The sequence below is a fragment of the Streptomyces sp. NPDC102259 genome, from assembly GCF_044766465.1.
Classification (GTDB): domain Bacteria; phylum Actinomycetota; class Actinomycetes; order Streptomycetales; family Streptomycetaceae; genus Streptomyces.
The window spans coordinates 72,077-128,027 of sequence record NZ_JBIWMA010000009.1 but is presented as its reverse complement, the minus strand read 5'-3'; the positions used below and the strand labels follow the sequence as shown (position 1 = coordinate 128,027).

The window sequence follows — 55,951 nt, the reverse complement described above, 5'->3', positions numbered from 1 at the left end:
CCGCACTCAAGAGCGGTGCATTCCGGCCAGAAGGTGCAGCACGCTCCGGCCACGGAGCCCCACGAGCCCCTTTCGTGAGACGGGGACCGGATGAAGTCGGGCACGACCGGCCCTGGATGATGAGCCTGCCGGGGGAGGAGCGAAGAAGGGAGGAGCCGTGATGCGACCGCTGCGCGGTTTGGTGGCCCTATCCGTCGCCCTCGCGCTCCTCGGCCTGTTCGCGACCGGCTCGCAGGCATCCCCCGTGCCGCCCACGGACTCCCTCCTCCCGCTGTTCCTCACCCGGGGCAAGGCGCCCGCCGCCGCCCTGCTGGCCCGTGAGGAGAGCGGCATCCGCTTCGCGGAGGCGGGCCCGGGCGTCTCCCGGCCCGACCACTTCCGGGCCGGGAGCATCACCAAGACCTTCCTCGCGACCGTCGTGCTCCAACTGGCCGCCGAGCACCGGTTGTCGCTGTCCGACACGGTGGAGTCGCACCTACCGGGCCTGGTGCGCGGGGCGGGCAACGACGGGCGCGCGCTGACCCTGCGTTCCCTGCTCACCCACACCAGTGGCCTGTACGACTTCACCCGGGACACCGAGGGCACCGTGCCCGTCCTCCCGCTGCAGGCCGTCCGTATCGCCGTCACCCACCCTCCGGCCGACCGAGGCCGCTTCGCCTACTCCAACACCAACTACGTCCTGCTCGGCCTGGTGGTCGAGCAGGTCACCGGCCGCTCGTACGCCATGGAGGCCGAGCGGCGGATCATCTCTCCCCTGCGTCTGACGGGCACCTCCTTCCCCGGCTCCCACACCTCTCTGCCCTCCCCGCACGGCCGCGCCTACGACCCGGACGGGACCGACGTCACCGAACTCGACCCGCGGGTGGCCGGGGCCGCGGGCGAGCTGGTGACCACGCTCGCCGACCTGGACCGCTTCTACGCGGCCCTGCTCGGCGGCGCACTGCTGCCCCCGCGCGTCCTGCGCGAGATGCTCGACACCCGTACCGCACACGGCTCGTACGGCATGGGCCTGTTCCCCGCGAAGCTCCCGTGCGGCGTCACGGTGTGGGGACACAACGGCCGGATCTCCGGCAGCTACGTGCGCACCGCGGCCACCGTCGACGGTCGGCGTGTCCTCACGTTTCGGGTGAACACGACGGCGATCGCAGACCCCGCCCTCGAACCGGCCCTGCTCGCCGCCGAGTTCTGCCCTCGCACTCCGTAGAACGAGCCGGTTCCGAACGGATATCCCGGATCACCACACCCGTTCGAGTGAAACGGTCACGCGAAAGCCGAACCCGGCCGCACAGGACGGGACCAGACGGGACGGGACCGGACCGGACCGGGCATGGCAGAAAGGGCGGATAGGGGGAAAGGGGGAAATCAGAGCGACCCGATGTCCGGCGCTCCCAGGCGTGCCGCGTCCGCCGTCAGGTCGTCGGGCTGGCGCTGGGACTCCCGCTCGGCCTCCACCCGCTTCTCGTAGTGCTGGACCTCGCGCTCGATGTGGTCCTTGTCCCAGCCGAGGACCGGCGCCATCAGCTCGGCGGCCTCGCGGGCACTGCGCGTGCCGCGGTCGAAGGTCTCGATGGAGATGCGGGTGCGGCGCGTCAGGACGTCGTCCAGGTGCCGTGCTCCCTCGTGCGAGGCGGCGTAGACGATCTCGGCCCGCAGGTAGTCGTCGGCGGCCTGGAGCGGCTCGCCCAGCGTCGGGTCGGCGGCGATGAGGTCCAGCAGCTCCTCCGCCATCGCCCCGAAGCGGTTCAGCAGGTGCTCCACCCGCACCACGTGCAGGCCCGTCCGCGCGGCGATCCGCGCCCGCGCGTTCCACAGCGCCCGGTAGCCCTCCGCGCCTATCAGCGGCACGTCCTCCGTGACGCAGTCGGCGACCCGCTGGTCGAGCCCGCGCACCGCCTCGTCGACCGCGTCCTTCGCCATCACCCGGTACGTCGTGTACTTGCCGCCCGCCACGACCACCAGTCCCGGCACCGGATGCGCGACGGTGTGCTCCCGCGACAGCTTGCTGGTGGCGTCGGACTCGCCGGCCAGCAGCGGCCGCAGCCCGGCGTACACGCCCTCGACGTCGTCGCGGGTCAGCGGCACCCGTAGGACCGAGTTCACATGCTCCAGCAGGTAGTCGATGTCCGCGCTGGAGGCGGCCGGGTGGGTCTTGTCGAGGTCCCAGTCGGTGTCGGTGGTGCCGATGATCCAGTGCCGACCCCACGGGATGACGAACAGCACGGACTTCTCGGTGCGCAGGATCAGGCCGGTGGAGGAGCTGATCCGGTCCCTCGGCACGACGAGGTGGATGCCCTTGGACGCGCGGACGTGGAACTGCCCGCGCTCCCCCACCATCGCCTGGGTGTCGTCGGTCCACACACCTGTGGCGTTGACGACCTGACGGGCGCGGATCTCGTACTCTCCGCCCCCCTCGAGGTCCTGCACCCGCGCGCCCACGACGCGTTCGCCCTCGCGCAGGAAGCCCGTCACCCGCGCGCGGTTGGCCGCGTTCGCCCCGTAGGCCACGGCCGTGCGCACCAGGGTGGCGACGAAACGGGCGTCGTCCATCTGGGCGTCGTAGTACTGCAACGCGCCGACCAGCGCGTCCTTCCTCAAGGCGGGGGCGACCCGCAGGGCGTGGCCGCGGGTCAGATGGCGGTGCGTGGGCAGGCCCCGGCCGTGCCCGCGGGCCATGGACATCGCGTCGTAGAGCGCGACGCCCGAACCGGCGTACAGCCGTTCCCAGCCCTTGTGCTGGAGCGGGTACAGGAAGGGCACGGGCTTCACGAGATGCGGAGCCAGTCGCTCCAACAGCAGCCCGCGCTCCTTCAGCGCTTCCCGTACGAGTGCGAAGTCGAGCATCTCCAGATAGCGCAAGCCACCGTGGATCAGCTTGCTGGACCGGCTCGAGGTGCCCGACGCCCAGTCGCGCGCCTCGACCAGTCCGGTGGAAAGTCCGCGCGTCACGGCGTCCAGGGCGGTGCCCGCGCCGACCACCCCGGCTCCCACCACCAGCACGTCCAGCTCTCGCTCGGCCATGGCTGCCAGTGACTCGGCTCGCTGCGCCGGCCCCAGTGTCGCTGTCCTCACCGCTGCCTCCCACTGTCGCTCGCGCCGGCCGCACCCTCAGGGCGAGATCCGGTTCGTATCCCTCATGCCCAAATTCTGACCGCGTTGCCCGGCTTCAGCCACCACTCGCCCCCAGCCTGTGGACAACTCTCACGGAACCTGAACCGGCCTTCCGGAAAACGCACCGGCAGGCTCAGCCCGTCCGCGGCCGGTCGGCACACCGCCCGAGCCGGCCGATCGACACAACCGGCCAACACAGTCGATCAATCCCGCATAACGGTCATATTTACTCCTAGTCTGACATTGCGCTCGTCCACTCTGTCCACCGGGCTTGCGCACCTGTCCCACCTCGGTTACTGGGAAGGACGGCATACGTCATGCCCGCAGATCTCGCCGTCATCGGACTCGGCCCGTTCGGCCTGCCCCTGGCCCAGGCCGCCGTGGCCGCCGGAATCCCCACCATCGGCTACCGCACCGGCCCCGAGGCCGGCTCCCTCAGCCCCGCCGAACTGCGCCGGATGCTCTCGGGGGGCTTCCGGCCCGCCACCAACCCCGCCGAGCTGGGCCGGGTACGCACCGCCGTCATCTGCGCCCCCACCCCGCGCGACGCGGACGGCGGGCTCGACCTGAGCCAGCTGGAGACGGCCGCCCGAACCCTCGCCGGACACCTGCGCCCGCACACCACCGTGATCCTCGAGTCGCCGGTGTACCCCGGGGCCACGGAGGAATTCCTGCGGCCACTGCTCGAGGAGACCTCCGGCCTTCGCGCGGGACGCGACTTCCACCTCGCCTACTCCCCCAGCCGGGTCGACCCCGGCAGCCGCGCCTTCAACCCGGCCAACACCCCGAAGGTCATCGGCGGCCTCACCCCCGCCTGCACCGAGTCCGCCGCCGCCTTCTACGCCCGTCTCACGGACAAGGTGGTACGCGCGCGTGGCCTGCGGGAAGCCGAGACCGTGCAGCTCCTGGAGACCAACTTCCGGCACGTCAACATCGCCCTCGTCAACGAGATGGCCGTCCTCTGCCACGACCTGGGCGTCGACCTGTGGGACGTGGTCCGCTGCGCCGAGACCAAGCCCTTCGGCTTCGAGGCCTTCCGCCCCGGCCCCGGGGTCGGCGGCCACTCCGTCGCCCTGGACCGCACCGGCCACCCGGGCAGCCCGCTGCGCCTGGTCGAGCTGGCCCAGCAGGTCAACAACCGCATGCCCCGCTACGTCGTCCAGCGCGCCGCCGCCCTCCTCAACGAGCACGGCAAGTCGGCACGGGGCGCGCGCGTACTGCTGCTCGGCGTCACCTACAAGGCCGACCTCGCCGACCAGCAGAACACCCCCGCGCGCGAGATCGCGGTCCGCCTGATGGAGCTCGGCGCCGCCGTCAGCTACAACGACCCGCACGTCCCGTCCTGGAGCGTCCTGGACCGCCCGGTGCCGCGCGCCGACTCCCTCTACGAGGCCGCCGCCGACGCTGACCTGACGATCCTCCTCCAGCAGCACCGGACGTACGACCTCCAGGGCCTGTCGGTGAAGGCACAGCTGCTGCTGGACACGCGCGGGGCCACCCCTACGGGGGCGGCGCACCGGTTGTGAAGCGGGGCGCACACGGCCGCCCCGGGCTCCGGGGGCTGGTGGCGTACGGCACGGCCCGCCGGTAACGTACGAAACAGGTGGAGCCCACCGCAGGGGCTACTGCGGCAGGCTCCAGGATGGATCACGGAGTGTCCGCCCCTAGTTGTTGTGGGGGCGGACACTCACCAACCGAAAAGGTGGAGCCCACCGCAGCGGTCACTGCGGCAGGCTCCAGGATGGATCACGGAGTGTCCGCCCCTAGTTGGTTTGGGGGCGGCCGCTCACCATCCGAAAAGACGCAAGATCCACCTCCTCCGGCACTGCACCGTCCGAAGACGGAGTCGGTCCCAGCGGGTGGGCTTGCGGTGACGTCCCATGGGCGCCCCCTTCCACGACGCCGCCCATGACCCGGTGGACGACACGCTCAGGAATTCGGGCCGGGCCCCGAGGGCCGGGGTCCGGAACGATGTCCTTGGAAGGGGGCACCCCACACAACTGGGGCGCCGACCCGGACGCTGCCGTCTCCGACCCCCCTGACCAGCCCACTTCCGCCTCGAACGCAACCGCGCGCCCCGTCCCGCGCCACCCGCCCCGGCCCACGCGGGCAGCGGGACGAGACATGCGAAAGGGGCCGGCCACCTCACCCGAGTGAGATGACCGGCCCCTGCCGACGTCCTGTCCTACGGAAAAGCGCCTACCGCCGGTGCACCGAGTCCGCGACCGTCACCTCGACGCGCTGGAACTCCTTCAGCTCGCTGTAGCCGGTGGTGGCCATGGCCCGGCGCAGGGCGCCGAAGAGGTTCATCGAGCCGTCGGGCTTGTGCGAGGGGCCCGTGAGGACCTCCTCGATGGTGCCGACCGTGCCGAGGTCGACCTTCTGCCCGCGCGGCAGCTCCTCGTTGACGGCTTCCATGCCCCAGTGGTGGCCACGACCCGGCGCGTCGGTCGCGCGCGCGAGCGGCGAGCCCATCATCACCGAGTCCGCGCCACAGGCGATCGCCTTGGCCAGGTCGCCGGACCAGCCGACGCCGCCGTCGGCGATCACGTGCACGTACCGGCCGCCGGACTCGTCCATGTAGTCACGGCGGGCCGCCGCCACGTCGGCGACCGCCGTCGCCATCGGGACCTGGATGCCCAGCACGTTGCGCGTGGTGTGCGCCGCGCCGCCGCCGAAACCGACCAGGACGCCCGCCGCGCCCGTGCGCATCAGGTGCAGAGCCGCCGTGTAGGTGGCGCAGCCGCCGACGATCACCGGGACGTCGAGCTCGTAGATGAACTGCTTCAGGTTCAGCGGCTCGTGCGAGCCGGAGACGTGCTCCGCCGAAACGGTCGTGCCGCGGATGACGAAGATGTCCACGCCCGCGTCCACGACGGCCTTGGAGAACTGGGCCGTGCGCTGCGGGGAGAGCGCGGCCGCGGTGACCACGCCCGAGTCGCGCACCTCCTTGATGCGCTGCCCGATCAGCTCCTCCTTGATGGGGGCCGCGTAGATCTCCTGGAGGCGGCGGGTCGCGGTGTCCGCGTCCAGCTCGACGATCTCGTCGAGCAGCGGCTGCGGGTCCTCGTGCCGGGTCCACAGGCCCTCGAGGTTGAGGACGCCGAGGCCGCCCAGCTCGCCGATGCGGATGGCGGTGGCCGGGGAGACGACCGAGTCCATGGGGGCGGCCAGGAAGGGCAGCTCGAACCGGTAGGCGTCGATCTGCCAGGCGATCGAGACCTCCTTCGGGTCCCGCGTACGGCGGCTGGGGACGACGGCGATGTCGTCGAAGGCATACGCCCGGCGGCCGCGCTTGCCGCGCCCGATCTCGATCTCAGTCACGTGTGTGGCCTTTCCCTGATGCGTTGCAGCGTCTACCAGTATCGCCGACGGGTACGACAAGGGCGGCCCCGGAGTCCCCGGGGCCGCCCTTGGTGCGCCTGACGAGCGCTTCACGCGCGCGTGAAGCTCACTTGCGGCTGTAGTTGGGCGCCTCGACCGTCATCTGGATGTCGTGCGGGTGGCTCTCCTTCAGGCCCGCGGACGTGATCCGGACGAAGCGGCCGTTGTCCTGGAGCTCCGGCACGGTCCGGCCGCCGACGTAGAACATCGACTGGCGCAGACCGCCGACCAGCTGGTGGACGACGGAGGACAGCGGGCCGCGGTAGGGCACCTGACCCTCGATGCCCTCGGGGATCAGCTGCTCGTCGGAGGCGACGCCCTCCTGGAAGTAGCGGTCCTTGGAGAACGACTTGCGCTCGCCGCGGGTCTGCATGGCGCCCAGGGAACCCATGCCGCGGTACGACTTGAACTGCTTGCCGTTGATGAACAGCAGCTCGCCCGGCGACTCCTCGCAGCCCGCGAGCAGCGAACCCAGCATCACCGTGTCGGCGCCCGCGACCAAGGCCTTGGCGATGTCGCCGGAGTACTGCAGGCCGCCGTCGCCGATGACCGGGACGCCGGCCTCCTTGGCGGCGAGCGCGGCCTCGTAGATGGCGGTGACCTGCGGGACGCCGATGCCGGCGACCACGCGGGTGGTACAGATGGAGCCCGGGCCCACGCCGACCTTGATGGCGTCGGCGCCCGCGTCCACCAGGGCCTGGGCGCCGTCGCGGGTGGCGATGTTGCCGCCGATGACGTCCACGCGCGTGTGGTTCGACTTGATCTTGGCGATCATGTCGCCGACGAGCCGCGAGTGGCCGTGGGCGGTGTCCACGACGATGAAGTCGACACCGCGCTCGATCAGGGCCTGGGCCCGCTCGAAGGAGTCACCGGCGACGCCGACGGCCGCGCCGACCAGCAGACGGCCCTCGGAGTCCTTCGCGGCGTGCGGGTACTTCTCCGCCTTGACGAAGTCCTTGACCGTGATCAGACCCTTGAGGACGCCCTCGTCGTCGACCAGCGGAAGCTTCTCGATCTTGTGCTTGCGCAGCAGCTCCATGGCCTCGACGCCGGAGATGCCGACCTTGCCCGTGACCAGCGGCATCGGCGTCATGACCTCGTGCACGCGGCGCGCGCGGTCGGTCTCGAAGGCCATGTCGCGGTTGGTGACGATACCGAGCAGTCGCTTGTTGCCGTCGGTCACCGGGACGCCGCTGATGCGGAACTTGCCGCACAGCGCGTCGGCCTCGGCGAGCGTGGCCTCCGGGTGGATGGTGATCGGGTCGGTCACCATGCCGGACTCGGAACGCTTCACGAGGTCGACCTGGTTGGCCTGGTCCTCGATGGAGAGGTTGCGGTGCAGCACGCCGACGCCGCCCTGGCGGGCCATCGCGATCGCCATGCGCGACTCGGTGACCTTGTCCATGGCGGCGGACAGGAGCGGGATGTTCACCCGCACGTTCTTGGAGACGTACGAGGCGGTGTCGATCTCGTCGGGAGCCATGTCCGACGAGCCCGGCAGCAGCAGCACGTCGTCGTAGGTCAGCCCGAGGGTCGCGAATTTTCCGGGCACTCCGTCGACGTTGGCAGTCATGACACCTTCCCCAAATGGCCTTGCTCGGTGCGGATGTCCATGCTAACGGGAAGCGCACCTCCCGAATTCCACGGTCGGATGTGACTCTGGGCTTCGTATGTTCGTACGGAAACGGTCGGCGCCCTGTTCAGCGACGCCCGTCCGAAGGGGCTGCTACTGCTCGGCGAGCGCCCGCAGCCTGCTCAGGGCCCGGTGCTGGGCCACGCGGACCGCCCCGGGTGACATTCCCAACATCTGCCCGGTCTCCTCGGCCGTGAGGCCCACCGCGATGCGCAGCAGGAGCAGTTCCCGCTGGTTCTCGGGCAGGTTGGCCATGAGCTTCTTGGCCCACTCCGCGTCACTGCTGAGCAGGGCGCGCTCCTCGGGGCCGAGTGAGTCGTCCGGCCGCTCGGGCATCTCGTCGGAGGGGACCGCCGTCGAGCCCGGGTGGCGCATCGCGGCGCGCTGGAGGTCGGCGACCTTGTGCGCGGCGATGGCGAAGACGAAGGCCTCGAAGGGCCTGCCGGTGTCCCGGTAACGGGGCAGGGCGAGGAGAACCGCGACGCAGACCTCCTGGGCGAGGTCCTCCACGAAGTGGCGCGCGTCGCCGGGCAGCCGGGACAGCCGGGTGCGGCAGTAGCGCAGCGCCAAGGGGTGGACATGGGCCAGCAGGTCATGAGTGGCCTGCTCGTCGCCGTCCACAGCGCGATGGACGAGTGACCCGATCGTCCCCACGGCAGTGACCGCCTCGTCATCGCGCATCGGTCCATGGTGCACTGCGGCCGGACCGGCCGCGGCACCGTGCCCGTCGTTGTGCACCGAAGCGTTATGAGCAGGTGCGCCGGAACTCATCCGCTGCGCCCTCCCCTCCCGCTCGACCGACTCGTCCCCGAGGAACTCCACAACTCAAGGATGCGGCATCCGCGGCGAAACAAGCAGCGGGCATCCCGCGGGAGCCTGCGCCACTCCCGCCCGCCGTGCGGTGGGAGGGGGCGTCGCCCGACCTCCACACCACGTCTGAGCAGGGAGGTTCGCCCATGACCCGCTCCCCTCGCTGAATGACGGATGTCACCCGAACCCGGTCGGAACCACCGCCCGGCCGGGGCCCGTCCCGCTCCGGACCGGCCCTGGCCCCGCCCCGCTCCGGACCGCTCCCGGGCCCGTGGGGACGGGCGGCAGGAACGGGCGGCGGGGACGGGCAAGGGGGACCTGACAGGCGGGACCTGACAGGCGGGACCGGCTCCTAACGGACCAGGCCCCACCGGAAGCCGAGCGCCACCGCGTGCGCGCGGTCCGAGGCGCCGAGCTTCTTGAAGAGCCGGCGGGCGTGCGTCTTGACCGTGTCCTCGGAGAGGAACAGCTCACGGCCGATCTCCGCGTTGGAGCGGCCGTGGCTCATCCCCTCGAGGACCTGGATCTCACGCGCGGTGAGCGTGGGCGCGGCGCCCATCTCGGCCGAGCGCAGCCGGCGCGGGGCGAGCCGCCAGGTCGGGTCGGCGAGCGCCTGTGTGACGGTCGCGCGCAGTTCCGCACGCGAGGCGTCCTTGTGCAGATAGCCGCGGGCGCCGGCGGCCACCGCGAGGGCGACGCCGTCGAGGTCCTCGGCGACGGTCAGCATGATGATGCGGGCTCCGGGGTCGGCCGACAACAGCCGCCGTACGGTCTCGACGCCGCCCAGTCCGGGCATGCGTACGTCCATCAGAATCAGGTCCGAGCGGTCGGCACCCCAGCGGCGGAGGACTTCCTCGCCGTTGGCCGCCGTCGTCACGCGCTCGACGCCGGGCACGGTCGCGACCGCGCGGCGGAGCGCCTCTCGGGCAAGCGGGGAGTCGTCGCAGACGAGGACGGATGTCATGGCCGCCCTCCGCAGCTGATGCGCGTCACCTTGTGCCTCCAGGCTGTTACGAATCGTCACCTGTGCGGTCGACCGTCTCGGACGCCTGCCCGAGCGTTTGTGTTTTCAACCGCCACCGCACTCTCAACGACGGTCACTCGAAAGAGTTACGGGGCCGCATGCATTCTTCGGCACTCTACGTGAGGGGGCGGATACAGAGGAGGCAACCACACGGACCCTCAAGCTTTCATCACAAGCAGTGCCCCATTCGGCCCTATTTCTTCCCTTTTACTGGTGTCTGAGGCTAGATTCGCAATGAGTCATATTTTCATCTCCTTAGATCGTAGTTGTACGGTCGTGGGCACCGTATCCGCTCTGAACGGCTACAAGGGGTCACGCAATGGCAGATTTCTCCCGCCTTCCCGGACCGAACGCGGACCTGTGGGACTGGCAGCTCCTGGCTGCCTGCCGCGGGGTGGACAGTTCGCTCTTCTTCCATCCGGAGGGTGAGCGCGGGGCGGCTCGGAGCGCTCGAGAGAACTCGGCCAAGGAGGTCTGCATGAGGTGCCCGGTCCGCGCCCAGTGCGCGGCGCACGCGCTGGCGGTACGCGAGCCGTACGGCGTGTGGGGCGGGTTGACCGAGGACGAGCGCGAGGAGCTGATGGGCCGGGCGCGCAATCGCCTGGTCTCGGCGTCGTCGGGCGCGAGAGACGCTTCCTCGAACACATGAAGGAACGTTTCTGCAAAGCGCGGTGAAGCAGCGGTCCCGAAAAAAGCGGCGGGCACACGTGTGCCCGCCGCTTTCGACTGCCGTCAGCCGATGCGCGCCGCCGCCCGCCCCAGCTGCTCCAGCGTGGCCGACACCGCGGGCACCTGGGCCAGGTCGGGCAGGGTGAGCGCGACGATCTCCCGCCGCACTGCCGGTTCCAGTGTCACCGCGCGGGCGCCACGCGGTCGGACGGACTCGATCGCGAGCTGGGGCAGCACCGCGACGCCGAGTCCCGCGCCCACCAGACCGACCACGGCCGGATAGTCGTCGGTCGCGAAGTCGATGCGGGGCGTGAAGCCCGCGCTCTCGCACACCTGGACCAGCTGGCCGCGGCAGCGCGGACAGCCGGCGATCCACGGCTCGTCGGCGAGGTCGCCGATGGCGACGGACCCCGAGGGCCCCGTGCGCGCGAGGCGGTGCCGTTCGGGGACGAGGGCGACCAGCCGGTCCGTCAGCAGCGGCCGTACGACCAGGTCGTCCCATTCGCCTTCGCCCGCCTGCTCGGCGTCGCCTGCGCCCGTCGCGCGTTCGTAGCGGAAGGCGAGCGCGATGTCGCAGTCGCCCTCGCGGAGCAGCTCGACCGACTTCGGCGGCTCGGCCTCCTCCAGGGAGACCCGGGTGCCGGGGTGGGCCGCGCGCAGGGCGGCGAGGGCGGTGGGGACGAGGGTGGAGCTGCCGCTGGGGAAGGACACCAGCCGGACCCGGCCGGCGCGCAGCCCCGCGATGGCGGCGACCTCCTCCTCGGCGGCGGTCAATCCGGACAGGATGCCGACCGCGTGCCGGACCAGTGCCTCGCCCGCCTGGGTCAGTCGCATCTCGCGTCCGCTGCGGATCAGCAGGGGAGTGCCGACGGACGCCTCCAGGGCCTTCATCTGCTGGCTGACGGCGGGCTGGGTGCAGCCCAGTTCGCGCCCGGCCGCCGAGAAGGAGCCGGTGGCGGCCACGGCGCGCAGGACGCGGAGATGACGGGCCTCGATCATTCTCCGAGCATAAGGGAGCCTTGGGCAGCCGGGCGAATAATGCGTCGACACTTTGACCTCCGGGCTCGTACCGTGCCGCTATGAGGCTTCTGTCTGTCAATCTGGGCCGCCCGAAGGCCGTGCCGTACACCGACCAGCCGCAAGGCCTGACCGGGATCGACAAGCGGCCGGTCGAGGGGCCCGTGCGGGTCGCGGCGCCCGGCCCCAAGGGCGTCGGGGCGAGCGGGCTGGCCGGGGACGCGGTGTGCCACCTGCGTCACCACGGCGGGGACGACCAGGCGGTGTACGCCGTCGCGCGCGAGGACCTCGACGACTGGGAGCGCGAGCTGGGGCGCACGCTGGCCGACGGCGCGTTCGGCGAGAACCTCACCACCGCGGGTCTCGACGTATCCGGCGCGCTGATCGGCGAACGCTGGCAGATCGGTCCTGACGTGGTGCTGGAGGTGACCGCCGGGCGGATACCGTGCCGCACCTTCCAGGGCCATGTCGGCGAGGAGCGGTGGGTGCGGCGGTTCACCGAGAAGGCGGCCACGGGCGCGTATCTGCGGGTCGTCGTGCCGGGTGAGATCCGCGCGGGGGACCCGGTGCGGATCGTCCACCTGCCGGAGCACGAGGTGACGGCCAGGATGCAGTTCCAGGCGGTCACCACGCACCGGGAGCTGCTGCCCCGGCTGCTCGCGGCGGGCGAGGCGCTGCACTCGGAATCGCTGGCGGCGGCCCGGGAGTACGTGGCGAAGTACGCGGACCGGGCCGGGGAGAAGTACGGGGAGAGGCAAGGGGGCTGAGTCGGCGTCACGGGAGCGGGCGCGGGACGCGCGTGCGCGGGGCATGCGCACGCGGTCTTCACCTTCGGGAGGCCACGTGCAGAGAACGGACGCCCGTAGTCCGGGTCACTAATCTTCTGCCATGACAACGGCTCTGATTACGGGTTCGACCGCGGGCATCGGCGCCGCGTTCGCGCGCAGACTGGCGGCGGACGGGCATGATCTCGTCCTCGTGGCACGGGACATCAAGCGGCTGCGCGAGCAGGCGACCGAGTTGCACGACCGGCACGGCATCGAGGCGGAGGTGCTGACGGCCGACCTCGCCACGGACGAGGGCATCGAGGCGGTGGCGGCCCGGCTCGGTGACCGCAAGAACCCCGTCGACCTGCTGATCAACAACGCCGGCTTCGGCAACAAGGGCCGCTACCTCGACGTCTCCATGGCCGACGAGCTGAAGATGCTCAAGGTGCACTGCGAGGCCGTGCTGCGGCTGACGTCCGCGGCGACGGCGGCGATGCGCGAGCGCGGACGCGGCGGTGTCGTCAACGTGGCCTCGGTGGCGGCCTTCGTGCCGCGCGGGACGTACGGGGCGTCCAAGGCGTGGGTCGTGCAGTTCACCCAGGGCGCGGCGAAGGACCTGGCGGGCAGCGGGGTGCGGCTGATGGCGCTGTGCCCGGGGTTCGTGCGCACGGAGTTCCACGAGCGGGCCGGAATGGGCACGGACAACATCCCGGGCTGGATGTGGCTGGACGCGGACAAGCTGGTCGCGGCGGCGCTGCACGACCTGGCGCGCGGGAAGTCGCTGTCGATCCCCGACCCGCGCTACAAGGCGCTGATGGGCCTGGTGAAGGTGACGCCCCGCTCGCTGCTGGGTGGAATCAGCTCGAGGACGGGCCGGAAGTACGGACCTCAGTAGCGGGCCCGGCGATGGGCGGGTGGCGTCGGCGCTCCAGTGGGAAAATGGGCGTGACAGGGACCGGACCCAGGGGGGCCGGAGGCGGCGTCATGACGTTCGTACAGCTCATCGACTGCAAGACCAGCCGGTTCGACGAGATGGACCGGCTGATGGACACCTGGGTCGAACAGACCAAGGGCAAGCGGACCGCGTCGCACGCGGTGGTCGGCAAGGACCGCTCCGACGCCTCGCACTTCATAGAGATCGTGGAGTTCCCCTCGTACGAGGAGGCGATGCGGAACTCGAACCTGCCGGAGACCGACAAGGTCTTCCGGGAGCTGGTGGCCCTGTGCGACGAGATGCCGACCTTCACGGATCTCGACGTCGTACGGGACGAGCAGCTGTACGCCGCGACGGCGCGGCGGTTCTTCGAGACGATCGGCACACGGGGCGAGCTGCCGGCGCTGGACTCTCTGATGGCCGAGGAGTACCACGACCATGATCCCGCCAACGAGCAGGACACCATCGGGATGGACGCGATGCGCCGGGAGATCGAGATGTGGCGGGGCGGTTTCGACCTCGCCTTCTCGCTCGACGACCAGATCGAGCAGGGCGACCGCGTGTGCAACCGGTGGACCTGGAGCGGCACCCACAAGGGCGACTTCATGGGGATCCCGGCCACCGGGAAGCGGGTCACGATGACCGGCACGACCGTCTTCCGGTGCCGGGAGGACGGGAAGATCGCCGAGGCCTGGTGGCAGTACGACCGGCTGGGGCTGATGGCGCAGCTGGGGGCGCTGGACGGGCTGGAGCGGTAGGAGACGCCGAGGCCCGGCACCCCTTGTCCGTGGGGTGCCGGGCCTCTGCCGTGCCGACGACCTGGGTCGGTGCCTACCGGCCCGGGTCGGTGTACCGACGCGCTGCGTCAGTGGGAGTGACCGTGGCCGTGGCCCGCGGCGGCCGGCTCTTCCTCTTCCTTCTTCTCGACGACCAGGGTCTCGGTCGTCAGGAGGAGGGAGGCGATGGAGGCGGCGTTCTCCAGGGCGGAGCGGGTGACCTTGACCGGGTCGATGACGCCGGCCTTGACCAGGTCGCCGTACTCGCCGGTCGCGGCGTTGAAGCCCTGGCCCTTGTCGAGCTCGGCAACCTTGGAGGTGATGACGTAGCCCTCGAGGCCCGCGTTCTCGGCGATCCAGCGCAGCGGCTCGACGACGGCGCGGCGGACGACGGCGACACCGGTGGCCTCGTCGCCGGTCTTGCCCAGGCCGTCCTCCAGCACCTTGGCGGCGTGGACGAGCGCGGAGCCACCACCGGAGACGATGCCCTCCTCGACCGCGGCGCGGGTCGCGGAGATGGCGTCCTCCAGACGGTGCTTCTTCTCCTTCAGCTCCACCTCGGTGGCGGCGCCGACCTTGATGACGCACACGCCGCCGGCCAGCTTCGCGAGGCGCTCCTGGAGCTTCTCGCGGTCCCAGTCGGAGTCGGTGTTCTCGATCTCGGCCTTGATCTGGCCGACGCGGCCCTGGACCTCGGAGGAGTCGCCGGCACCGTCGACGACCGTGGTGTCGTCCTTGGTGACGGTGACGCGGCGGGCGGAGCCGAGCACGTCCACGCCGACCTGGTCGAGCTTGAGGCCGACCTCTTCGGAGATGACGGTGGCGCCGGTGAGGACCGCCAGGTCCTGGAGCATCGCCTTGCGACGGTCACCGAAGCCGGGGGCCTTGACGGCGACCGCGTTGAAGGTGCCGCGGATCTTGTTCACGACCAGGGTCGACAGGGCCTCGCCCTCGAGGTCCTCGGCGATGATCAGCAGCGGGCGGGAGGAGTTGGTCTGGATGACCTTCTCCAGCAGCGGCAGCAGGTCTCCGATGGAGGAGATCTTGCCCTGGTTGATGAGGATGTAGGGGTCCTCGAGCACGGCCTCCATGCGCTCCTGGTCCGTCACGAAGTACGGCGACAGGTAGCCCTTGTCGAAGGCCATGCCCTCGGTGAAGTCCAGCTCCAGGCCGAAGGTGTTGGACTCCTCGACGGTGATGACACCGTCCTTGCCGACCTTGTCCATCGCCTCGGCGATGAGCTCGCCGACCTGCGTGTCCTGCGCGGACAGCGCGGCGACGGCGGCGATGTCGGCCTTGTCCTCGATCGGACGGGCGGTGGCGAGGAGCTCCTCGGACACGGCCTTGACGGCGGCGTCGATGCCCTTCTTCAGGGCGGCCGGGGAGGCGCCCGCGGCAACGTTCCTCAGACCCTCGCGTACCAGCGCCTGGGCGAGCACGGTGGCGGTGGTCGTACCGTCACCCGCGATGTCGTTGGTCTTGGTCGCCACCTCCTTCACCAGCTGGGCACCGAGGTTCTCGTACGGGTCGTCGAGCTCGACCTCGCGGGCGATCGTGACACCGTCGTTGGTGATGGTGGGGGCGCCGAACTTCTTGTCGATGACGACGTTGCGGCCCTTGGGGCCGATCGTCACCTTGACCGTGTCGGCAAGCTTGTTGACGCCGCGCTCGAGGGCGCGACGGGCGTCCTCGTCGAACTTCAGGATCTTCGCCATGGGAGCGGTCAGCCCTCTCGGAAAACGTGGGAGAAACGAACTGCGCCCCCAGCTCCCGGCTTCACAAAGACGCGGGGCCAGGAGCGCAGTTCACTGCAAAACTGGGTGAATTACTTCTCGATGATCGCGAGCACGTCGCGAGCCGAGAGGACGAGGTACTCCTCGCCGTTGTACTTCACCTCGGTACCGCCGTACTTGCTGTACAGGACGACGTCGCCGACCTTGACGTCGAGCGGCAGGCGCTCGCCGTTCTCGAAGCGACCCGGGCCCACAGCGAGGACAGCCCCCTCCTGGGGCTTCTCCTTCGCGGTGTCCGGGATGACCAGGCCAGAGGCGGTGGTCTGCTCGGCGTCGAGCGGCTGGACCACAATGCGGTCCTCGAGCGGCTTGATGGCAACCTTGGAGCTGGTGGTCGTCACGATCCGACCTCCCCCTTCGGAGATCTCACGGGGCTAACTGTCTGAGGTGGCGACCAGGTGGATCCGTCGTCGCGGGTGCCGGACCTGCCCGTCGCGTGTTGGCACTCTCCAGTGGGGAGTGCCAGAACTGAGACTATGACCGTGATTAGCACTCGGTCAAGCGGAGTGCCAATGAGTGCGGCGCGTCGGCCGGATTTCGAGCGGGGGTGAGAGGCCCTGTCGCCGTGTGTCGGTGTGGTCCCGCGCGCTGGGGGCTGCCGCCTCCAGGCCCCCGCCGTCGGCCCTGAAGGGGCCTCGTCCTCGAACGCCGGACGGGCTGAAAAACAGACCCCCGGCCGGTACTGGAAGGTTCCCCCGGCAGTGGGGCCCTCGGGGGTTCTCAGACGTAGTCCTCCAATCTGGCCACCGTCAGGCCCTGCTCCTGTACGCGTCGCAGCAGGCTCGTCGTCCGTTGTCTCAGGCCCGGGCCCGTCGACTCGTCCGGGGCCACGGCGATGATGTCGCCGGGGTGGAGGCGGTGGGGGCCGTAGGTGTAGGTGAGGTCGGTGGGGCCCATCGCCGCGCGCCAGAGGACGATGGCCGCGATGCCGCAGTCGGCGGCGGCGCGTCGGGTGGTGGTGTCGTAGGCGCCGTAGGGCGGGCGGAAGAGGCGGGGGCGCAGGCCGAAACGGGAGCGGAGCTTGTCCTGCTGGCCGCAGATCTCGGCGCGCTGGCCGGCGTAGGGCAGGCCGCGCAGGGCCGGGTGGTCCAGGGTGTGGTTCTGGATGTTCGCGCCGACGGACCGGAGGCGGGCGAAGTGGGCGTAGCCCGGGCCCACCACGCTGTCCGTGAGGAACATGCTCACCGGGAGACGCAGTTCGCGGACCATGTCGACGAAACGGGGGTCGCGTTCGGCCCCGTCGTCGTAGGTGAGGAAGACGACCCGGTCGGCGGTCGGGACGTGGTCGACGACCGGCGGGAAGGCCGCTCCGGGACTGCCCGCCAGGGAGCGGGCGGGATGGCGCGGTGCGGGGGCCAGGGGCGCCGTCAGGCCCCAGCGGCGGTAGGCGTCCTGCCCGGCCGGGCCGTGCGGGCGGACCCGGGCGGCGGCCTTCTTGCCGAGCCGTTCGATCGGGTCGACGGACTGGGCGCAGCCCGCCAGGGCCGCCAGTGTCGTGAGGGTCGTCAGGATCAGCAGTACGGTCGGCAGCCCCCGCGTCCTCACAGGTAGTCCTCCAGTCGCGCCACCGCGTACCCCTTCGCCGTGACCTTGTTCAGGAACCGGCGGACCATGTCGGGCATCGTGCCCTTCCAGTCGCCGCGGCCGCGGAAGTGGCTCAGGACGATGTCGCCGGGGTGGAGGTCCTGGTCCCACTCGCGGTACTCCCAGTGGTCGACGAAGACCTCCTCGGCCCAGAGCGGGGCGTAGCGCACGCCGCAGGTCTTCGCGGCGCGCAGGGTGTCCTGGTCGTAGTTGCCGAAGGGCGGCCGGAAGAGGGTGGGGCGCCTGCCGTAGCGCTTCTCGATGACGTCCTGCATGCCGCAGATCTCGCGCTTCTGGCGGGCGTAGGAGAGGGCGGGCAGGTAGGGGTGGTGCAGGGTGTGGTTGTTCAGCCCCACGCCCCGGTCCTGCATCTGCTTGAAGTAGCCGTAGTCGTCCTTGACGAGGTAGTCGCTGAGGAAGGCGGTGTACGGGATCTTCAGCTCGCTCATCATGCGCAGGAACGCCGGGTCCTTCTCGGCGCCGTCGTCGATGGTGAGGAAGACGACCCGGTCTTCGGTCGGGATCGTGGTGAAGACCGGCGGGAGGCCGAGTTCTTCGTGATCGTCGACCTCGAAGCCCTTGCGGGTGGTGATCTCCGGTGGGTGCGCGGGCGGCGCCGGGGGTGTCAACGGGGCCTTCTTCAGGCCCCAGCGCTTCGCCGCGACGACCCGGGCCTGGTGCGCGGCGCGGAGCCTGGAGGCGTACGCGTGCAGGGCGCGGGCGGGCGGCGCCTCGGGGGGCGGCCCCGCCTTCTCGGGCTGCTGGCCCGGCGCGGGGCGCGCCGGGCGGCCGGCGCCCTCGCCGCCTCCCGCGCAGCCCGAGGCGATGGTGGCCAGCGCGAGGACGGCGATGAGGCTCCGGACGCCCACACGACCGCCCACACGACCGTTCACATGCCCGTCCGCACGACCGTTCGCACGCCCGTCCGCACGACCGCCCAGACGACCGTCCGCACGACCGCGCGCCCGTCCGCGCCGACGCGGTGTCCGAGAACAGCCGTGCTTGTCATCATTTTGTACGACAGGTCCCATGGCGCCGGATCCTCGCAGTCACCGCTGCGCAACCCCGTCCGACACCGCCGCCGGAGACACACCGTCCACCGACTGGCCCAAAGAGACCGGCGGCGGCGGGCGGTGACCGTCGCGGCGGGTGGCTGGTCGACAATGAGGTGGTGAACGACCTCGCTCCCCTCCTCTCCGCCGAGGGCCGTGCCCTCCTCGACCTGGTGCGTGGCACCGCTCCCGCCGACGAGCTCGCCGTCGCCACCCGGCTGCGCCGCGCGCACCCCGCCGATCTGGTGTCCGCGGCGCTCGGCCAGGCCCGGCTGCGGCAGCGGGCGGCGGCGAAGTTCGGAGCCGAGGACGCGGAGCGGATGTTCTTCACGCCGAACGGGGTGGAGCAGTCGACACGGGCGAGTGTCGCCGGCCACCGGGCCGACCGGATGAAGGCGCTCGGCGTGACGTCCGTCGCCGACCTGTGCTGCGGGATCGGCGGTGACGCGATCGCGCTCGCCCGGGCCGGGATCCGGGTGCTGGCCGTGGACCGGGACCCGGTCACGGCGGAGGCGGCGCGCGCGAACGCCGACGCGCTGGGGCTGAGCGAGCTGATCGAGGTACGCGAGGCGGACGTCACCGAAGTGGACACCGGCGGCTACGACGCCGTGTTCGTCGATCCGGCGCGCAGGGGAGGCCGCGGCCGTATCTTCGATCCCGAGGCTTACTCGCCGCCCCTGTCGTGGGCCGTCGGCGCCGCCCTCGCCGCCCCGCGCGCCGCCCTGAAGATCGCGCCCGGCGTGCCGCACGAGGCGATCCCGGCCGAGGCCGAGGCCGAGTGGATCTCGGACGGCGGGGACGTGAAGGAGGCGGTGCTCTGGTTCGGCACCGAGCCGGGGGCCGTGCGGGCCACCCTGCTCCCGGGGCCGCGGACGCTGCTCGGCGCCGGGTTGCCCAACCCGGACGTCCGGCCGGTCGGGCGGTATCTGTACGAGCCCGACGGCGCGGTCATCCGGGCCCATCTGGTCGCCGACGTGGCCCGGCAGCTCGACGGCGGGCTGATCGACGAGACCATCGCGTACATCACCGCCGACGGTCTGCGCCCGACCCCGTACGCCACCGCCTACGAGATCACCGACCGGCTGCCGTTCAACGTGAAGAAGTTGAAGGCGCTGCTGCGGGAGCGGGGGGTCGGCATTCTGACCGTGAAGAAGCGGGGGTCGGCGGTGGAGCCGGAGGAGCTGCGGAAGAAGGTGCTGCCCAAGGGGCAGGGGCCGAACTCGGCGACCGTGTTCCTGACGCGGGTGGCGGGGGCGCCGACGATGCTCGTCGGGGCCCCCGCCGGGTCGGCCGTTACTGCCGGTGGAGCGTCTTGAGCGGTGCCAGGTTCGGCTGGGCGCCGACCGCGCCGGGGCGCTGCACGGTGGTGGCCCGGGCGTCGCCGTCGGTGCGCGCGGCGAAGGCGCTCGCCGACGTGCTCGGCGGGATGACGCCGTTGAAGTACGCGCGGTAGTCGACGTAGGCGCTGCCCGCGCCCATCGTGGCGCCCACGGTGTTCAGCGCGGCCGGGGAGATCGAGCTGTTGACGCCGAAGGCCGCCGTGAAGTGGACGCTGGCCGTCTCACGCTGGTAGTAGCTGGTGAGCTCGGGTGACGGGGCTGCGGCGCTGGTGGTCCACAGGAGCGGTCCGAAGACGTTCATCGCCGAGGCCGCCGACACGCCGTCGCGCCAGGAGCCGGAGTAGGCGAGGCCGGTCTGACTCGGCGCGGACCACCAGAACAGGGCGATGGCCACCGAGATCGACGGGTCCGTGGCGCCCGAGATCGGGTAGTACGAGTACGTCGACGGCCAGCGCGAGAAGCTCGAGTGGGTCAGCGCGTACTTCGCCGCCGAACCGACCGTGATGATCATGGTCTTGTCCGGGTTCAGGCTGTTGAGGTACGACTGCACCGACGCGGTCAGCTTGGTGCCGTTGGTGAGTACGACACCGCCCGCGCTGGCGGCGCCGTCGGAGCCGGCCGCGGCCGCAGCCGAGAGCGCCGCGCGGTACTCGGTGCCGCCGGCCAGGAAGACGTACTTGGGGGCGGAGCTGATGGTCTTGCTGACCATCACCGAGGTCGCGTAGCGGTCCGCGCCGGTCAGCCGGACGGGAACGTAGCCGAGCGCCTTCACCTGACTGGCGACCGCGTTGTCGAGGACGGACGTGCTGCCGGTCAGGTACACGGGCAGGCCCGGCTTCAGGATCCGCTTCAGCTCGTTCTTCGTCGTCGAGGACAGCCCGGTCTTCTGGGTCATCAGCACCGGGCCCTCCTTCCGGCCGGCCAGGGCGGGCGCGGTGACGGCGTACGCCGGGTCGTCCTGGTTGACCAGCACCGCGGACTTGGCGTTCATCAGGCCGGGCTCGCTCTGGCCGACGGTGTTCCAGGTCCAGCGGGAGGAGGCGGTGGCGGTGAGATAGGCGTTGGCGCCCCAGACCCGCGCGGTGCTGTTCTTGCGCAGGGGCTGCCAGCTGGGGTTCCCGACGTGGCCGCTCTGCGCCGCGCCGGTGACCGGGGTCAGCTCGCCGCTCGTCGTGTCGACGTACTCGACGGTGTGCACGTCGTCGCTGTTCGGCGAGGTGTGGGCGTCGAGGAGGATCCGCTTGCCGGTGGGCGACCAGGACGGGTCGGCGTACCGGCGCGGGCCGGTGGTGAGCTGCTTGACGTCGGTGCCGTCGGCGTTCGCCGTGAAGATCTGGGGGTTGCCGTCGGCGTCGGCCCGGACGAACGCCAGCTTGGTGCCGTCCGGCGACCAGGCGGGCTGCTCGGCGTCGGCCAGGGCGAGCTTGACCGTCTTCGTCGCGCCGTCGTAGACGTACACGCCGGCACCGGCGTCACAGCTGCCCGAGCGGCGCTCGAAGGCGACCAGGCCCTTGACGTTCACGCTCGGTTCCGAGTCGCAGACGGTGGCCGGTTCGAGGTTCGCCGGCAGCAGCGGTCCGGGCGCCCACGACGCGTCGGAGGGCCCGTAGGCGAGCTGGCCGCCGCTGGCGAAGACGACGTAGCGGCCGCCGTTCCAGAAGGTCAGGTCCTCGTACGGGGCGCTGGAGCGCAGGCCCTGCGCCCACGGCAGGGTGATCTTCTTGGTGCCGTTGGGCAGCACGCTGGAGATCTGGCCGGAGACGCTGACCACGCGGCTTCCGTCGGGTGCCCAGGTGGCGTAGCTCCCCACGTTGGGGATCGTGCTGGTGCTGCCGGTGACGGGGTCGATGAGCAACCCGCCGTCGTTGAGGATCTTGCCTTCGGTGCCCGGCCAGGGCCCGGCGTCGTCGGCGACGGCGCCGGGTGCGGCGGCCAGGGTGCCCGTGGCGGCGAGCGCCGCCACGGTGGCGAGCGCCGCGGCACGGCGGCGCGTGAACAGTCTCAAGTTGTCGACCCCCGGGGATCACATGATGTCGTCGGAGCCGCGTGTGGGCGCGTGGGCCGGGTCGGCGTCGTCCCCCGTCGCCATTTCCCTGGGCCGCACAGTCGCTTCACAGCGGCCGGATCACTCTAGGTCGCCGCCACCACAAAGGGAACGTATTTACGGCCAACAAACGTTCGAAATTACAAGGGCTTTGGATTGCGGGGTTCGAGGTGCTTCAGCCGGGTCGGCTCTCGTCGGCCCGTGCCCGCAGCAGCTCCCGTTCCCGCTCGTTGCCCGTCAGCTCGGCCGCCCGTTCGAACTCGGCCCTCGCCTCCGCCGTCCGGCCCAGCCGCAGCAGCAGGTCGCCGCGGACGCTGGGCAGGAGGTGGTAGTCGCGCAGCGTCGGTTCGGCGACGAGCCCGTCGACGATCTCCAGCGCGGGCCCGGGGCCGTCCGCCATCGACACGGCGACCGCGCGGTTGAGTTCGACGACCGGCGACGGGGACCGGGCGGCCAGCAGTCCGTACAGGGTGGCGATGGCCGACCAGTCGGTGTCCTCGTAGGTGTGGGCGTGCGCGTGGCAGGCGGCCACGGCGGCCTGGAGGGCGTAGGGGCCGGGAGCGCCGGTCGCGGCGGCGCCGGCCCGGTCGAGGGCGGCGATGCCACGGGCGACGAGCATGCGGTTCCAGCGGCGCCGGTCCTGGTCCCTGAGGAGGACGGGCCTGCCGTCGGGGGCGGTGCGGGCGGCCGTGCGGGACGCCTGGAACTCCAGCAGCGAGACCAGACCGTGGACCTCGGGCTCCTTCGGCATCAGGGCCGCCAGTTGCCGGGCCAGCCGCAGCGCGTCCTCGCACAGTGCCGGGCGCAGCCAGTCGTCGCCCGCGGTGGCCGCGTACCCCTCGTTGAAGATGAGGTAGATGACGTCGAGGACCGAGCCGAGCCGGGCCTCGCGGTCGGGTCCGTACGGCACCTCGAAGGCGATGTTCCTGGTGGCCAGGGTCTTCTTGGCGCGGACGATGCGCTGGGCGACGGTCGGTTCGGGGACCAGGAAGGCGCGGGCGATCTCGGGTGTGCTCAGGCCGCCGAGCAGGCGCAGGGTGAGGGCGATGCGGGCCTCGGCGGACAGCACCGGGTGACAGGCGGTGAAGACGAGCCTGAGCAGGTCGTCGTCGATGGCGTCGGGGTCGGCGGGCTCCTCCGGCGGGGCCGTCGGGTCCAGGCCGTGGCCGATCTCCTGGAGCTTGCGGGCGTAGTTCTCCCGGCGGCGGACCAGGTCGACGGCGCGATGCCGGGCGGTGGCGGTGAGCCAGGCGCCGGGGTTGTCCGGCACCCCGTCGCGCGGCCACTGCTCCAGGGCGGCGACCAGCGCGTCCTGCGCCAGCTCCTCCGCGATGCCGACATCCCGGACGACACGGGCGACGGCGGCGATGACACGGGGCGACTCGAGACGAAAGACGGTCTCGATGGCGGTACGGGGATCCAGGGCGGCGCGGGGATCCGGGGCGCTTCGGGGGTTCGAGGCGGGCTGTTGTTCCACAGCCCACCATCGAACACCCCGGCAGTCGTTCAGGCCAAGGAAGGCTCAGGCTCGGCCAGGCTCAGGCTCGGCCAGGCTCAGGCTCGGCCAGGCTCAGGCTCGGCCGGCTCAGGCTCAGCCCTCCGCGATCTCCCGCACCTCACAGGTCACCGTCCAGTGCTCCTCGTGCACCTTCAGGAACCGCTTCGTCCACTCGATGGCCTCGGCCATGTCCTTGCACTGCATGAGCGCGTAGCCGCCGACGACCTCCTTGGACTCGGTGAAGGGGCCGTCGGTGAGGGAGATCTTCCCGCCCTCCCAGTGCGCGCGGACGCCCTGCGCGGACGGGGTGAGTCCGGCGGTGTCGAGCATGACGCCGGCCTTGGTGACCTCCTCGATCAGCTCGCCCATCCGCTGCATCAGCTCGGGGCTGGGGCCCTCGGCGGGGGCGGTGGCCTCGTCGATCTTCACGAGCGACAGGTAGCGGGGCATGGTGACTCCCTCGGGTGCGGTGAGCCGGGTCCTTCCCGGCCTCTCACCCCTTCGTCGAACGGGGGACGGCCGGATCGACACCCTCGCCGGACTTTTTCCGGGGAAAGTTTTCCGGTCGGCGTTTCCGCAGCTCACGCCCCCCTTCGCCCTCACCTCAGCGACTCCCACAGCTCGCTCGCCGCCGGTTCCCGTGCCACCACCCGGTTGGGGTCGGAGGGGGCCGTCACGACGGGCATGGTCACCGTCCTGAGTCCGGCCGCCGAGAGGCCCTTCAGGCTCTGGCCGAGTTCCATCAGCTCGGCGAGGGAGTTCAGGCCGGTGTCCGTGGTGAGGCTGCCGGTGACCGCGTCGGCGACCTGGTAGAGCCGGGTGGGGCTGGTCAGCAGGTCGGTCGAGGCGATCTGCGCCAACAGGGCCTTCACCAGGGTCTGCTGGAGGCCTATCCGACCGAGGTCGCTGCCGTCGCCTATGCCGTGCCGGGTGCGGGCCAGGGCGAGCGCCCGGGTGCCGTCCAGATGGTGGGTGCCGGCCGCGAGGTGCAGATGGCTGTCGTCGTCGTCGATGTCCTCGTCGGTGGTGACGGTGACCCCGCCGAGCGCGTCCACGAGCTTCGCGAAGCCCGAGAAGTCGACCTCGATGTAGTGGTCCATGCGGACGCCGGTGATCGACTCGACCGTCTTCACGGCACAGACGGGACCGCCGACCGAGTAGGCGGTGTTGAACATCGCGCCGTACGCCACCGCCGTCGAACCGCCGTCGGACAGCGGGCAGGAGGGGCGGGTGACGAGGGTGTCGCGCGGGATGCTGACGACGGTGGCCGACGTCCGGCCCGCGTCGATGTGCACGACCATCGCGGTGTCGGAGCGGGCGCCGGAACTGTCACCGCCGCCGAGCGCCTGGTTCTCCTTGCCGCTGCGCGAGTCCGAGCCCAGCACCAGGATGTTGACCGCCTCGGTGGGCAGCGGGGAGGCGGGCGCCGAGCCGGACGGCGCCGGGGTCGTGACCGCCTTCGCGGGGCGTTCGTCGCCGAGCGCGTTGTCGATGTCGACGCTCTTGATGTTGTCGTTGAGGTGCCAGTAGGCCCAGCCCGCCGTCCCGATGCCCACCACCAGGGCGGCGGCCAGTGCGATGCCGGCGGCCTTCAGCACTCTCGACCGCCGGCCCGTCCGTCTGCCCGCGTCGCCCTGCTCCTCGTGTCGCGTCACACACAGGAACGTAAGTCCGAATTATGAGCGGACTGTTAGGACCGGTGCCTGACGGCGAACTTCTTGTGAAAATCTCATGATCCTCAGCCCAGCGTCACCGTCGGCACCGGATTGCTGCCGCTCCAGGTGGCGTTGAACCCGAAGCTCACCGAACTCCCGTCTCCGACCGTCCCGTTGTACGAGGCGTTCACACACGTCACGACCGCCCCCGACTGGGTGCAGCCGGCGTTCCAGGCCTGGGTGATCTGCTGGCCCGCGCCGTACGTCCAGGTCACCTTCCACGAGGACAGCGCGGCGCCCGAGCAGGAGATCGTGACGTTCCCGGTGAACCCGGTGTTCCACTGGCTGCCCACGCTGTACGCCGCCTTGCACGCGCCGGTCGGCGGCGGTGTCGTCGTACCGCCCAGCGCCTCCGCGATGCCGTAGTACGCCGGTTTCGGCGCGTAGTTCGCGTCGTACGGCGTCGCCGCCCCCTGTCCCGGGAAGGTGCTCTCCACCCAGGAGTCGGAGTCGGTGAAGCCCCACACGGTGAGGTTCACACAGCGGGCCACCGCCACGCAGGCCGCGGTGACCGCCTTGTAGTCGGCCTTCTGCTGGGCCAGCTTGGCGCTGTCGGACGGAAGCGTCATCCGGATGTCCAGCTCGGTGATGGCCACGTCGACGCCGAGGTCGGCGAAGCGCTGGATGTTCTGCTGGAAGGTGGCGGGGACCTGGCCGAGGACGAGGTGGGCCTGGAGGCCGACGCCGTCGATCGGGACGCCCCGTTCCCTCAGCGACTTGACCAGGTTGTAGAGGGCGGTGCTCTTCGCGTTGACGCCCTCGACGTTGTAGTCGTTGATGTACAGCTTCGCCGCCGGGTCGGCGGCCCTGGCCCAGGTGAGGGCGTTCGCGATGTAGTCCGCGCCGAGGCCGTTGTACCAGAGGGTCGAGCGGTAGGTGCCGTCCTCGTTGAAGGGCTCGTTGACGACGTCCCAGGCGGCGATCTTCCCCTGGTAGCGGCCGACCTCGGTGTTGATGTGGTTCTGGAGCAGGGTGCTCAGCTGGGCGGACGTCCAGCTGCCGTTCGTCAGCCAGCTCGGGTTCTGGCTGTGCCAGACCAGGGTGTGGCCGCGCACCTGCTGGTCGTGGGCCTGCGCGAAGGCCACGATCTGGTCGGCCTCCGCCCAGTTGAAGGTGGACTGGGTCGGCTCCACCGAGCCCCACTTCATGGCGTTGCCGGGGGTCAGCGAGCCGAACTGCGCCCCGGCGAGGTCGCCGTAGGTCCCGGTGAGCTTGGAGCCGGTGACCGCGGTGCCGACGACCTTGCCCTTGGCCGCGCCGAGCTCGCGCAGCGGGGTGTCGGCGGCGTGCGCCACCCCGGCCAGCAGGGCGCCGACGGTGGCGGCCCCGGCGAGCAGGGCGGCGAGACGTGCACGTATCGATGAACTGGAGGATCTCATTGCGGGTGCCTCCGAAAGTTTCGGTCGTGCAACCGATTGACTTCGGAGGAGTGTGGGGGCGTCCGCCACACCCGTCAATACGTCAACTTCCGGCCACCCGCGTTCCTACCGGGCGGGCGGCGCCCCGGTGCTCGTCCGCACCACCAGACTCGTCGCCAGCTCCACCCGCGTCGCCGTCTGCGTCTCCTCGGACCTGGAACGCCCCAGCTCCAGCACCAGCCGGGCCGCCGCCTCGGCCATCTCCGTGAGCGGCTGCCGTACGGTCGTCAGCGGCGGACCCACCCAGCGGGCCACCGGCAGATCGTCGAAGCCGACCACGCTCACGTCCTCCGGAATGCGCAGTCCCAGCTCACGGGCGGCCTCGTAGAAGCCGAGCGCCTGGAGGTCGTTGCCCGCGAAGACTGCGGTCGGCCTGTCGGGACGGTCGAGGAGCTCGCGACCGAGCCGGTAGCCGGTCTCGTGGTGGAAGTCGCCGGTCTTGATCAGCTGCTGGTCGACCGGCAGCCCGGCCGTCTCCAGCGCGGCCCGGTAGCCGTCGATCCGGGCACGGCTGCACATCATCTGCGGCGGCCCGCTGATCGCCCCGATCCGCCGATGCCCGAGCTCGACCAGGTGCCGGGTCGCGGCCAGGCCGCCCTGCCAGTTGGTGGCGCCGATGGACGGCACGTCGGCGCCCGGGTCGCCGGCCGGGTCCATCACCACGAACGGGATGGACCGGCTGGTCAGCAGCGCCCGCTGGGACTCGTCGAGCCCGGAGAGGACCAGCACGACACCGTGCGGTCGGCGGGCCGCGACCTGGTCTGCCCAGGTCCGGCCGGGTGTGAGCCGTCCGGCGCTCTCGCTCAGCACGACACTCAGCCCGGCGTCCCGCGCCACGTTCTCCACGCCCCGGATGACTTCCATCGCCCAGGCGCTCTCCAGCTCGTGGAAGACCAGGTCGATCAGCGGGGATCGGGTCGCCTCGGCGCGGCGGCGCCGGTAGCCGTGGGCGCGCAGCAGTTCCTCGACGCGGGTGCGGGTCGCGGGGGCGACATCGGCGCGGCCGTTGAGGACCTTCGAAACAGTCGGTGCCGATACGCCGGCCTCACGGGCGATCTCCGCGAGCGTCGCGGTCTGCGTCGGCCGCGCTTCTGTCCGCGTTTCCGCGGGCTCCGAGGGTGTCATGGCGGCGATCGTATCGCCACGCGACCTCTTGACGAACCTATTGCGACGCCATAGGTTCCCGGAACATTCGAAGTAAAGCTCGAAACATTCGTACCCTTCGCTGTCCGCACCGACTGTCCACCTGGTGGCTCACCGACCTCTGACAGGAGTTTCATGACCACCGCCCCCTGGCGCGACCCCGCCCTGCCCGCCGCCGCCCGTGTCGACGACCTCCTCTCCCGGATGACCCTGGAGGAGAAGACCGCCCAGCTGTACGGCGTGTGGGTCGGCGCCGCGACGGACGGCGACGGAGTCGCCCCGCACCAGCACGACATGACCGCCGACTACGACTGGAACGAGCTGATCACGCGGGGCCTCGGCCAGCTGACCCGGTCCTTCGGCACCGCGCCCGTGGACCCCGCGGTCGGCGCCCGCGCGCTGGCCCTCGCCCAGCGGCGGATCGCCGCGGCCGGCCGGTTCGGCATCCCGGCCGTCGCCCACGAGGAGTGCCTGGCCGGCTTCACCGCCTGGCGGGCCACCGCCTACCCGGTCCCGCTGGCCTGGGGCGCCGCCTTCGACCCGCCGCTGGTGGAGGAGATGGGCCGGGCGATCGGCCGCGACCTGCGCGCGGTCGGCGTCCACCAGGGCCTGGCCCCCGTCCTGGACGTCGTCCGCGACCCGCGCTGGGGACGGGTCGAGGAGACGATCGGCGAGGACCCGTACCTGGTCGGCACGGTCGGCACGGCCTACGTCCGCGGGCTCGAGTCCGCCGGGATCGTCGCCACGCTCAAGCACTTCGCCGGGTACGCCTCCTCGGCGGGCGCCCGCAACCTGGCCCCGGTGCGGGCCGGCACCCGGGAGTTCGCCGATGTGACCCTGCCCCCCTTCGAGATGGCACTGCGCGAGGGCGGCGCCCGCTCGGTGATGGCGGCCTACACCGAACGCGACGGCGTCCCGGCCTCCGCCGACCCCGAGCTGCTGACCCGCCTCCTGCGGGAGGAGTGGGGCTTCACCGGCACGGTCGTCGCCGACTACTTCGGCATCGGCTTCCTCCAGACCCTGCACCGGGTCGCCGGCACCCCCGCGGAGGCGGCCCACCTCGCCCTGGCGGCCGGCATCGACGTCGAGCTGCCCACCGTGAAGTACTACGGCGAGGCACTGGTCACCGCCGTACGCGCCGGCGAGCTCCCCGAGGAGCTGGTCGACCGGGCCGCTCAGCGCGTCCTGCTCCAGAAGTGCGAACTGGGCCTGCTGGACGAGGACTGGCAGGCGCCGGCGCCCGAATCGGTCGACCTCGACCCGGCGGCGAACCGCGCCCTGGCCCGCCGGCTGGCGGAGGAGTCGGTGGTCCTGCTGGACAACCCCGACGGCCTGCTCCCCCTCGCCCCCGACACCCGGGTCGCCGTGGTGGGCCCGCGGGCGGCCGACGCGCTGGCGATGCTGGGCTGCTACTCCTTCCCGTCCCATGTCCTCACCCACCACCCCGAGGTGGACCTGGGCATCGAGATCCCCACCCTGCTGGAGTCCCTGCGGACCGAACTCCCGGACGCGAAGGTCACGTTCACGGAAGGCTGCGGGGTCTCGGACCCCGACCCGTCCGGCTTCACCGAGGCCATCGCCCGCGCGGCGGAGGCGGACGTCTGCGTGGCGGTCCTGGGCGACCGGGCGGGCCTGTTCGGCCGGGGCACCTCGGGCGAGGGCTGCGACGTGGCCGACCTGAGCCTGCCCGGCGTCCAGGGCGAACTGCTGGACGCGCTGGTCGCGACGGGGGTGCCGGTCGTCCTCGTCCTGCTCACCGGCCGCCCGTACGCGCTCGGCCGCTGGCACGGACGGCTGGGGGCCGTCGTCCAGGCGTTCTTCCCGGGCGAGGAGGGCGGTCCGGCGGTGGCGGGCGTGCTGTCGGGCCGGGTGAACCCCTCGGGCCGCCTCCCGGTGAGCGTGCCGCGCGTGCCGGGCGGACAGCCCTGGACCTACCTCCAGCCGCCACTGGGCCTGGCGGGCGAGGTCAGCAACCTGGACCCGACCCCGCTGTACCCGTTCGGACACGGGCGCTCGTACACGGAGTTCGCGTGGGAGGAGTTCTCCGGCCCGGACGCGGAGATCGACACGGACGGCTCGTACGACCTGTCCGTCACGGTCCGCAACGCCGGCGGGCGGGCGGGCACGGAGGTCGTGCAGCTGTATCTGCACGACCCGGTGGCGAGCGTGACGCGTCCCGACGTACGGCTGATCGGCTATCAGCGGCTGGAGCTGGCGGCGGGCGGGTCGGCGCGGGTGACCTTCCGCTTCCACGCCGACCTGTCGGCGTTCACCGACCGGGCGGGACGCCGGGTGGTCGAACCCGGGGATCTGGAACTGCGGTTGGGGGCGTCCAGCGGGCAGCTGCGGGAGGTGGCCCGGGTGCGGCTCGCCGGGCCGGTGCGCGAGGTGGGGGCGGAGCGGCGGCTGCGGTGCGAGGCGGACGTCCTGCGAAATTGACGTGTCGACGGGCGGTGTCCGTCTGTGACCTGACGCGGTGAACTCCCCTGAGCACCCGGCACACCCGGCACACCCGGCCCGTCGGTGGCTGCTCGCACCGTAGGGCCTGGCGGCCGGGCCGGGTCCGCTATCCCGCGACCGGCTCGAACCGCCACCGGTGCACGGCCCGGCTCAGCAATGCCCCGTCGGGATCGGGAAGTTCGGGGAGGACGGCGTCGTAGTCGGCGTCCCACCAGGTAATGACCAGCACCCGGTCCTGCGGGGCACGGAAGAGCTCCCGGCGCACGGGCGTCCGCGCGAGTTCCTGCGCCCGCGCCCAGGCCAGCAGTTCCTCGCCCCGCCCGGGGACCGCCCGGGCCTCCCACATCAACGCGACCGTCATGAGTAGAGGTTGCCCTTGCTGACCTCGTGCACGTGGTCGTGGTCGTGGGCCTGGTCGTGCGGACGGCCCGGCACATGCGGCTCCGTCACCGGCAGCGAGGAGTCCGCCGACAGGTCCCAGCCGGACGCGGCACGCCCCCGGGCCACCATCTCCGCGCCCAGGGCCGCCACCATCGCGCCGTTGTCCGTGCACAGCTTGGGGCGCGGGACGCGCAGCCGGATGCCGGCCGCCTCGCAGCGCTCCTGGGCCAGGGCGCGCAGCCGGGTGTTCGCGGCCACGCCGCCGCCGATCATCAGATGGTCGACGCCCTCGTCCCGGCAGGCCCGTACGGCCTTGCGGGTCAGGACGTCCACGACCGCCTCCTGGAAGGAGGCCGCCACGTCACGGACCGGGACCTCCTCGCCCGCCGCCCGCTTCGCCTCGATCCAGCGGGCGACCGACGTCTTCAGCCCGGAGAAGGAGAAGTCGTACGCCGGGTCGCGCGGGCCGGTGAGGCCGCGCGGGAACGCGATGGCCGAGGGGTCGCCCTCACGCGCGTAGCGGTCGATGACCGGGCCGCCCGGGAAGCCCAGGTTCAGCACCCGGGCGATCTTGTCGAAGGCCTCGCCCGCCGCGTCGTCGATGGTCGCGCCCAGCGGACGGACGTCGGAGGTGATGTCGGTGGACAGCAGCAGCGACGAGTGGCCGCCGGACACCAGCAGCGCCATCGTCGGCTCGGGCAGCGCGCCGTGCTCCAGCTGGTCCACGCAGATGTGGGAGGCGAGGTGGTTCACGCCGTAGAGGGGCTTGCCGAGGGCGTAGGCGTACGCCTTCGCCGCCGAGACGCCGACCAGCAGGGCGCCGGCGAGACCGGGACCGGCCGTGACCGCGATGCCGTCGAGGTCCTTCGCGCTCACCCCCGCTTCCTTCAGGGCCCGTTCGATGGTCGGGACCATCGCCTCCAGGTGGGCCCGGGACGCCACCTCCGGCACGACGCCGCCGAAGCGGGCGTGCTCGTCGACGCTGGAGGCGATCGCGTCCGCGAGCAGGGTCGTGCCGCGCACGACGCCGACGCCGGTCTCGTCGCAGGAGGTCTCGATCCCCAGAACCAGGGGTTCGTCAGCCATTGTTCTCGGTTTCCTGTGTCCCTTGTACCGGGGTCGGTACGGATGTCGATGGATCGGTCAGCTTCATCACCAGGGCGTCCACGTTCCCCGGCTGGTAGTAGCCGCGCCGGAAGCCGATGGCCTCGAAGCCGAAGCGTTCGTAGAGCTTCTGGGCGCGCACGTTGTCGATCCGGCACTCCAGCATGACCTCGGCGCACTCGAAGGCGGTCGCCGCGCGCAGCAGCTCCGTCAGCAGGCGGCCGCCGAGACCGGTGCCCCAGTGTTCGGGGGCGACGGCGATGGTCTGGACGTCGGCGACCGCGGCGAAGCCGCTGTCGGACCCCGTGCCGGCCGCGGCGAGGCCCGCGTACCCGACGATCCGCTCGCCGTCGGCCGTGGTGTCGACCGCGACGACATAGCGCCGGGTCGCCTCGGGGCCGCGGGCATGGGCCAGGTCGGACCAGAACATGCCCCGCGACCAGGCGTCCTCGGGGAAGAGGACCTTCTCCAGCTCCAGCACGGGTTCGATGTCCCACCAGCGCATCTCACGCAGCACGGGCCGGCCGGTCGGGTTGGCTGCTTCGGTCACTTGGGGGTGACCACCTTGTAGTTCTTCGGCACCTGGGCGTCCGGCCGGCGCAGATACAGCGGGCGCGCGGCCGGCAGCTCCTCGCCCCGGGCGAGCCGCTCCGCGGCGAGCGAGGCGAGGGCGGCGGCGGAGACGTACTCGGGCTCGTGCGCTTCGGGGAAGGTGTCCGGGTACAGCAGCGCGCCCGCGCCGACGGACGGCAGCCCGGCCACCTCGTCGGCGATGTCGGCGGGCCGGTCCACCGCGGGGCCCGAGACCCGGGTCCGGGAGTCGTCGTACCGGGCCCAGTAGACCTCCTTGCGGCGGGCGTCGGTCGCCACGACGAAGGGGCCTTCGAGGTCGGAGGCGTAGGCGAGGCCGTCGAGCGTGCACAGACCGTGCACCGGGACGCCGAGCGCGAGCCCGAAGGTGTCGGCGGTCATCAGGCCGACTCTCAGCCCGGTGTACGGGCCGGGGCCGATGCCGACGACGATCCCGGTGACGGCGTCGAGAGTGCGCCCGGCCCCGGCGAGCAGCCGGTCGACGGCCGGCAGCAGCAGCTCGCCGTGCCGGCGCGCGTCCACCTGACTCGAGGAGGCGATGACGTCCGTGCCGTCGTGCAGCGCGACGGTGACGGCGGGGGTGGCGGTATCCAGAGCGAGCAAGAGCACGCAAACAGCCTACGGCTCCCGTGCCCCGCACATGGCCGCGCCGGTCGGAGCCGTGAGGACTGCTAACGTCACCGCGAAACGTGACGTACGGGACAGACTGGGTGGTCGCCGATGCCAAGCAACAGCTCGACTTTCGTGGCCGGGCTCACCGCGGCGGCCCTGGCGACGGTCGCGTTCCTCACCTTCCAGGCGTCGGCGAACGCGCCCGCCGACCTCGCCGGGCCGCAGCGCAGCGGCGCCCCCGCGAAGGTGGCGAAGGCGCCCCGCGACAAGGACCACCCCGCCGCGCTGCCGGCCGACTCCGGCCTCGGCGCCCGGGTCGTGTACTCGCTGGACGACGACCGGGTGTGGCTGGTCGGGCCGGACGGCAAGGTCAAGCGCACGTTCGAGGTCGCGCCCGGCAGCGTGGACCCGCTCCCGGGCAACTACGCCGTCACCTCCCGCGCGGGCGCCATCACCGGCACCGACGGCACCCCCATCGAGCATGTCGTGCGCTTCGCCACCGTGAACGATGTGACGATCGGCTTCAGCGCGGCGCTGGACGGCTCGCTGCCCGAGCCCGACCCGACGGTGAAGACGGGCGGCATCCGGCAGACCGTCGCGGACGGCGACGCGATGTGGGACTTCGCGACGATCGGGCAGAGCGTCGTCGTGATCCCGTAGGCGCGGCTCGGGCCCGGGGGCGATACGCCTGAGTAACTCGTGAACGTTCCGACGAGACGTCGGCAAAATGTTGCGTCGGGCGTCTTGTGCGTGGTCACATGGTACCAACTTCGTAGTTAGGTCTACCTAACTACGCCCGCCCCCGAACCTCAGGAGGCGTCCATGTCGGTCACCGAACCCGAGGGCCGGCCGTCGCGGCCGTTCACGCTCGCCGGTGTGTCCATGCGTGACCTGCTGGCCTCGTGCGCGGCGGCGGAAGCCGTCTCGACACCTCCGCGGCTGCCCGACCCGGCACTCGCTGAGCGGCCGGTGAGGCGTCCCGAGGCGGCCTGAGGGCCCGCCGACGGCGGGCCCGCGCAGACCCGCCCGGCCGACCGCACACCGATCAGGCCGACAGCGCGCCGAGGTCGACCGGGGCCCAGCGCTCGCCGAGACCCGTCACCGTCACGTGCCGCACCTCGTCCGTGGTGTCGCCGACGGCGCGGTGGATGAGGACCTGGAGCCGGTCGTCCGTCAGCTCCTCGACCTTGCCCTCGCCCCACTCCACGACGATCACCGACGCGGGCAGCGACACGTCGAGGTCGAGGTCCTCCATCTCGTCGAGCCCGCCGCCCAGGCGGTAGGCGTCGACATGGACGAGCGGCGGACCGTCCCCGAGGGAGGGGTGCACGCGGGCGATCACGAACGTCGGGGAGGTGACGGCGCCCCGGACCCCGAGCCCCGCTCCGAGCCCGCGGGTGAGCGTCGTCTTGCCCGCGCCGAGTTCACCGCTGAGCATCACGAGATCGCCCGCGCGCAACAGCTTGGCGAGACGTCGGCCCAGCTCACCCATCTGCTCGGGGGAGTTGACGACGATCTCGACGCGGTTGCCGAGAGGTCCGGGCTCAGCCGGGCTGTGCGCTGCTGCTGGTGCTTCCATAGCCGTTCACGGTAGCTCCTGCGGGCACGGCACCCGCACGGGTGAGCAGGTCGGCGAGGCGGTCGGTGACCACTTCCGGGTGTTCCAGCATCACGAGGTGCCCGGCGTCGGGGACGAGGACCAGCTCGGCGTCGGGCAGCAGGTCGGCGATCGCCTCACTGTGCTCGCTCGGCGTGACCAGGTCCCCGATCCCGGCGAGCACCAGCACCGGCATGTCGGTGAAACAGGCCAGCGCCTCGGTCTTGTCGTGATCCGTGAACGCCGGGTAGAACTCGGCGACCACGTCGATCGGCGTGCCCTCGATCATCCGCTCGGCGAACCGCGCCACCGCCGGATCCACGTCCCGCGACGCGAACGAGTACCGCTTGATGATCCCGGCGAACAGATCGGCGGTGGCCCGCCGCCCCTTCTCCACCAGGGCCGCCTGCTGCCCCAGCGCCTTCAGCACCCCCGGCAGCACCCGCCGCACCGCGTTCACGCCCGCGACCGGCAGCCCGAAGTTGACCTCGCCGAGCCGCCCCGACGACGTCCCCACGAAGGCGGTGGCGACGACCCGCTCGCTGATCAGCTCGGGGTACAGCGCGGCCAGGGCCATCACCGTCATCCCGCCCATGGAGTGCCCGACGAGCACGATCGGCCCCTCCGGCACGGCCGCGTCGATCACGGCCCTCAGATCGCGCCCCAGCTGATCGATGGTGACCGGCTCGCCGTCCCGTATCTGGGCGTTGCCGCGGGCGGACCGGCCGTGACTGCGCTGGTCCCAGTGCACGGTCCGTACGACACCCCGCAGTGCCGCCCGCTGGAAGTGCCAGGAGTCCTGGTTGAGGCAGTAACCGTGGCTGAAGACCACGGTGACGGGGAGGGGGGCCTTGCGCCCGAAGAGCCTGCGCCGCCGGTTCGCCGGTCCGCCCTGCGGCTCGACGTCGTCGACCTCGTAGTACAGCTCGGTGTCGTCGTCGGCGTACGCCTTGCCCGGGGAACCGCGCAGCCCGCCGTACGGCCCCGTCGAGTCGAGGGCGAGCCGGGCCTTCGCCCGCATGCCGCGCCCGACGGTCATCCGCTCCAGGGCGACACCGGCCGCGGCGCCCGCGGCGATCACGCCTATCGCGGCGCCGGCGATGCCGGTCGCCCGGCGCCACCCCCCGGCCGCCCCCGTGGCGGAGGCGGCAACGACCACCGAGGCGGCGCTCACCACCGCCTCCGCGCTGCTCTCGCTCACGTACCGCTCCTCTTTGGCCGATGCCCGTGGTCCGACTGCGGGGTACCCGTTCGGTTACTCATTCACCTGATCGGGCTCATTGACATAGACGCGAGGAACGCGCGATCCGATGCGCGTGACGATCTCGTATCCGATGGTTCCGGCCGCCTGGGCCCAGTCCTGTGCGGTGGGCTCACCGCGGTCGCCGGGTCCGAAGAGGACCGCCTCCGCGCCGGGGCCGGGCTCGTCACCGCCGAGATCGACGACGAACTGGTCCATGGCGATGCGTCCGGCGGCCGTCCGCCACTTGCCGGCGACCAGCACCGGTCCGCTCCCGGACGCGTGCCGGGGGACGCCGTCCGCATAGCCGAGGGGGATCAGCCCGAGGGTGGTCTCGCCCGGGGTGACGTAGTGGTGGCCGTAGCTCACGCCGTGACCGCCCGGGACGTGCTTCACCAGGGCCAGCGAGGCCGCGAGGGTCATCACCGGCCGCAGCCCGAAGTCGGCGGCGGAGCCCAGCTCGGGGCTGGGCGAGAGGCCGTACATCGCGATGCCCGGGCGGACCAGGTCGAAGTGGCTCTCCGGGAGCGTGAGCGTGGCCGGCGAGTTGGCGATGTGCCGCACCTCGGGCCGCACGCCCTGGCGTTCGGCGTACGCCACCATCTCGTGGAAGCGGTCGAGCTGGGGCGCGATGGAGGGATGGCCGGGCTCGTCGGCGCAGGCGAAGTGCGACCACAGCCCGGTGATCCGGAGCAGCCCCTCGCCCTCGGCCCGCAGCGCCTCGCCCACCAGCTCGGGCCAGTCGGCGGGCTGGCAGCCGTTGCGCCCGAGCCCGGTGTCGGCCTTGAGCTGCACGCGGGCGGCCCGTCCGGCGGCCCGCGCCCCTTCGACGACCTCCCGCAGGGCCCAGAGCCCGCTCACCGACACGTCGATGTCGGCCTCGACCGCGTCCCGCCAGGGCCCGCCCGGCGTCCACAGCCAGCACATGATCCTGACGTCCGCCGGCAGCCCGCCGTCCGCGCGCAGCGCCAGCGCCTCCTCGGGCGTGGCGGTGCCCACCCAGCCCGCGCCGGCCGCGACCGCGGCGCGGGCGCAGGGGGCGGCCCCGTGCCCGTACCCGTCGGCCTTCACCACGGCCATGAACTCCGCGCCCGGCGCCTTGGCGCGCAGCGTACGCACGTTGGCCCGCAGCGCGGCCAGGTCGATCTCGGCACGGGCGCGCGACGGGGTGGCGGGCGGCTTGGCAGTCTCACTCATCGCGCCCAGTGTCTCAGAGGGCTCGGACCGCCCCCTAGGTACCGGGCCGGTGCCCCCATACGTAGACCCGGTCGCCCTTCTTCAGCACACCCCACAGCCGGCGCGCGTCACCGACCGTGAGATTGACGCAGCCCATGGATCCGATGGTGGTGTGGATGCTGTCGTAGACGGCGTGGAAGGCCTGGCCGCCGTCGAAGAACTGCGCATAGGGCATGGGGGCGTTGTAGAGCGTGGAGACATGGTTCTTGTGCCGCCAGTAGATGGTGTGCCATCCCTTGCGGGTCGGGTGCACGGCCCGTCCGCTGCGCATCGACACGGGCCCGAAGACGACCTTCGTCCCCTTCTGCACCCAGGTCAGCTGCCGGTCGAGATCTACGCAGGCGACCCGGTGGGTGCGCACCGGGCACTTCTTGCGGGCGTTGGGATTCTTTTTCGCGGCGATGAGCTGCATCCGCGCCCAGGTGACGGGCCCGGCGTAGCCGATCGCGGGCTCGATCCGCTGCTGCCGCTGGAACGCCCGGATCGCCTGGCAGTCGGCGGCGGACTGCTTCCCGTCCGCCGGCAGCTTCAACCACCGCTCGACCGCCCGCTGGTACGGCCCGGCCCGTCGGCTGCAGGCCACCCGGGTGGCCACCTCGTCGAACGGCACGTACTCGATGAGCGCGTACGTCCCCTCCACCGCGTCCCGCGGCTCGACGGCGTCCTCGGCGGCGCTGGGCGCGTACACCCGCGGCGCGAGCACCTGGTCCGGCGTGTCGATCTCCCAGGACGGAGGCGTCGGAGGAGGAGCGGCGCGGGCGGGCGTCCCCAGGGGCAGAAGTGCGACGGCGGCGAGCAGCAGAGCCGCGGTTCGTGTGCTGAACATCCCATCAGACAAGCGCGCCGCGTACGCCCCCCAGGACTGCCGCGCGGCGGCTTCACCCTTTCAGCGGGGGATTCCAGCCCGTCCGGCGTTTGAGGACAAGGGGGGTCCGAGGGCACGGCCCCCAGGGACGGGGACGGGGACGGGGACGGGGACGGGAAGGGAAGGGGCGGCGGGGGCGAGGAGAACCCGGCCCCTACCGCCGCACGTCCCGCCACGCCCCCGCGACCGCCGCGGCCACGTCATGCGCGCCCACCGGCGCCCCGTCCGCGGCGAACCGCCCCGCCAGCCCATGCAGATAAGCCCCCGCACTGCCCGCGTCCAACGCACTCAGCCCCGCCGCCAGCAACGACCCCGCAAGCCCGGACAGCACATCCCCGCTCCCGGCCGTGGCCAGCCACGCCGTCCCCGTCGCGTTCACCCGCACCACCCCCGCCCCACCCGCCTGCGCGACCAACGTCGTCGACCCCTTCAACAGCACGGTCGCCCGGTAGCGAGCCGCCAGCTCCCGCGCGGATCGCAGCCGGGCCGCCTCCACCTCCTCCCGCGCCACCCCCAGCAGCGCGGCCGCCTCCCCCGCGTGCGGCGTCATCAGCGTCGGCGCGGTCCGCCCCCGCACCGCGTCGGCGTCCGCGAGCCGCAGCCCGTCGGCGTCGATCAGCACCGGCACCTCGGCGGCCAGCACCTCCGCCACCGTCTGCGCGTCGTCCCCTGCGCCCGGCCCGACGACCCACGCCTGCACCCGCCCCGCCCGCCGGGGCCCCTGGTCGGAGACGAGCGTCTCCGGGAACCGCGCGACGACCGCGTCCCCGGCCGGCCCCACGTACCGCACGGCCCCCGCACCGCCCCGCAGCGCCCCCGCCACGGCGAGCACGGCGGCCCCCGGATACCGGGCGGACCCGGCGGCGATCCCGACGACTCCCCGCCGGTACTTGTCGCTCTCACCGCCCGGCACGGGCAGCAGGGCGGCCACGTCCGCGTGCTGGAGGGCCGCCAGCTCGGGTTCGGCGGGCAGTTCGCCCCCGAGCCCGATGTCGACGAGCCGCACCGACCCGGCGTACTCCCGCGCCGGATCGACGAGCAGCCCCGGCTTGTGCGTACCGAAGGTGACGGTGAGGTCGGCGCGGATCGCGCTCCCGTGCACCTCACCGGTGTCGGCGTCGACGCCGCTGGGCAGGTCGACGGCGACGACGGCGGCCCGGGCCTCGGCGACGATCGCGGCCAGCGCGGCGGCGTCCGGCCGCAGCCCGCCCTTCCCGCCGATCCCGACGATGCCGTCGAGCACGAGGTCGGCCCGCCGGACGACGTCCTCGGCGCCGGTCGGCGCGATCGCGCGACCGCCCGCCCGCCGCAGCGCCGCGAGCCCTCCGGCATGGGTCCGGCCGGGCGCGAGCAGCACCGCGGTCACCCCCGCCCCGCGCCGGGCGAGCCGGGCGCCGGCGTACAGGGCGTCACCCCCGTTGTCGCCGCTGCCGACCAGCAGCACGACCCGCCGCCCGTACACCCGCCCCAGCAGGTCGGCGCAGGCGGCGGCGAGCCCGGCGGCGGCCCGCTGCATGAGGGCCCCTTCCGGGACCCGGGCCATCAGCGCCCGCTCGGCGCTCCGGACGGTCTCTACGCGGTAGGCAGTACGCATACGGTCGAGTCTCCCCCGGAGTCCCCCGTCCCCGCACTCCGTCGGCTCACTCCGCGACCCGCCCCACGGCCCCCGCGACCCGCCCCGCGGCTCACCCTTCGGCCACCACCACCGCCGAGGCGACCCCCGCGTCGTGACTCAACGACAGATGCCAGCTTTGGACGCCCAGTTCGGCCGCCCGCGCGGCGACGCTCCCCCGCACCCGGAGCCGAGGCCGCCCGCTGTCCTCGACGTAGACCTCCGCGTCCGTCCACAGCAGCCCGGCCGGCGCCCCCAGCGCCTTGGCCAGGGCCTCCTTCGCGGCGAACCGCGCCGCCAGCGAGGCGGCGCCCCGCCGCTCCCCGCTCGGCAGCAGCAGTTCGCTCTCCAGGAACAGCCGCTGGGCCAGCCCGGGCGTCCGTTCCAGCGACGCCTCGAACCGGTCGATCTCGGCCACGTCGATACCGACCCCGATGATGCTCATGCCGAGCACCCTACGGCCGCACTGTCACCACCTGCTGCTAGCCTGCGGCGACTTGATCAAGCCGGAGCACACCGGATGACGCCGCATCACATCGGACGGCATCCGGTCACATCGGTGAAGAACCCGCCGCGCGCCCTGGGGGGCCAGCCCGCGCGCCGCGGACAGCTACGCCAGGGGGCGGAGGAATGACCAGCACCACCAACGGCATGGCCGGCGGCGGACCCACGAACACCTGGGGACCGACCTTCGACCCGTACGACAACACACCCGAGCTGATCCCGCTGCGCACCGCCGCGCAGGCCGGGCACTGGCCGGGCGTCCGGGACTTCTTCGCGGGCCTCGACTCGGTCGACGAGCTGGCCTCGGCCTCCAGCCTCCTCGCCGACATCCCCGGCGTCGAGAGCCTGCTGGAGCGGGCGGTGGCCGCCGAATCGCCCGGCGACCCGCTGCCGCGCACGCTGCTCGCCGAGCGGTACGTCTACATCGGCTGGGACATCCGCAGCGGCGCCCGCGCCCAGGACGTCTCACGGGACCAGTTCACCCAGTTCCACGACTGGCTGCGCAGGGCCGAGCAGCTGCTGATCGAGATCTGCGCCGAGCATCCCTCGTACGCGCCCGCCTGGACCGCCCGCCTGATGACCGCGCGCGGTCTCCAGCTGGGGCAGGCCGAGGCACGCCGTCGCTACGACCGTCTCTCCGCTCACCATCCGCACCACTACCGGGCACAGGTCCAATTGCTCCAGCAGCTGTGTCCCAAGTGGAGCGGCTCCTGGGAGGCGGCGCACGGCTTCGCCCGCGAATGCGCGACCGCGGCCCCCGACGGCTCCCACTCCGGCGCCCTGGTCGCCCTCGCCCACATCGAGCGCTGGCTGGACCTGGACGGCGGCGAGGACGCGGCCTACATGCGGGGCCTGCCGGTCCGCGACGACCTGCGCAACGCCGCCCAGGTCTCCGTGCTGCACCCGGCCCACCGGCCCGACTGGAACTCGATCGGCGCGCACAACGCGTTCGCGTTCGCCTTCTCGCTCGGCAACCACTGGGAGTACGCGGCGCCGCACTTCGCCTTCCTCGGCGACCGCGCCTCCGAGTCCCCGTGGCACTACATACCCGACAAGAAGTCCGCGTTCCTCAAGTCCCGCAAGGCGGCGCTGGAATCCCGAGGAGGCGGCCACCGATGACCACCCACCTGCACAAGCACGATCACGACGACCGCGCCGACCTGGCCGCGCTCGCCGGCCTCGTCTCGCACACCACCACGCAGGCCATCCCCACCCTCTACGCCCCCGCCTCCGGCAACGAGATCACCGCCGGTCTCTTCTTCCGGGTGGGCCGCGCCGACGAGACCCTGGCCACCGCAGGCCTCACCCACCTCGTCGAACACCTCGCCCTGCACCGCCTCGGCCTGTCCGATCTGCACTACAACGGCACGACGGCGAACGCGTACACCCTCTTCCACGTCACCGGCAGCGAGGAGGAGGTCGTCGAGTACCTCAACAGCGTGTGCGCCGGGCTGCGGGACCTGCCGATGGAGCGGCTGGAGACCGAGAAGGAGATCCTGCGCACGGAGGCGGCCGGCCGCGGCGGCGGCCCCCAGCAGCAGATGCCGCTGTGGCGATACGGCGCCCAGGGCTACGGCCTGTCCAGCTACAACGAGCTCGGCACCTGGAGCCTGACCCCGGACCAGGTGCGCCACTGGGCCGAGACCCGCTTCACCAGGGACAACGCGGTGCTCTGGATCGCCAGCGACCGGGTCCCCGACGGCCTGGACCTCACCCTCCCCGCGGGCTCCCGCTTCCCCGCTCCGGCCGCGACCAGCGCACTGCCCACCACGCCCGCGTTCATCAGCGGCGACGACGGCCATGTCGTCCTCACCTCGGTGCTCCGCCGCTCCACCGCGGCCAGTGTCTTCGCGGACGTCCTCGGCCGGGCCCTCTTCCAGGACCTGCGTCAGGAGGGCGGCTACTCCTACTCGGCGGAGGCCGAATACGCCCAGCGCGACGCCGACTTCGCCACCCTCACCGCCCACGCGGACTCTCTCCCGCAGAAGCAGGACGCGGTCGTCGGCGGCTTCGTCGACACCCTCGCCCGGCTGCGCGCGGGCCGCATCGAGCAGTCCGAACTGGACTCCGTCCGCACCAAGCTCCTCAAGGTGTACGACACCCCCGACCTCGCGGCGGCCGCGCTCCCCTCGTACGCGCTGAGCCTGCTGCTCGGGCACCGGATCCTCACCCCCGAGCAGCACCGGGCCGAGCTGAACGCGGTGACGACGGACGACCTGCGCGAGGTCGCCCGGGAGACCTGGGACAACGCGCTCCTCCAGGTGCCGGGCCGGGGCGTCGACTGGGCGGGCCTCACCCTCGCCCCGCAGGACTCGCAGGCCGCCGTGACCGGCACCCGCCACCAGTCCCTGGAGGACGACGAGGTCACCCTGGTCATCGGCGCCGAGGGCGTGAGCCTGGTGACCCCGAGGGGTCCGGTCACCGTCCGCTACGACGCCGTCGCGGCGATGACCACCCGCCCCGACGGCGCCCGCACCCTGACCGGCCACGACGGCTTCTCGGTCACCGTGGAACCCACCCTGTTCCGAGGGGTGACGCCGGAACGCACGGCCGCGCTGGACGCCGCCGTGCCCGCACAGGCCGTGGTGCGGATGCCGGCCCGCGAGCCCGACCGCATCCCGCAGCCGCGCAAGCGGACCTCCGGCCCGCGGTCCTCCGGCAACGGCCGCTCCACCTGGGGCTGGACCACCGCGCTCTGGCTCGTCGGCCTGCTCGCGGCGACCTGGGGCCTGCTGTGCGGGATCATCACGGCCGACGAGGCCTCGGCCACCGCCCCCGAGTGGGACGCGGTGACCGGCATCTGGATCCTGGAACTCCCCCTCGCCTTCGCGACCTGGAAGATCTACGCGGCCAGAAGGCAACGCGTACGTGGCTGAACAACCCCTGGGGGGCAGGGCCCGTCGCAGACGGTCCGCCCCCCCCAGGGGCGCGGGGAACTGCGCGCCCAGCCACAACGCACCCGCACCCGCCCGCGGCGAGAACCCCCACTCCCTCAGGCGCCGCCGCCCACAACGCCGCCCGCAACCCCTCTCACTCCACCGTCACCGACTTCGCCAGGTTCCGCGGCTGGTCGACCTCGTTGCCCCGCGCCGTCGCCAGCTCGCACGCGAACACCTGCAACGGAACCGTGGCGACCAACGGTGACAGCAGCACCGGCGTGACCGGGATCCGCACGAGATGGTCGGCGTACGGCACCACCGTCTCGTCCCCCTCCTCGGCGATCACGATCGTCCGCGCCCCCCGGGCCCGGATCTCCTGGATGTTGGACACGATCTTGTCGTGCAGGACGGACCGCCCCCGAGGCGACGGCACCACCACGACGACCGGCAGGTCCTCCTCGATGAGGGCGATCGGCCCGTGCTTCAGCTCCCCCGCGGCGAACCCCTCCGCGTGCATGTAGGCGAGCTCCTTCAGCTTCAACGCGCCCTCCAGCGCGACGGGATACCCGACGTGCCGCCCGAGGAACAGCACGGTGTCCTTATGGGCGAGGGACCGCGCCAGCTCCCGCACCGGCCCCATGGTCTCCAGCACCCGCTCGACCGCACCGGAGATCTGCGCGAGGTCCCGGATGACGGCCCGGATCTCGTCCCCCCACTTGGTGCCGCGCACCTGGCCGAGATACAGCGCGACGAGATAACAGGCCACCAACTGCGTCAGGAACGCCTTGGTCGAGGCGACGGCCACCTCCGGCCCGGCGTGCGTGTACAGCACCGCGTCCGACTCCCGGGGGATCGTCGACCCGTTGGTGTTGCAGATCGCCAGCACCTTGGACCCCTGCTCCCGCGCGTGTCGCAGCGCCATGAGCGTGTCCATCGTCTCCCCGGACTGGGAGATGGCGATGACCAGTGACCGCGAGTCGAGAATCGGGTCCCGGTAGCGGAACTCGCTGGCCAGCTCCACCTCGCACGGGATCCGCGTCCAGTGCTCGATGGCGTACTTGGCGATGAGGCCCGCGTGGAAGGCCGTACCGCACGCGACGATGACGACCTTGTCGACCTCCCGCAGCTCGTAGGCCGGGATCCGCACCTCGTCGAGGGTCAGCGCACCGGAGGCGTCGATGCGGCCGAGCAGGGTGTCGGCGACCGCCTTGGGCTGCTCGGCGATCTCCTTCAGCATGAAGTAGTCGTAGCCGCCCTTCTCCGCGGCCGACGCGTCCCAGTCGACGTGGTACGACCGGACGTCCGCCGGGCGCCCGTCGAAGCCGGTCACCGTCACACCGTCCCGCCGCAGCTCGACGACCTGGTCCTGACCCAGCTCGATCGCCGACCGGGTGTGCGCGATGAAGGCGGCGACGTCCGAGGCGAGAAAGGCCTCGCCCTCCCCGACGCCCACCACCAGCGGCGAGTTCCGCCGCGCGCCGACCACCACGTCCGGCTCGTCGGCATGCGCCGCGACCAGCGTGAACGCCCCCTCCAGCCGCCGGCACACCAGCCGCATGGCCTCGGCGAGATCGGCCGTCACCGAGAACTCCTCGGCGAGCAGATGGGCCACGACCTCGGTGTCGGTCTCGGAGAGCAGCTCATGCCCCCGCTCGGTCAGCTCGGCCCGCAGCCGGGCGAAGTTCTCGATGATCCCGTTGTGGACCACGGCGACCCGTCCGGCGTTGTCGAGATGCGGATGCGCGTTGGCGTCCGTCGGCCCGCCGTGTGTGGCCCACCGGGTGTGCCCGATGCCCGTCGTCCCGGTCGGCAGGGGCCGGGCCGCGAGCTCCTTCTCCAGATTGACGAGCTTGCCCGCCTTTCTCGCGGCGGCGAGCCCTCCGTCCGCCAGAACGGCCACTCCCGCCGAGTCGTAACCCCGGTACTCCAGCCGCCTCAGCCCGGCCATGACGACCTCTAGCGCCGACTGAGACCCCACGTATCCCACGATTCCGCACATGCGCGGCAGCCTACGACCGATCCCCGTCCGGAAAGAGCCTCAGCGTGCCCGATTTCGGAAATTCCCACGGCTGTACGCGGCCTCGATCGGGCGTGACGGACCCCACCCACCATCCTGTTCAAACTCCGTTAACAATGGACTGTGATCTCTCCGGTCTCCCCGATGCCCCGGAGCGCCCACCGGCACAGGCCGGAGGCGACTCCTTACGTCGACCTCACCCGCTCCGAGTGGAGCGCGCTGCGCGAGAAGACTCCGCTGCCGCTGACCGCCGAGGAGGTCGAGAAGCTGCGCGGCCTCGGTGACGTCATCGACCTCGACGAGGTGCGTGACATCTACCTCCCGCTGTCCCGCCTCCTCAACCTCTACGTGGGCGCCACCGACGGCCTGCGCGGCGCCCTGAACACCTTCCTCGGCGAACAGGGCTCACAGTCCGGCACCCCGTTCGTGATAGGCGTCGCGGGCTCGGTGGCGGTCGGCAAGTCGACGGTCGCGCGTCTCCTGCAGGCCCTGCTGTCCCGCTGGCCGGAACACCCCCGCGTGGAACTGGTCACCACGGACGGCTTCCTGCTCCCCACCAGGGAGCTGGAGGCCCGCGGCCTGCTGTCCCGCAAGGGCTTCCCCGAGTCCTACGACCGCCGCGCGCTGACCCGCTTCGTCGCCGACATCAAGGCGGGCAAGGGCGAGGTCACCGCGCCCGTCTACTCCCACCTGATCTACGACATCGTCCCGGACCGCAAACTCACCGTCCGCCGCCCCGACATCCTCATCGTCGAGGGCCTGAACGTCCTTCAGCCCGCCCTCCCCGGCAAGGACGGCCGCACCCGCGTCGGCCTCGCCGACTACTTCGACTTCAGCGTGTACGTCGACGCGAGCGCCGAGGACATCGAGCGCTGGTACCTCAACCGGTTCAGGAAACTCCGTCAGACGGCCTTCCAGAACCCGGACTCGTTCTTCACGAAGTACACCCAGGTCTCCGAGGACGAGGCCGTCGACTACGCCCGCACCCTCTGGCGCACCATCAACAAGCCCAACCTGGTGGAGAACATCGCGCCCACCCGGGGCCGAGCCACCCTGGTGGTCCGCAAGGGCCAGGACCACAAGGTGCAGCGCCTGAGCCTGCGCAAACTCTGACGGCTACCCTGCCTGCATGCTGCACCTGCGCCTGATCACCCCGTCTCGCAGCACCGACGACGTGGTCGCCCTGATCGAGAACACCGTCGGCACCACCCACCTCGTGGTGTTGCCGGGGGCGGCACGCAACCCGGCCGGCGATGTCGTGCTGTGCGACGTGGCACGCGAGGCGGGCGACGAACTCCTCACCGGACTACAGGAGTTGGGCCTCGACAAGACCGGCTCGATCGCCGTGGAGAACATCGACCTGTCGCTCTCCCTGCGCGCCGACAAGGCCGAGGAGGAGGCGCCGGGCGAAGGCGCCGACGCGGTCCTGTGGGAGCACCTCACGGACGCGACCCACGAGGAGTCGACGCTCTCGGTCACCTACATCGCGTTCATCATCATCGCCACGATGATCGCGGCCTGTGGTGTGGTGCTGGACAACGCGGTCCTGATCGTGGGCGCGATGGCCGTGGGCCCGGAGTTCGGCCCTCTGGCCGGCGTCTGCACGTCGATCGTGCAGCGCGCTCCCCGCCTGGCCCTGCGCTCGCTGATCGCCCTGCTGGTCGGCTTCGCGGTGGCGATGGCGGCGACGGTGGGCTTCAGCCTCTTCATGGACGCGATCGACCTGTTCAGCATGGAGCAACTGGAGGCCGACCGCCCGCAGACGGCTTTCGTCTATGCCCCCGACTGGTTCTCCTTCATCGTGGCCGTCCTGGCGGGCGCCGCCGGCACCCTCTCCCTGACCTCGGCGAAGTCCGGCGCCCTGGTGGGCGTGGCGATCTCGGTCACGACGGTCCCGGCAGCCGCCAACGCCGCCGTGGCCCTCAGCTACGGCGACATGGCACAGACCCGGGGCTCGACAGAACAGCTCCTGCTGAACCTGCTGGGCATCATCCTGGCGGGCACCTTGACGCTGCTCGCTCAGAAGTACTTCTGGACCAGACAACGCAAGACGGGACAACCCACCTAGGGCCGCGGGGAACTGCGCGACAAGCCACGACGAACCCGCGGCCCGCGACGCACAGCACCCCCACCCCGAACCCGCCTGGAAGCGGCCCCGCCGCTTAACCCAGCGCCGACTTCACGACATCCGCCAGTCGCCCGGCGACGGACCGGGCCTGGTCGATGTCGGCCGCCTCGACCATGACCCGCACGAGCGGCTCGGTCCCCGAAGGCCGAAGCAGCACCCGCCCGGTGGACCCGAGCTCCCGCTCCGCCTCACCCACGGCAGTCGCCAGCTCGGCCGAGTTCCCGACCCGGGACCGATCGACGTCGGGCACATTGATCAGCACCTGCGGCAACCGCTCCATCACGGAGGCCAGCTCCCGCAGCGAACGCCCGCTCTCGGCGACGCGAGCCGCCAGCATCAGCCCCGTCAGCGTGCCGTCACCGGTCGTCGCGTGGTCGAGGATGATCACGTGCCCGGACTGCTCGCCGCCGAGCGCGTAGCCGTGCTCCTTCATCTCCTCCAGCACATACCGGTCGCCGACGGCGGCCTGCACGAGCTGGATGCCCTCCCGCTCCATGGCCAGCTTGAAGCCGAGGTTGGACATGACGGTCGCGACAACGGTGTCGGACCGCAGCGCGCCCCGCTCCCGCATGGCCAGCGCGAGCACGGCGAGAATCTGGTCCCCGTCGATCTCGTCACCCGTGTGGTCCACGGCCAGGCACCGGTCGGCGTCCCCGTCGTGCGCGATGCCGAAGTCGGCCTCGTGCTCGATGACCGCGGCCTTCAGCTTGTCCAGGTGCGTGGACCCGCACCCGTCGTTGATGTTGAGCCCGTTCGGCTCGGCCCCGATGGTCACGATCTCCGCGCCGGCCCGCGTGAACGCCTCCGGCGACACCCGGGCGGCGGCGCCGTGCGCCTCGTCGAGGACGATCCGCAGGCCGTCCAGCCGGTTGGGGAGCACGGCGATGAGGTGCGCGACGTAGCGGTCGAACCCTTCGTCGTACGACCGCACGCGTCCGACGCCGCTGCCGGTCGGCCGGCTCCAGGGCGCGCCGGTGCGGTGCTCCTCGAAGACGGATTCGATCCTGCCCTCGAGATCGTCGGCGAGCTTGTGGCCGCCGCGGGCGAAGAACTTGATGCCGTTGTCGGGCATCGCGTTGTGGCTGGCGGAGAGCATCACGCCGAGGTCGGCGCCCAGCACACCGGTGAGGTAGGCGACGGCGGGCGTCGGCAGCACGCCGACCTTCAGCACGTCCACGCCGGCGCTCGCCAGACCCGCCACCACGGCGGCCTCCAGGAACTCCCCGGACGCGCGCGGGTCCCGTCCGACGACTGCCACCGGCCGGTGGCCCTCGAACGTGCCCGCCTCGGCCAGCACATGCGCCGCCGCGACGGACAGGCCGAGCGCCATCTCCGCCGTCAGATCCGCGTTGGCGACACCGCGCACGCCGTCCGTGCCGAAGAGTCGTCCCACTTGTCCTCCTGAGGAAGCGTCAGTTTCAAAAGCCGTGCGGGTGCGTCGGACGATCGACCGGCCGACCGGTCGGTCTGTCTACGGCGGCTCCGCATCCAGGCATTGGATGCCCTGAACATCCGATCACACAAGCCTTTGAGCACCTTGTGCCGTTATACGCCCACGGCTGCGAGAAAACGAACGCCCCGGCGACACTGTGGCGTGCCGCCGGGGCGTTCGGAGTACGTACGAGCGAACCGCACGGGCCCGACCCGGAATACGTACGAGCAGGCAGCGAAGCTTAGCGCTTGCTGTACTGCGGGGCCTTGCGGGCCTTCTTGAGACCGGCCTTCTTGCGCTCGACCGCGCGGTCGTCACGCGTGAGGAAGCCGGCCTTCTTGAGGGCACCACGGTTGTTGTCGACGTCGGCCTCGTTCAGCGCGCGGGCGACACCGAGACGGAGCGCACCGGCCTGACCGGAGACACCGCCACCCGAGATACGGGCGACGACGTCGTAGCGGTTGTCGAGCTCGAGCACCTTGAAGGGCTCGTTGACTTCCTGCTGGTGCACCTTGTTCGGGAAGTAGTCCTCGAGGGTGCGACCGTTGATCTTCCACTTGCCGGTGCCCGGAACGATCCGGACGCGGGCGATGGCGTTCTTGCGACGGCCCAGGCCGGCGGCCGGCTGGGGCTCGCCGAAGCGGGAGGCAAGGGACTCCGAGGTGTACTCACCCTCGACGGGGACCTCGGACTCGGTGGTGTAGCTCTCGATGTCGACGAGCTCGGTCTCTTCGAGCGGCTGCTCGGCAGTGGTCTCGGCCACGGTTCTCCTCAGTTCTTTTCAGCTAGGGGGTGTGGCCGGAATTACTGCGCGACCTGGGTGATCTCGAACGGCACGGGCTGCTGAGCCGCGTGCGGGTGCACGTCACCCTTGTAGACCTTCAGCTTCGAGAGCATCTGACGGCCCAGCGTGTTCTTGGGGAGCATGCCCTTGACGGCCTTCTCGACGGCCTTCTCCGGGTTGTTCGCGAGGAGGTCGTCGTAGCGCACGGAGCGCAGACCGCCCGGGTACCCGGAGTGGCGGTACGCCATCTTCTGGGTCCGCTTGTTGCCGGAGAGGTGCACCTTGTCGGCGTTGATGATGATGACGAAGTCACCGGTGTCGACGTGGGGCGCGTAGATCGGCTTGTGCTTGCCCCGGAGGAGGGACGCGGCAGTGGTGGCGAGACGGCCCAGGACGATGTCCTGAGCGTCGATGACGTGCCACTGGCGCGTCACATCGCCGGGCTTGGGGCTGTACGTACGCACGGTTCGTAGCCTTCGCTTCTTCAGTGAATTGGTCCTGACAAGGTCACCGAAGACGATCACGACAGCCGAGACCGCACTGCGGTGACGCATACCGCGTGCTGGTCGCTGGTCATCGGCCCGGTGGACCGGTGTAAGGGCCCGTCCCGTGAGAAGAGCAAGCCAATACACAACGAAGATGCAGGATACCCGCGTCTCGGGGGCCGGGTCAAAACGGGGCCTGTCACCCGATCACGCGTGAGCATGTCAGCCTGACCGGAAGCCGTCGCCGGAAACCCCCTCCTGGAGTGGCCTGCGCCACACTACAGGCGCCGGCCTGCGAATATGCCGCACCAACCACCCGGAGATGTCACGTTTGCCCGTACTCGCGCCGGGAACACCGGGGACTTCAGCGCCGGTTGAGGCGGAACAGCATCCCCCGCTCCCCGTCTAAGATGCGGCCCATGAGCTATGGGCAGGGGGGACCTCAGTCCCAGTGGGATCCATGGAAACCGAACTCCCAGCAGCCGTGGACCAGCGGCGATGACGGCCCGACCCCGGACTGGGCCGCGCTGGCGGAGGCGTCCGAGACGCGCAACAAACGCCGTCGGCTGCTCCTCATAGGCGGCGGCGCGCTCGCCACGCTCGCCATCGGCACCGCCGTGGCCATGGCCGTGGTGTCGGCGAACGGCAGCGACGAGGCGAACAAGCCAACCTCGTCGGGGCCCGCGGCCGCCGACCTGCCGAGCGCGTCCACCACCCCCTCCTTCGCGCCGACCAGCGCCCCGCCGCCGCTGAACCCGAAGGAGTTCGTCGCCAGCAAGGCCAAGGACACCGCCCCCAACGGGCCGGACCTCCTCTTCCCCGGCACGCAGCTGACCATGGGCTCGGCCGTGTACAAGAAGGGCCCCAAGGCCGACAGCACCACCTGCACCACAGGGGTCCAGGGCACGCTGGCCCAGGTGCTCACCGCCAACGACTGCACCCGCCTCATGCGCATCACCTATACCAAGGGTGATATCGCGGTCACCGTCGGCGTGGCGGTCTTCGACACCGAGGCGCAGGCCCTCAAGGTCAAGAGCCAGGCCGACAAGAAGAGCATCGTGAAGGCCCTCACCGGCGGGAACGTCAAGACCTTCTGCGACGGCGCGATCTGCCGCTCCACGACCAACTCCTACGGCCGGTACGCCTACTTCACCATCACCGGCTTCACGGACGGCAAGGACGTGACCACGAAGGACACGGCGGTCTTCACCGCGGGCGACGACCTCGCGGAGTTCACCTTCCAGCGGATCCGCCAGCGCGGCGAGGCCCAGGCGTCGGCGGCGGCCGCGAACTGACCGCGGACGCGGACGCCGACGCGGGGCCAGGCCGTCAGCAGCACCCGGCCCCGGGCAGCGTGCGCCGGTTGCGCGCCTCCTTGTTGCGTGCGGCGAGCAGCTCGTCGGCCGGATAACCGACCTCCTCCAGCGTCAGCCCGTGCGGCCGTACGACATGCACGGCCGAGTCCCGTACGCCCGCGGCCAGCACCTTTGCGGGCCACTCCGCCCCCCGGTGCCCGTCGCCCACGAACAGCAGCGCCCCGATCAGCGAACGCACCATGTTGTGGCAGAAGGCGTCGGCCCGGACGGTCGCGGTGACGACCCCGTCCGCACCGCGCACCAGGCTCAGCTCCTGGAGCGTACGAATGGTCGTCGCTCCCTCCCGCCGCTTGCAGTAGGCGGCGAAGTCGTGCTCGCCGAGCAGCCGCCGGGCGGCCTCGTTCATGGCGTCGACGTCGAGAGGCCAGTCGTGCCAGAGGACGTGGCTGCGCAGCAGGGGGTCGACGCCTCCCGGGTTGTCGGTGACCCGGTACGCGTACCGCCGCCAGATCGCCGAGAACCGCGCGTTGAACCCGGCGGGCGCCTCGGCGAGGGACCAGATCCGCACATCCTTGTCGAGCCGCCCTGCGAGCCGCTTGAGCAGCTTCTCCCGGTGCTCGGCCCAGAGGTCCTCCGGAAGGTCGACGTGCGCCACCTGCCCGCGCGCGTGCACACCGGCGTCCGTCCGCCCGGCCACGGTCAGCTCGTACGTGGTCTCCCTCGACCGGGTCACGGTCCGCAGGGCGTCCTCGATCGCCCCCTGCACGGTCCGCCGCCCGCCGGCCTGCTTGGCCCACCCGGAGAACCCGCTCCCGTCGTACGAGAGATCCATCCGCACCCGGACGAACCCGGGCTCCACTTCGTCACTCACTCCTGGATCCTCTCAACCCTGCGACCTGCGAAGAACACCTCCGACACCACCTCCGGAAACGTTTCCGGAAACGCGGAACGGGCCCGCCCCGAAGGGCGGACCCGTCCACTGCGAGGCGGTGCCTCAGGCGTCCTTGGACTCCTCGGCCGGAGCCTCGTCGGCCGGAGCCTCGTCGGCGGGCTTGGCGTCCTCGACGACCTCGTCCTTCTTGAGGCCGTCTTCCTTGACCGCACGCTTGGTGGCGGCCTCGGCCTCACCGGTGGCCTGCTGCGCCACGGTCAGCGCCTCGACCAGCTCGATGACAGCCATGGGCGCGTTGTCGCCACGACGGTTACCGATCTTGGTGATGCGGGTGTAACCACCCGGGCGGTTCTCGTAGCGCGGGCCGATCTCGGTGAAGAGCGTGTGCACGATGCTCTTGTCCGTGATCACCTGGAGCACCTGACGACGGTTGTGAAGGTCGCCCTTCTTCGCCTTGGTGACCAGACGCTCGGCGTACGGACGCAGCTTGCGCGCCTTCGCCTCGGTGGTGGTGATGCGACCGTGCTCGAACAGCGACTTCGCGAGGTTCGCGAGAAGCAGCTTCTCGTGCGCGGCACTGCCGCCCAGACGGGCACCCTTGGTGGGCTTCGGCATGGTGTTTCTCCTAGGTGTCTGCCCCGGCCGTATCAGGTACCGGGGTCAGTGTCCGAGCGGGCGATTGCCCGTCGGAGATCCGTGCGCCTCTCGCGAAGCGCACGGAGGGTCCGCGCCCCCGAAGGGGCGCGGGACAGAACCGGCCTCCTCACGGAGGGCTCAGTACTGCTCGGTCTCCACGAACCCGGCGTCCGCGTCGTCGTCGGCGCCGAAGGCGTCGGCAGCGGCGGTCGGGTCGAATCCGGGCGGGCTGTCCTTGAGCGCGAGGCCCATGCCGGCCAGCTTCGCCTTGACCTCGTCGATGGACTTCGCACCGAAGTTACGGATGTCCAGCAGGTCGGCCTCGGAACGAGCCACGAGCTCACCCACGGAGTGGATGCCCTCACGCTTGAGGCAGTTGTACGACCGAACGGTGAGCTCGAGCTCCTCGATCGGCAGGGCGAGATCAGCGGCGAGAGCGGCGTCCGTGGGGGACGGGCCCATGTCGATGCCCTCGGCGTCGATGTTCAGCTCGCGGGCGAGACCGAACAGCTCGACCAGCGTCTTACCGGCAGAGGCCATGGCGTCACGGGGACGCATCGCCTGCTTGGTCTCGACGTCGACGATCAGCTTGTCGAAGTCGGTGCGCTGCTCGACACGCGTGGCCTCGACCTTGTACGTGACCTTCAGAACCGGCGAGTAGATGGAGTCGACCGGGACACGCCCGATCTCCTGGCCCACCTGCTTGTTCTGCACGGCGGAGACGTAACCGCGACCGCGCTCGACGGTCAGCTCCATCTCCAGCTTGCCCTTGCCGTTGAGCGTGGCGAGGACGAGGTCGGGGTTGTGCACCTCGACACCGGCCGGGGGCGCGATGTCGGCGGCGGTGACCAGACCCGGGCCCTGCTTGCGCAGGTACATCACCACGGGCTCGTCGTGCTCGGACGACACGACCAGCTGCTTGATGTTGAGGATCAGGTCGGTGACGTCCTCCTTGACGCCCGGCACGGTGGTGAACTCGTGCAGCACGCCGTCGATACGGATGGACGTGACCGCCGCACCCGGGATCGAGGACAGGAGGGTCCGGCGGAGGGAGTTACCGAGGGTGTAACCGAAGCCCGGCTCCAGCGGCTCGATCACGAACCGGGAGCGGAACTCGTCGACGACCTCTTCGGTCAACGAGGGACGCTGAGCGATCAGCATGTGGCGATCAGATCCTTCTTTCGTGGACGCCCGCTATTTGACGCCCGACGGAAACCGTGCGCACTCACCGCACGGGTACTGCAAGGGTACGGGCGATACAGCCCTTTTACGGAGCCGTACCGCCCGAAAGCCTCAGACCGACACGCGGCCGTATCCAGCCGACGTGAGCCGGTGCGTCAGACGCGACGACGCTTCGGCGGACGGCAGCCGTTGTGCGGGGTCGGGGTGACGTCCTGGATGGAGCCGACCTCGAGGCCCGTCGCCTGCAGGGAGCGAATGGCGGTCTCGCGACCGGCGCCCGGGCCCTTGACGAAGACGTCGACCTTGCGCATGCCGTGCTCCTGCGCGCGACGGGCAGCCGACTCGGCGGCCATCTGCGCGGCGAACGGCGTGGACTTGCGCGAGCCCTTGAAACCGACGTGGCCGGCGGAGGCCCACGAGATCACGTTTCCGGCCGGGTCCGTGATGGACACGATCGTGTTGTTGAACGTGCTCTTGATGTGCGCCTGGCCATGCGCGACGTTCTTCTTTTCCTTGCGGCGCACCTTCTTGGCAGCGCCCTGACGACCCTTGGGGGGCATCTACAAACTCCTACGGGGAGGTGGTCGGTCCTACAGCGAAGACCGCTGATGAAGCGTTGTCCGCTGTGGACTACTTCTTGCCCGGCTTCTTCTTGCCGGCGATGGCGCGACGCGGGCCCTTGCGGGTACGAGCGTTCGTGCTGGTGCGCTGACCGCGGACAGGCAGACCACGACGGTGACGAAGGCCCTGGTAGCAACCGATCTCGACCTTGCGGCGGATGTCGGCCTGGACCTCGCGACGGAGGTCACCCTCGGTCTTGATGTTGGCGTCCACGTACTCGCGGATCGCGACGAGCTGCTCCTCGGAGAGGTCGCGAACGCGGGTGTTCGGGTCGACGCCGGTCGCTGCCAGCGTCTCCTGGGAGAGGGTCCGGCCGATGCCGAACACGTAGGTGAGGGCGACCTCCACACGCTTTTCGCGCGGGATGTCGACACCGGAAACGCGTGCCATTCAATGGCTCCAGTTGATCTTCGGAGGTCTTCCGCAGAACCGCTTCCCATCCGCCGGCCTCCTCGTGCCGCTCAGTGAGCGCCGAGGATTAGGTACGAATGGGTCCCCGGCCTCCGAGCCGGGGGTATCAGACGGGAGAAACCGCCTGGGATCTACGTATGAACACTTACTGTTCGCGTCGCGCGAAGTCTCTGCGATGTCGATGCAGAGGGTGTGATCTGTAAGCGATCAGCCCTGGCGCTGCTTGTGGCGCGGGTTCTCGCAAATGACCATGACCCGACCGTGACGGCGGATCACCCTGCACTTGTCGCAGATCTTCTTGACGCTCGGCTTGACCTTCATGGGATGTGAGGTTCTCCGGGTCAGTTGCCGGCAACCCCGCACGCGAAACCGCGCACAGGGCCTGGGCAAGATCTACTTGTAGCGGTAGACGATCCGGCCACGCGTCAGGTCGTACGGAGACAACTCCACCACGACCCGGTCGTCAGGGAGGATACGGATGTAGTGCATACGCATCTTGCCGCTGATGTGCGCCAGGACCTGGTGGCCGTTCTGGAGCTCGACCTTGAACATGGCGTTCGGAAGAGACTCGACGACAGTGCCCTCGATCTCGATGGCACCTTGCTTCTTGGCCACGCTTCGCCCTTCGAATCGGCTACCTTGATCGACTCCCCTGCGTATCCCTTACGGGTGCATGCAGACATGCGAGTGCACGAGAGCCGACGAGTCAGTCTACGTCAGGCCCCGCCGAAAGACGAATCGAGAAGTCTGCCCCAGCAAGGAGATCCTTAAGCAGCCCACACCACCCCACACAAAGCCCCCCACCCCGCCCCCACCCAGCAGGAAAAGCCCCCTCAAGACCCGAATCCCGGACCCGAGACACGGTCCGATACCCGGAGGGGCCGGCAGCCCCAAGCCACGGGACCGAAGCGGAGACCTCGGGGTATCGGCCCCAGGACCGGACCGAGCGGGGGCATGAGGCACCGGCCCCAGGACCGGGCCGGAGCGGCGCAAGGGGCACCGGCCCAGCGACGGGACCAGAGCGGGGCCCCCAGGGGCGGCAGCCCCCGGCGACGGGACTCGGAGGGGGCCCAGGGGCGCCGGCCCCGAAGGCGGGGTCCGGAAGCGGGGCAGGGGGCGGCAGCCCCAAGCGACGGGACGGAGCGGGGTCTCGGAGCACGGGACCCCGGAGACGGGACCGAAGCCGGGGCCCGGGGGCGGCAGCCCCCAAGGGCGGGGGCCCGGGGGGCGGCAGCCCCCAACGGCGGGGGCCCGGGG

General features: G+C 71.3%; 52 protein-coding genes. 15 read left to right on the top strand and 37 right to left on the bottom strand.

Translation table 11 applies throughout. The features are described 5' to 3' along the window. Positions 1–160 precede the first annotated feature (160 nt). Positions 161–1,204, top strand: coding sequence for a serine hydrolase domain-containing protein (locus ACIRPU_RS22115; protein ID WP_403869752.1), 1,044 nt, complete (start codon positions 161–163; stop codon positions 1,202–1,204). Between the two features lie 158 nt (positions 1,205–1,362). On the opposite strand, the gene ACIRPU_RS22110 is transcribed toward ACIRPU_RS22115, so the two are convergent. After that, a complete protein-coding gene (locus ACIRPU_RS22110; protein WP_403869749.1) occupies positions 1,363–3,069 on the bottom strand; it encodes a glycerol-3-phosphate dehydrogenase/oxidase in 1,707 nt (568 codons plus the stop codon). A gap of 356 nt (positions 3,070–3,425) precedes the next feature. On the opposite strand from ACIRPU_RS22110, the gene ACIRPU_RS22105 reads away from it, so the two are divergent. Continuing rightward, a complete protein-coding gene (locus ACIRPU_RS22105; RefSeq protein WP_403869746.1) occupies positions 3,426–4,634 on the top strand; it encodes a nucleotide sugar dehydrogenase in 1,209 nt (402 codons plus the stop codon). A gap of 673 nt (positions 4,635–5,307) precedes the next feature. Here ACIRPU_RS22105 and ACIRPU_RS22100 read toward each other — a convergent pair. The 4 genes from ACIRPU_RS22100 to ACIRPU_RS22085 all read right to left on the bottom strand — a co-directional run bounded on the left by ACIRPU_RS22100 (position 5,308) and on the right by ACIRPU_RS22085 (position 9,899). Beyond that, complete coding sequence (locus ACIRPU_RS22100) at positions 5,308–6,432, bottom strand: GuaB3 family IMP dehydrogenase-related protein (RefSeq protein ID WP_384117440.1); 1,125 nt, start codon at positions 6,430–6,432, stop codon at positions 5,308–5,310. Positions 6,433–6,559: 127 nt separating this feature from the next. Next, the gene (gene guaB, locus ACIRPU_RS22095) at positions 6,560–8,065 is read right to left on the bottom strand and encodes an IMP dehydrogenase (protein ID WP_403869743.1); all 1,506 of its coding nucleotides are present in this window, start codon (positions 8,063–8,065) and stop codon (positions 6,560–6,562) included. Positions 8,066–8,218: 153 nt separating this feature from the next. Continuing rightward, entirely contained in the window at positions 8,219–8,806 is a 588-nt protein-coding gene (locus ACIRPU_RS22090) for a sigma-70 family RNA polymerase sigma factor (RefSeq protein WP_028807228.1), read from the bottom strand. Positions 8,807–9,287: 481 nt separating this feature from the next. Further along, positions 9,288–9,899 (bottom strand): response regulator transcription factor, encoded by a 612-nt coding sequence (locus ACIRPU_RS22085; RefSeq protein WP_003948568.1) that lies wholly within the window; start codon positions 9,897–9,899, stop codon positions 9,288–9,290. 379 nt (positions 9,900–10,278) lie between these two features. Here ACIRPU_RS22085 and ACIRPU_RS22080 point away from each other — a divergent pair, with 379 nt between their 5' ends. Beyond that, positions 10,279–10,608 carry a WhiB family transcriptional regulator gene (locus tag ACIRPU_RS22080; RefSeq protein WP_020132152.1) on the top strand — a complete coding sequence of 110 codons (330 nt, stop codon included), beginning with the start codon at positions 10,279–10,281 and terminating at the stop codon, positions 10,606–10,608. Positions 10,609–10,691: 83 nt separating this feature from the next. Here the strand turns inward: ACIRPU_RS22080 and ACIRPU_RS22075 are convergent, their stop codons facing one another. Next, on the bottom strand, positions 10,692–11,627 hold the full coding sequence (locus tag ACIRPU_RS22075) for a LysR family transcriptional regulator (RefSeq protein WP_403869739.1): 936 nt from the start codon (positions 11,625–11,627) through the stop codon (positions 10,692–10,694). A gap of 80 nt (positions 11,628–11,707) precedes the next feature. Here ACIRPU_RS22075 and ACIRPU_RS22070 point away from each other — a divergent pair, with 80 nt between their 5' ends. The 3 genes from ACIRPU_RS22070 (at position 11,708) to ACIRPU_RS22060 (ending at position 14,104) form a co-directional block, all read left to right on the top strand. Beyond that, the gene (locus ACIRPU_RS22070; RefSeq protein WP_403869736.1) at positions 11,708–12,412 is read left to right on the top strand and encodes an MOSC domain-containing protein; all 705 of its coding nucleotides are present in this window, start codon (positions 11,708–11,710) and stop codon (positions 12,410–12,412) included. A 121-nt stretch (positions 12,413–12,533) separates the two neighbouring features. After that, positions 12,534–13,307 carry an SDR family oxidoreductase gene (locus ACIRPU_RS22065; protein ID WP_314224700.1) on the top strand — a complete coding sequence of 258 codons (774 nt, stop codon included), beginning with the start codon at positions 12,534–12,536 and terminating at the stop codon, positions 13,305–13,307. Between the two features lie 89 nt (positions 13,308–13,396). Beyond that, entirely contained in the window at positions 13,397–14,104 is a 708-nt protein-coding gene (locus tag ACIRPU_RS22060; RefSeq protein WP_403869733.1) for an ester cyclase, read from the top strand. A gap of 107 nt (positions 14,105–14,211) precedes the next feature. Here the strand turns inward: ACIRPU_RS22060 and groL are convergent, their stop codons facing one another. From groL to ACIRPU_RS22040, 4 genes are all read right to left on the bottom strand, one after another. Then, entirely contained in the window at positions 14,212–15,837 is a 1,626-nt protein-coding gene (groL, locus tag ACIRPU_RS22055) for a chaperonin GroEL (protein WP_384110880.1), read from the bottom strand. Positions 15,838–15,947: 110 nt separating this feature from the next. Then, positions 15,948–16,256, bottom strand: coding sequence for a co-chaperone GroES (gene groES / locus ACIRPU_RS22050; RefSeq protein ID WP_020132158.1), 309 nt, complete (start codon positions 16,254–16,256; stop codon positions 15,948–15,950). A 379-nt stretch (positions 16,257–16,635) separates the two neighbouring features. Next, positions 16,636–17,460: a polysaccharide deacetylase family protein gene (locus ACIRPU_RS22045; protein WP_403869730.1), complete on the bottom strand. Its 825-nt coding sequence runs from the start codon at positions 17,458–17,460 to the stop codon at positions 16,636–16,638. Beyond that, positions 17,457–18,350, bottom strand: a complete 894-nt coding sequence (locus ACIRPU_RS22040; RefSeq protein WP_403870115.1) for a polysaccharide deacetylase family protein — start codon at positions 18,348–18,350, stop codon at positions 17,457–17,459. Before ACIRPU_RS22040 ends, ACIRPU_RS22045 begins: the two co-directional genes overlap by 4 nt. A gap of 320 nt (positions 18,351–18,670) precedes the next feature. On the opposite strand from ACIRPU_RS22040, the gene ACIRPU_RS22035 reads away from it, so the two are divergent. After that, positions 18,671–19,867, top strand: a complete 1,197-nt coding sequence (locus ACIRPU_RS22035; RefSeq protein ID WP_403869727.1) for a methyltransferase domain-containing protein — start codon at positions 18,671–18,673, stop codon at positions 19,865–19,867. On the opposite strand, the gene ACIRPU_RS22030 is transcribed toward ACIRPU_RS22035, so the two are convergent. The 6 genes from ACIRPU_RS22030 to ACIRPU_RS22005 form a co-directional block, all read right to left on the bottom strand. Continuing rightward, positions 19,845–21,896 carry a cell wall-binding repeat-containing protein gene (locus tag ACIRPU_RS22030; RefSeq protein ID WP_403869724.1) on the bottom strand — a complete coding sequence of 684 codons (2,052 nt, stop codon included), beginning with the start codon at positions 21,894–21,896 and terminating at the stop codon, positions 19,845–19,847. The two genes, ACIRPU_RS22035 and ACIRPU_RS22030, sit on opposite strands and share 23 nt — an antisense overlap. A 214-nt stretch (positions 21,897–22,110) precedes the next feature. Beyond that, complete coding sequence (locus ACIRPU_RS22025; protein ID WP_403869721.1) at positions 22,111–23,412, bottom strand: RNA polymerase sigma factor; 1,302 nt, start codon at positions 23,410–23,412, stop codon at positions 22,111–22,113. A gap of 114 nt (positions 23,413–23,526) precedes the next feature. Then, positions 23,527–23,883 (bottom strand): YciI family protein, encoded by a 357-nt coding sequence (locus tag ACIRPU_RS22020; protein ID WP_020132164.1) that lies wholly within the window; start codon positions 23,881–23,883, stop codon positions 23,527–23,529. 149 nt (positions 23,884–24,032) lie between these two features. After that, on the bottom strand, positions 24,033–25,088 hold the full coding sequence (locus ACIRPU_RS22015; RefSeq protein ID WP_403869718.1) for an LCP family protein: 1,056 nt from the start codon (positions 25,086–25,088) through the stop codon (positions 24,033–24,035). Between the two features lie 83 nt (positions 25,089–25,171). Continuing rightward, on the bottom strand, positions 25,172–26,527 hold the full coding sequence (locus tag ACIRPU_RS22010; protein ID WP_403869715.1) for an endo-1,4-beta-xylanase: 1,356 nt from the start codon (positions 26,525–26,527) through the stop codon (positions 25,172–25,174). 105 nt (positions 26,528–26,632) lie between these two features. Continuing rightward, positions 26,633–27,691: a LacI family DNA-binding transcriptional regulator gene (locus ACIRPU_RS22005; RefSeq protein WP_384110854.1), complete on the bottom strand. Its 1,059-nt coding sequence runs from the start codon at positions 27,689–27,691 to the stop codon at positions 26,633–26,635. 153 nt (positions 27,692–27,844) lie between these two features. On the opposite strand from ACIRPU_RS22005, the gene ACIRPU_RS22000 reads away from it, so the two are divergent. Further along, positions 27,845–30,148, top strand: coding sequence for a glycoside hydrolase family 3 N-terminal domain-containing protein (locus ACIRPU_RS22000; RefSeq protein WP_403869712.1), 2,304 nt, complete (start codon positions 27,845–27,847; stop codon positions 30,146–30,148). Positions 30,149–30,275: 127 nt separating this feature from the next. Here ACIRPU_RS22000 and ACIRPU_RS21995 read toward each other — a convergent pair whose 3' ends face one another. The 4 genes from ACIRPU_RS21995 to tsaB are packed head-to-tail and all read right to left on the bottom strand — an operon-like array spanning position 30,276 to position 32,854. After that, positions 30,276–30,530, bottom strand: a complete 255-nt coding sequence (locus ACIRPU_RS21995; RefSeq protein ID WP_355705303.1) for a hypothetical protein — start codon at positions 30,528–30,530, stop codon at positions 30,276–30,278. Beyond that, a complete protein-coding gene (tsaD, locus tag ACIRPU_RS21990; RefSeq protein ID WP_403869709.1) occupies positions 30,527–31,636 on the bottom strand; it encodes a tRNA (adenosine(37)-N6)-threonylcarbamoyltransferase complex transferase subunit TsaD in 1,110 nt (369 codons plus the stop codon). The genes ACIRPU_RS21995 and tsaD overlap by 4 nt, the downstream gene beginning before the upstream one ends. Then, positions 31,629–32,159, bottom strand: a complete 531-nt coding sequence (gene rimI / locus ACIRPU_RS21985) for a ribosomal protein S18-alanine N-acetyltransferase (RefSeq protein ID WP_384110893.1) — start codon at positions 32,157–32,159, stop codon at positions 31,629–31,631. The genes tsaD and rimI overlap by 8 nt, the downstream gene beginning before the upstream one ends. A 41-nt stretch (positions 32,160–32,200) precedes the next feature. Further along, the gene (tsaB, locus tag ACIRPU_RS21980) at positions 32,201–32,854 is read right to left on the bottom strand and encodes a tRNA (adenosine(37)-N6)-threonylcarbamoyltransferase complex dimerization subunit type 1 TsaB (RefSeq protein ID WP_403869706.1); all 654 of its coding nucleotides are present in this window, start codon (positions 32,852–32,854) and stop codon (positions 32,201–32,203) included. A 111-nt stretch (positions 32,855–32,965) separates the two neighbouring features. On the opposite strand from tsaB, the gene ACIRPU_RS21975 reads away from it, so the two are divergent. Both ACIRPU_RS21975 and ACIRPU_RS21970 read left to right on the top strand, forming a co-directional pair. Then, a complete protein-coding gene (locus ACIRPU_RS21975; RefSeq protein ID WP_403869703.1) occupies positions 32,966–33,517 on the top strand; it encodes a hypothetical protein in 552 nt (183 codons plus the stop codon). A 162-nt stretch (positions 33,518–33,679) separates the two neighbouring features. Further along, on the top strand, positions 33,680–33,850 hold the full coding sequence (locus ACIRPU_RS21970) for a hypothetical protein (protein WP_403869700.1): 171 nt from the start codon (positions 33,680–33,682) through the stop codon (positions 33,848–33,850). A gap of 52 nt (positions 33,851–33,902) precedes the next feature. Here ACIRPU_RS21970 and tsaE read toward each other — a convergent pair whose 3' ends face one another. From tsaE to ACIRPU_RS21940, 6 genes are all read right to left on the bottom strand, one after another. Further along, positions 33,903–34,436, bottom strand: a complete 534-nt coding sequence (gene tsaE / locus ACIRPU_RS21965; protein WP_403869697.1) for a tRNA (adenosine(37)-N6)-threonylcarbamoyltransferase complex ATPase subunit type 1 TsaE — start codon at positions 34,434–34,436, stop codon at positions 33,903–33,905. Next, positions 34,402–35,655, bottom strand: coding sequence for an alpha/beta fold hydrolase (locus ACIRPU_RS21960; protein WP_403869694.1), 1,254 nt, complete (start codon positions 35,653–35,655; stop codon positions 34,402–34,404). The genes tsaE and ACIRPU_RS21960 overlap by 35 nt, the downstream gene beginning before the upstream one ends. A 54-nt stretch (positions 35,656–35,709) precedes the next feature. Continuing rightward, the gene (gene alr / locus ACIRPU_RS21955) at positions 35,710–36,891 is read right to left on the bottom strand and encodes an alanine racemase (RefSeq protein WP_403869692.1); all 1,182 of its coding nucleotides are present in this window, start codon (positions 36,889–36,891) and stop codon (positions 35,710–35,712) included. Positions 36,892–36,925: 34 nt separating this feature from the next. Further along, a complete protein-coding gene (locus ACIRPU_RS21950) occupies positions 36,926–37,756 on the bottom strand; it encodes a L,D-transpeptidase family protein (RefSeq protein ID WP_403869689.1) in 831 nt (276 codons plus the stop codon). 193 nt (positions 37,757–37,949) lie between these two features. Next, positions 37,950–39,389, bottom strand: a complete 1,440-nt coding sequence (locus tag ACIRPU_RS21945) for an NAD(P)H-hydrate dehydratase (protein ID WP_403869686.1) — start codon at positions 39,387–39,389, stop codon at positions 37,950–37,952. A 91-nt stretch (positions 39,390–39,480) separates the two neighbouring features. Further along, entirely contained in the window at positions 39,481–39,852 is a 372-nt protein-coding gene (locus ACIRPU_RS21940) for a holo-ACP synthase (protein WP_403869683.1), read from the bottom strand. Positions 39,853–40,037: 185 nt separating this feature from the next. On the opposite strand from ACIRPU_RS21940, the gene ACIRPU_RS21935 reads away from it, so the two are divergent. Next, entirely contained in the window at positions 40,038–41,030 is a 993-nt protein-coding gene (locus tag ACIRPU_RS21935; RefSeq protein ID WP_403869680.1) for a hypothetical protein, read from the top strand. Further along, positions 41,027–42,787, top strand: coding sequence for a M16 family metallopeptidase (locus ACIRPU_RS21930; RefSeq protein WP_403869677.1), 1,761 nt, complete (start codon positions 41,027–41,029; stop codon positions 42,785–42,787). Before ACIRPU_RS21935 ends, ACIRPU_RS21930 begins: the two co-directional genes overlap by 4 nt. A gap of 154 nt (positions 42,788–42,941) precedes the next feature. Here the strand turns inward: ACIRPU_RS21930 and glmS are convergent, their stop codons facing one another. Next, positions 42,942–44,789 carry a glutamine--fructose-6-phosphate transaminase (isomerizing) gene (gene glmS / locus ACIRPU_RS21925; protein WP_403869674.1) on the bottom strand — a complete coding sequence of 616 codons (1,848 nt, stop codon included), beginning with the start codon at positions 44,787–44,789 and terminating at the stop codon, positions 42,942–42,944. A gap of 162 nt (positions 44,790–44,951) precedes the next feature. Between glmS and coaA the strand changes: the two genes are divergently transcribed. Beyond that, positions 44,952–45,920, top strand: coding sequence for a type I pantothenate kinase (gene coaA / locus ACIRPU_RS21920; RefSeq protein ID WP_355705289.1), 969 nt, complete (start codon positions 44,952–44,954; stop codon positions 45,918–45,920). 16 nt (positions 45,921–45,936) lie between these two features. Next, a complete protein-coding gene (locus ACIRPU_RS21915) occupies positions 45,937–46,875 on the top strand; it encodes a DUF389 domain-containing protein (RefSeq protein ID WP_403869671.1) in 939 nt (312 codons plus the stop codon). 94 nt (positions 46,876–46,969) lie between these two features. Here the strand turns inward: ACIRPU_RS21915 and glmM are convergent, their stop codons facing one another. The 3 genes from glmM to rplM form a co-directional block, all read right to left on the bottom strand. Then, positions 46,970–48,328 (bottom strand): phosphoglucosamine mutase, encoded by a 1,359-nt coding sequence (glmM, locus tag ACIRPU_RS21910; RefSeq protein WP_403869668.1) that lies wholly within the window; start codon positions 48,326–48,328, stop codon positions 46,970–46,972. A 280-nt stretch (positions 48,329–48,608) separates the two neighbouring features. Further along, positions 48,609–49,130 (bottom strand): 30S ribosomal protein S9, encoded by a 522-nt coding sequence (gene rpsI, locus ACIRPU_RS21905; protein WP_355705286.1) that lies wholly within the window; start codon positions 49,128–49,130, stop codon positions 48,609–48,611. Positions 49,131–49,171: 41 nt separating this feature from the next. Continuing rightward, a complete protein-coding gene (gene rplM / locus ACIRPU_RS21900; RefSeq protein ID WP_020132189.1) occupies positions 49,172–49,615 on the bottom strand; it encodes a 50S ribosomal protein L13 in 444 nt (147 codons plus the stop codon). A gap of 440 nt (positions 49,616–50,055) precedes the next feature. On the opposite strand from rplM, the gene ACIRPU_RS21895 reads away from it, so the two are divergent. Further along, positions 50,056–50,931, top strand: a complete 876-nt coding sequence (locus ACIRPU_RS21895) for a hypothetical protein (protein WP_403869663.1) — start codon at positions 50,056–50,058, stop codon at positions 50,929–50,931. A gap of 34 nt (positions 50,932–50,965) precedes the next feature. Here ACIRPU_RS21895 and truA read toward each other — a convergent pair whose 3' ends face one another. From truA to infA, 7 genes are all read right to left on the bottom strand, one after another. Then, a complete protein-coding gene (gene truA, locus ACIRPU_RS21890; protein ID WP_403869660.1) occupies positions 50,966–51,823 on the bottom strand; it encodes a tRNA pseudouridine(38-40) synthase TruA in 858 nt (285 codons plus the stop codon). Between the two features lie 123 nt (positions 51,824–51,946). Further along, the gene (rplQ, locus tag ACIRPU_RS21885; RefSeq protein WP_355705283.1) at positions 51,947–52,459 is read right to left on the bottom strand and encodes a 50S ribosomal protein L17; all 513 of its coding nucleotides are present in this window, start codon (positions 52,457–52,459) and stop codon (positions 51,947–51,949) included. A 159-nt stretch (positions 52,460–52,618) separates the two neighbouring features. After that, positions 52,619–53,641, bottom strand: coding sequence for a DNA-directed RNA polymerase subunit alpha (locus tag ACIRPU_RS21880; protein ID WP_062640332.1), 1,023 nt, complete (start codon positions 53,639–53,641; stop codon positions 52,619–52,621). A gap of 176 nt (positions 53,642–53,817) precedes the next feature. Further along, complete coding sequence (gene rpsK / locus ACIRPU_RS21875) at positions 53,818–54,222, bottom strand: 30S ribosomal protein S11 (RefSeq protein ID WP_010354218.1); 405 nt, start codon at positions 54,220–54,222, stop codon at positions 53,818–53,820. 70 nt (positions 54,223–54,292) lie between these two features. Continuing rightward, positions 54,293–54,673: a 30S ribosomal protein S13 gene (rpsM, locus tag ACIRPU_RS21870; RefSeq protein ID WP_057584669.1), complete on the bottom strand. Its 381-nt coding sequence runs from the start codon at positions 54,671–54,673 to the stop codon at positions 54,293–54,295. A gap of 228 nt (positions 54,674–54,901) precedes the next feature. Next, positions 54,902–55,015: a 50S ribosomal protein L36 gene (gene rpmJ / locus ACIRPU_RS21865; RefSeq protein ID WP_003998809.1), complete on the bottom strand. Its 114-nt coding sequence runs from the start codon at positions 55,013–55,015 to the stop codon at positions 54,902–54,904. A gap of 72 nt (positions 55,016–55,087) precedes the next feature. Further along, positions 55,088–55,309, bottom strand: a complete 222-nt coding sequence (infA, locus tag ACIRPU_RS21860; RefSeq protein WP_003948620.1) for a translation initiation factor IF-1 — start codon at positions 55,307–55,309, stop codon at positions 55,088–55,090. Positions 55,310–55,951 lie beyond the last annotated feature (642 nt).

What these genes read in the sequence shown, in the direction of transcription:
- glmS (WP_403869674.1), bottom strand. Translation starts at nt 44,789, where the DNA reads ATGTGCGGAATCGTGGGATACGTGGGGTCTCAGTCGGCGCTAGAGGTC.
- rplQ (WP_355705283.1), bottom strand. Translation starts at nt 52,459, where the DNA reads ATGCCGAAGCCCACCAAGGGTGCCCGTCTGGGCGGCAGTGCCGCGCAC.
- rpsM (WP_057584669.1), bottom strand. Translation starts at nt 54,673, where the DNA reads ATGGCACGCGTTTCCGGTGTCGACATCCCGCGCGAAAAGCGTGTGGAG.
- guaB (WP_403869743.1), bottom strand. Translation starts at nt 8,065, where the DNA reads ATGACTGCCAACGTCGACGGAGTGCCCGGAAAATTCGCGACCCTCGGG.
- tsaE (WP_403869697.1), bottom strand. Translation starts at nt 34,436, where the DNA reads ATGGAAGCACCAGCAGCAGCGCACAGCCCGGCTGAGCCCGGACCTCTC.
- ACIRPU_RS21940 (WP_403869683.1), bottom strand. Translation starts at nt 39,852, where the DNA reads ATGAGCATCATCGGGGTCGGTATCGACGTGGCCGAGATCGACCGGTTC.
- ACIRPU_RS22020 (WP_020132164.1), bottom strand. Translation starts at nt 23,883, where the DNA reads ATGCCCCGCTACCTGTCGCTCGTGAAGATCGACGAGGCCACCGCCCCC.
- ACIRPU_RS22000 (WP_403869712.1), top strand. Translation starts at nt 27,845, where the DNA reads ATGACCACCGCCCCCTGGCGCGACCCCGCCCTGCCCGCCGCCGCCCGT.
- ACIRPU_RS22085 (WP_003948568.1), bottom strand. Translation starts at nt 9,899, where the DNA reads ATGACATCCGTCCTCGTCTGCGACGACTCCCCGCTTGCCCGAGAGGCG.
- ACIRPU_RS22115 (WP_403869752.1), top strand. Translation starts at nt 161, where the DNA reads ATGCGACCGCTGCGCGGTTTGGTGGCCCTATCCGTCGCCCTCGCGCTC.
- ACIRPU_RS21995 (WP_355705303.1), bottom strand. Translation starts at nt 30,530, where the DNA reads ATGACGGTCGCGTTGATGTGGGAGGCCCGGGCGGTCCCCGGGCGGGGC.
- ACIRPU_RS22005 (WP_384110854.1), bottom strand. Translation starts at nt 27,691, where the DNA reads ATGACACCCTCGGAGCCCGCGGAAACGCGGACAGAAGCGCGGCCGACG.
- rpsK (WP_010354218.1), bottom strand. Translation starts at nt 54,222, where the DNA reads ATGCCCCCCAAGGGTCGTCAGGGCGCTGCCAAGAAGGTGCGCCGCAAG.
- alr (WP_403869692.1), bottom strand. Translation starts at nt 36,891, where the DNA reads ATGAGTGAGACTGCCAAGCCGCCCGCCACCCCGTCGCGCGCCCGTGCC.
- ACIRPU_RS22065 (WP_314224700.1), top strand. Translation starts at nt 12,534, where the DNA reads ATGACAACGGCTCTGATTACGGGTTCGACCGCGGGCATCGGCGCCGCG.
- ACIRPU_RS21930 (WP_403869677.1), top strand. Translation starts at nt 41,027, where the DNA reads ATGACCACCCACCTGCACAAGCACGATCACGACGACCGCGCCGACCTG.
- ACIRPU_RS22105 (WP_403869746.1), top strand. Translation starts at nt 3,426, where the DNA reads ATGCCCGCAGATCTCGCCGTCATCGGACTCGGCCCGTTCGGCCTGCCC.
- tsaD (WP_403869709.1), bottom strand. Translation starts at nt 31,636, where the DNA reads ATGGCTGACGAACCCCTGGTTCTGGGGATCGAGACCTCCTGCGACGAG.
- groL (WP_384110880.1), bottom strand. Translation starts at nt 15,837, where the DNA reads ATGGCGAAGATCCTGAAGTTCGACGAGGACGCCCGTCGCGCCCTCGAG.
- ACIRPU_RS21895 (WP_403869663.1), top strand. Translation starts at nt 50,056, where the DNA reads ATGAGCTATGGGCAGGGGGGACCTCAGTCCCAGTGGGATCCATGGAAA.
- ACIRPU_RS21945 (WP_403869686.1), bottom strand. Translation starts at nt 39,389, where the DNA reads ATGCGTACTGCCTACCGCGTAGAGACCGTCCGGAGCGCCGAGCGGGCG.
- ACIRPU_RS22070 (WP_403869736.1), top strand. Translation starts at nt 11,708, where the DNA reads ATGAGGCTTCTGTCTGTCAATCTGGGCCGCCCGAAGGCCGTGCCGTAC.
- ACIRPU_RS22090 (WP_028807228.1), bottom strand. Translation starts at nt 8,806, where the DNA reads ATGCGCGATGACGAGGCGGTCACTGCCGTGGGGACGATCGGGTCACTC.
- ACIRPU_RS21880 (WP_062640332.1), bottom strand. Translation starts at nt 53,641, where the DNA reads ATGCTGATCGCTCAGCGTCCCTCGTTGACCGAAGAGGTCGTCGACGAG.
- ACIRPU_RS21935 (WP_403869680.1), top strand. Translation starts at nt 40,038, where the DNA reads ATGACCAGCACCACCAACGGCATGGCCGGCGGCGGACCCACGAACACC.
- ACIRPU_RS21970 (WP_403869700.1), top strand. Translation starts at nt 33,680, where the DNA reads ATGTCGGTCACCGAACCCGAGGGCCGGCCGTCGCGGCCGTTCACGCTC.
- ACIRPU_RS21950 (WP_403869689.1), bottom strand. Translation starts at nt 37,756, where the DNA reads ATGTTCAGCACACGAACCGCGGCTCTGCTGCTCGCCGCCGTCGCACTT.
- ACIRPU_RS22075 (WP_403869739.1), bottom strand. Translation starts at nt 11,627, where the DNA reads ATGATCGAGGCCCGTCATCTCCGCGTCCTGCGCGCCGTGGCCGCCACC.
- rpmJ (WP_003998809.1), bottom strand. Translation starts at nt 55,015, where the DNA reads ATGAAGGTCAAGCCGAGCGTCAAGAAGATCTGCGACAAGTGCAGGGTG.
- ACIRPU_RS22060 (WP_403869733.1), top strand. Translation starts at nt 13,397, where the DNA reads ATGACGTTCGTACAGCTCATCGACTGCAAGACCAGCCGGTTCGACGAG.
- ACIRPU_RS22080 (WP_020132152.1), top strand. Translation starts at nt 10,279, where the DNA reads ATGGCAGATTTCTCCCGCCTTCCCGGACCGAACGCGGACCTGTGGGAC.
- coaA (WP_355705289.1), top strand. Translation starts at nt 44,952, where the DNA reads ATGCCCCGGAGCGCCCACCGGCACAGGCCGGAGGCGACTCCTTACGTC.
- ACIRPU_RS21975 (WP_403869703.1), top strand. Translation starts at nt 32,966, where the DNA reads ATGCCAAGCAACAGCTCGACTTTCGTGGCCGGGCTCACCGCGGCGGCC.
- ACIRPU_RS22010 (WP_403869715.1), bottom strand. Translation starts at nt 26,527, where the DNA reads ATGAGATCCTCCAGTTCATCGATACGTGCACGTCTCGCCGCCCTGCTC.
- ACIRPU_RS21915 (WP_403869671.1), top strand. Translation starts at nt 45,937, where the DNA reads ATGCTGCACCTGCGCCTGATCACCCCGTCTCGCAGCACCGACGACGTG.
- rimI (WP_384110893.1), bottom strand. Translation starts at nt 32,159, where the DNA reads ATGCGCTGGTGGGACATCGAACCCGTGCTGGAGCTGGAGAAGGTCCTC.